Source organism: Streptomyces sp. NPDC044984 (genome assembly GCF_040646935.1).
GTDB lineage: Bacteria > Actinomycetota > Actinomycetes > Streptomycetales > Streptomycetaceae > Streptomyces.
Genome location: NZ_JBEZBE010000009.1, coordinates 57,203 through 114,873, shown reverse-complemented (window position 1 = coordinate 114,873; position 57,671 = coordinate 57,203). Strand labels below are relative to the sequence as shown.

Annotated in this window: 44 protein-coding genes, 1 tRNA gene and 1 riboswitch (2 of these 46 running past the window's edge); of the genes, 32 read left to right on the top strand and 13 right to left on the bottom strand. The window is 72.1% G+C overall.

All coding sequences use genetic code 11. The annotated features are described in order from the left end of the window. The 3 genes from AB0A94_RS12530 to AB0A94_RS12520 all read left to right on the top strand — a co-directional run. Window positions 1-750, top strand: the 3' portion of a protein-coding gene (locus AB0A94_RS12530) for an SMI1/KNR4 family protein (protein ID WP_361742889.1). It extends 270 nt beyond the left edge of the window; the window shows 750 of its 1,020 coding nt (coding positions 271-1,020); its start codon lies off the left edge, out of view; the stop codon is at window positions 748-750. Window positions 751-759: 9 nt separating this feature from the next. Beyond that, window positions 760-3,531, top strand: a complete 2,772-nt coding sequence (locus AB0A94_RS12525; protein WP_361742886.1) for an SUKH-4 family immunity protein — start codon at window positions 760-762, stop codon at window positions 3,529-3,531. 203 nt (window positions 3,532-3,734) lie between these two features. After that, window positions 3,735-4,619, top strand: a complete 885-nt coding sequence (locus tag AB0A94_RS12520) for a cellulose-binding protein (RefSeq protein ID WP_361742883.1) — start codon at window positions 3,735-3,737, stop codon at window positions 4,617-4,619. 69 nt (window positions 4,620-4,688) lie between these two features. Here the strand turns inward: AB0A94_RS12520 and AB0A94_RS12515 are convergent, their stop codons facing one another. Next, window positions 4,689-6,182 carry an MFS transporter gene (locus AB0A94_RS12515; protein ID WP_361742881.1) on the bottom strand — a complete coding sequence of 498 codons (1,494 nt, stop codon included), beginning with the start codon at window positions 6,180-6,182 and terminating at the stop codon, window positions 4,689-4,691. Window positions 6,183-6,620: 438 nt separating this feature from the next. Here AB0A94_RS12515 and AB0A94_RS12510 point away from each other — a divergent pair, with 438 nt between their 5' ends. The 3 genes from AB0A94_RS12510 to mfd all read left to right on the top strand — a co-directional run bounded on the left by AB0A94_RS12510 (window position 6,621) and on the right by mfd (window position 13,849). Beyond that, window positions 6,621-7,409 (top strand): ABC transporter ATP-binding protein, encoded by a 789-nt coding sequence (locus AB0A94_RS12510; protein WP_361742878.1) that lies wholly within the window; start codon window positions 6,621-6,623, stop codon window positions 7,407-7,409. Continuing rightward, window positions 7,406-9,985 (top strand): FtsX-like permease family protein, encoded by a 2,580-nt coding sequence (locus tag AB0A94_RS12505; protein ID WP_361742875.1) that lies wholly within the window; start codon window positions 7,406-7,408, stop codon window positions 9,983-9,985. Before AB0A94_RS12510 ends, AB0A94_RS12505 begins: the two co-directional genes overlap by 4 nt. Window positions 9,986-10,291: 306 nt before the next feature. Next, window positions 10,292-13,849 (top strand): transcription-repair coupling factor, encoded by a 3,558-nt coding sequence (mfd, locus tag AB0A94_RS12500; protein WP_361742872.1) that lies wholly within the window; start codon window positions 10,292-10,294, stop codon window positions 13,847-13,849. A gap of 66 nt (window positions 13,850-13,915) precedes the next feature. On the opposite strand, the gene AB0A94_RS12495 is transcribed toward mfd, so the two are convergent. Next, entirely contained in the window at window positions 13,916-14,101 is a 186-nt protein-coding gene (locus AB0A94_RS12495; RefSeq protein ID WP_361742869.1) for an antitoxin, read from the bottom strand. A gap of 163 nt (window positions 14,102-14,264) precedes the next feature. Between AB0A94_RS12495 and AB0A94_RS12490 the strand changes: the two genes are divergently transcribed. Further along, window positions 14,265-15,032: an HNH endonuclease family protein gene (locus tag AB0A94_RS12490; RefSeq protein ID WP_361742866.1), complete on the top strand. Its 768-nt coding sequence runs from the start codon at window positions 14,265-14,267 to the stop codon at window positions 15,030-15,032. Between the two features lie 214 nt (window positions 15,033-15,246). Here AB0A94_RS12490 and AB0A94_RS12485 read toward each other — a convergent pair whose 3' ends face one another. Beyond that, the gene (locus AB0A94_RS12485; RefSeq protein WP_361742863.1) at window positions 15,247-15,726 is read right to left on the bottom strand and encodes a hypothetical protein; all 480 of its coding nucleotides are present in this window, start codon (window positions 15,724-15,726) and stop codon (window positions 15,247-15,249) included. A gap of 199 nt (window positions 15,727-15,925) precedes the next feature. Here AB0A94_RS12485 and AB0A94_RS12480 point away from each other — a divergent pair, with 199 nt between their 5' ends. The 14 genes from AB0A94_RS12480 (at window position 15,926) to AB0A94_RS12415 (ending at window position 33,191) form a co-directional block, all read left to right on the top strand. Beyond that, complete coding sequence (locus tag AB0A94_RS12480; protein WP_361742860.1) at window positions 15,926-18,025, top strand: N-6 DNA methylase; 2,100 nt, start codon at window positions 15,926-15,928, stop codon at window positions 18,023-18,025. A gap of 274 nt (window positions 18,026-18,299) precedes the next feature. Further along, window positions 18,300-18,959, top strand: coding sequence for a hypothetical protein (locus AB0A94_RS12475; protein ID WP_361742857.1), 660 nt, complete (start codon window positions 18,300-18,302; stop codon window positions 18,957-18,959). Between the two features lie 38 nt (window positions 18,960-18,997). Beyond that, entirely contained in the window at window positions 18,998-20,491 is a 1,494-nt protein-coding gene (locus AB0A94_RS12470; RefSeq protein ID WP_361743234.1) for a protein kinase, read from the top strand. Window positions 20,492-20,671: 180 nt separating this feature from the next. Beyond that, window positions 20,672-21,319: a SurA N-terminal domain-containing protein gene (locus AB0A94_RS12465; RefSeq protein ID WP_361742855.1), complete on the top strand. Its 648-nt coding sequence runs from the start codon at window positions 20,672-20,674 to the stop codon at window positions 21,317-21,319. Window positions 21,320-21,404: 85 nt separating this feature from the next. Further along, a complete protein-coding gene (locus tag AB0A94_RS12460; RefSeq protein ID WP_361742852.1) occupies window positions 21,405-22,397 on the top strand; it encodes a nucleoside triphosphate pyrophosphohydrolase in 993 nt (330 codons plus the stop codon). A gap of 210 nt (window positions 22,398-22,607) precedes the next feature. Beyond that, window positions 22,608-23,870: a cytochrome P450 gene (locus tag AB0A94_RS12455; RefSeq protein WP_361742849.1), complete on the top strand. Its 1,263-nt coding sequence runs from the start codon at window positions 22,608-22,610 to the stop codon at window positions 23,868-23,870. Between the two features lie 197 nt (window positions 23,871-24,067). Then, on the top strand, window positions 24,068-25,090 hold the full coding sequence (locus tag AB0A94_RS12450) for a transglycosylase family protein (RefSeq protein WP_361742846.1): 1,023 nt from the start codon (window positions 24,068-24,070) through the stop codon (window positions 25,088-25,090). Window positions 25,091-25,295: 205 nt separating this feature from the next. Beyond that, window positions 25,296-25,464, top strand: a riboswitch (cyclic di-AMP (ydaO/yuaA leader). A gap of 4 nt (window positions 25,465-25,468) precedes the next feature. Further along, window positions 25,469-26,188, top strand: a complete 720-nt coding sequence (locus tag AB0A94_RS12445; protein ID WP_361742843.1) for a transglycosylase family protein — start codon at window positions 25,469-25,471, stop codon at window positions 26,186-26,188. A 233-nt stretch (window positions 26,189-26,421) separates the two neighbouring features. Further along, on the top strand, window positions 26,422-27,702 hold the full coding sequence (gene eno, locus AB0A94_RS12440; protein ID WP_217129820.1) for a phosphopyruvate hydratase: 1,281 nt from the start codon (window positions 26,422-26,424) through the stop codon (window positions 27,700-27,702). A 110-nt stretch (window positions 27,703-27,812) separates the two neighbouring features. Continuing rightward, complete coding sequence (locus AB0A94_RS12435) at window positions 27,813-28,292, top strand: septum formation initiator family protein (RefSeq protein ID WP_361742839.1); 480 nt, start codon at window positions 27,813-27,815, stop codon at window positions 28,290-28,292. A 29-nt stretch (window positions 28,293-28,321) separates the two neighbouring features. After that, a complete protein-coding gene (locus AB0A94_RS12430) occupies window positions 28,322-28,855 on the top strand; it encodes a DUF501 domain-containing protein (RefSeq protein WP_361742836.1) in 534 nt (177 codons plus the stop codon). Next, window positions 28,852-29,793, top strand: a complete 942-nt coding sequence (locus AB0A94_RS12425; RefSeq protein ID WP_361742833.1) for a Ppx/GppA phosphatase family protein — start codon at window positions 28,852-28,854, stop codon at window positions 29,791-29,793. Before AB0A94_RS12430 ends, AB0A94_RS12425 begins: the two co-directional genes overlap by 4 nt. Before the next feature lie 442 nt (window positions 29,794-30,235). Next, window positions 30,236-31,627, top strand: a complete 1,392-nt coding sequence (locus AB0A94_RS12420; RefSeq protein WP_361742830.1) for an NAD(P)/FAD-dependent oxidoreductase — start codon at window positions 30,236-30,238, stop codon at window positions 31,625-31,627. A gap of 265 nt (window positions 31,628-31,892) precedes the next feature. Further along, window positions 31,893-33,191 (top strand): cyclopropane-fatty-acyl-phospholipid synthase family protein, encoded by a 1,299-nt coding sequence (locus AB0A94_RS12415; RefSeq protein WP_361742828.1) that lies wholly within the window; start codon window positions 31,893-31,895, stop codon window positions 33,189-33,191. Between the two features lie 67 nt (window positions 33,192-33,258). Here the strand turns inward: AB0A94_RS12415 and AB0A94_RS12410 are convergent, their stop codons facing one another. Together AB0A94_RS12410 and AB0A94_RS12405 are read right to left on the bottom strand one after the other, a co-directional pair. Then, complete coding sequence (locus tag AB0A94_RS12410) at window positions 33,259-35,787, bottom strand: FtsX-like permease family protein (protein WP_361742825.1); 2,529 nt, start codon at window positions 35,785-35,787, stop codon at window positions 33,259-33,261. Between the two features lie 65 nt (window positions 35,788-35,852). Continuing rightward, complete coding sequence (locus AB0A94_RS12405; protein WP_361742822.1) at window positions 35,853-36,623, bottom strand: ABC transporter ATP-binding protein; 771 nt, start codon at window positions 36,621-36,623, stop codon at window positions 35,853-35,855. 391 nt (window positions 36,624-37,014) lie between these two features. Here AB0A94_RS12405 and AB0A94_RS12400 point away from each other — a divergent pair. Together AB0A94_RS12400 and AB0A94_RS12395 are read left to right on the top strand one after the other, a co-directional pair. Continuing rightward, window positions 37,015-37,101: transfer RNA gene (locus AB0A94_RS12400), tRNA-Leu, on the top strand. Between the two features lie 459 nt (window positions 37,102-37,560). Further along, window positions 37,561-38,454, top strand: a complete 894-nt coding sequence (locus AB0A94_RS12395) for a Bax inhibitor-1/YccA family protein (RefSeq protein WP_361742819.1) — start codon at window positions 37,561-37,563, stop codon at window positions 38,452-38,454. Between the two features lie 84 nt (window positions 38,455-38,538). Here the strand turns inward: AB0A94_RS12395 and AB0A94_RS12390 are convergent, their stop codons facing one another. Next, window positions 38,539-38,769, bottom strand: a complete 231-nt coding sequence (locus AB0A94_RS12390; protein WP_361742816.1) for a DUF4287 domain-containing protein — start codon at window positions 38,767-38,769, stop codon at window positions 38,539-38,541. A 102-nt stretch (window positions 38,770-38,871) separates the two neighbouring features. On the opposite strand from AB0A94_RS12390, the gene AB0A94_RS12385 reads away from it, so the two are divergent. After that, window positions 38,872-39,183, top strand: a complete 312-nt coding sequence (locus AB0A94_RS12385) for a hypothetical protein (RefSeq protein ID WP_361742813.1) — start codon at window positions 38,872-38,874, stop codon at window positions 39,181-39,183. A gap of 32 nt (window positions 39,184-39,215) precedes the next feature. Here AB0A94_RS12385 and AB0A94_RS12380 read toward each other — a convergent pair whose 3' ends face one another. The 3 genes from AB0A94_RS12380 to AB0A94_RS12370 form a co-directional block, all read right to left on the bottom strand. Further along, window positions 39,216-39,995, bottom strand: coding sequence for a hypothetical protein (locus tag AB0A94_RS12380; protein ID WP_361742810.1), 780 nt, complete (start codon window positions 39,993-39,995; stop codon window positions 39,216-39,218). Window positions 39,996-40,279: 284 nt separating this feature from the next. Further along, window positions 40,280-41,500 (bottom strand): acetyl-CoA C-acetyltransferase, encoded by a 1,221-nt coding sequence (locus tag AB0A94_RS12375; RefSeq protein ID WP_361742808.1) that lies wholly within the window; start codon window positions 41,498-41,500, stop codon window positions 40,280-40,282. Window positions 41,501-42,122: 622 nt separating this feature from the next. Then, window positions 42,123-43,148, bottom strand: coding sequence for an SGNH/GDSL hydrolase family protein (locus AB0A94_RS12370; RefSeq protein WP_361742805.1), 1,026 nt, complete (start codon window positions 43,146-43,148; stop codon window positions 42,123-42,125). 163 nt (window positions 43,149-43,311) lie between these two features. Between AB0A94_RS12370 and AB0A94_RS12365 the strand changes: the two genes are divergently transcribed. Then, the gene (locus tag AB0A94_RS12365) at window positions 43,312-44,700 is read left to right on the top strand and encodes a cystathionine beta-synthase (protein ID WP_361742802.1); all 1,389 of its coding nucleotides are present in this window, start codon (window positions 43,312-43,314) and stop codon (window positions 44,698-44,700) included. Between the two features lie 378 nt (window positions 44,701-45,078). On the opposite strand, the gene AB0A94_RS12360 is transcribed toward AB0A94_RS12365, so the two are convergent. Further along, a complete protein-coding gene (locus AB0A94_RS12360) occupies window positions 45,079-45,501 on the bottom strand; it encodes a hypothetical protein (RefSeq protein WP_361743231.1) in 423 nt (140 codons plus the stop codon). Window positions 45,502-45,586: 85 nt separating this feature from the next. Then, window positions 45,587-47,284: an LCP family protein gene (locus AB0A94_RS12355; RefSeq protein ID WP_361742799.1), complete on the bottom strand. Its 1,698-nt coding sequence runs from the start codon at window positions 47,282-47,284 to the stop codon at window positions 45,587-45,589. Window positions 47,285-47,552: 268 nt separating this feature from the next. On the opposite strand from AB0A94_RS12355, the gene AB0A94_RS12350 reads away from it, so the two are divergent. Further along, complete coding sequence (locus AB0A94_RS12350; RefSeq protein ID WP_361742796.1) at window positions 47,553-48,395, top strand: MurR/RpiR family transcriptional regulator; 843 nt, start codon at window positions 47,553-47,555, stop codon at window positions 48,393-48,395. A 105-nt stretch (window positions 48,396-48,500) separates the two neighbouring features. Next, complete coding sequence (locus tag AB0A94_RS12345) at window positions 48,501-49,085, top strand: hypothetical protein (protein ID WP_361742793.1); 585 nt, start codon at window positions 48,501-48,503, stop codon at window positions 49,083-49,085. A 74-nt stretch (window positions 49,086-49,159) separates the two neighbouring features. Here AB0A94_RS12345 and AB0A94_RS12340 read toward each other — a convergent pair whose 3' ends face one another. Further along, entirely contained in the window at window positions 49,160-50,572 is a 1,413-nt protein-coding gene (locus tag AB0A94_RS12340; protein WP_361742791.1) for a diaminopimelate decarboxylase, read from the bottom strand. Window positions 50,573-50,699: 127 nt separating this feature from the next. Between AB0A94_RS12340 and hutU the strand changes: the two genes are divergently transcribed. The 4 genes from hutU (at window position 50,700) to hutI (ending at window position 56,342) form a co-directional block, all read left to right on the top strand. Continuing rightward, window positions 50,700-52,382, top strand: a complete 1,683-nt coding sequence (gene hutU, locus AB0A94_RS12335) for a urocanate hydratase (RefSeq protein ID WP_361742788.1) — start codon at window positions 50,700-50,702, stop codon at window positions 52,380-52,382. Window positions 52,383-52,555: 173 nt separating this feature from the next. Then, a complete protein-coding gene (locus AB0A94_RS12330; protein WP_361743228.1) occupies window positions 52,556-53,758 on the top strand; it encodes an allantoate amidohydrolase in 1,203 nt (400 codons plus the stop codon). A 23-nt stretch (window positions 53,759-53,781) separates the two neighbouring features. Beyond that, window positions 53,782-55,137, top strand: coding sequence for a formimidoylglutamate deiminase (locus AB0A94_RS12325; protein ID WP_361743225.1), 1,356 nt, complete (start codon window positions 53,782-53,784; stop codon window positions 55,135-55,137). A 20-nt stretch (window positions 55,138-55,157) separates the two neighbouring features. Next, window positions 55,158-56,342 (top strand): imidazolonepropionase, encoded by a 1,185-nt coding sequence (hutI, locus tag AB0A94_RS12320; protein WP_361742786.1) that lies wholly within the window; start codon window positions 55,158-55,160, stop codon window positions 56,340-56,342. 76 nt (window positions 56,343-56,418) lie between these two features. Here the strand turns inward: hutI and AB0A94_RS12315 are convergent, their stop codons facing one another. Continuing rightward, window positions 56,419-57,345: an RNA polymerase sigma factor SigF gene (locus AB0A94_RS12315; protein WP_361742783.1), complete on the bottom strand. Its 927-nt coding sequence runs from the start codon at window positions 57,343-57,345 to the stop codon at window positions 56,419-56,421. Between the two features lie 239 nt (window positions 57,346-57,584). Between AB0A94_RS12315 and AB0A94_RS12310 the strand changes: the two genes are divergently transcribed. Then, window positions 57,585-57,671 carry the 5' end (the start) of an STAS domain-containing protein gene (locus tag AB0A94_RS12310; RefSeq protein ID WP_030870057.1) on the top strand. It continues 291 nt past the right edge of the window, so only the first 87 of its 378 coding nucleotides appear in the window; it begins with the start codon at window positions 57,585-57,587; the stop codon falls past the right edge of the window.

Below are 57,671 nucleotides of genomic sequence, written 5' to 3'. Positions count from 1 at the left end.
TTGGCGGCGAGCGGTCACGAGCTGTGGGACACGGTGCCGGCGGTGGCGACGCCGCACGGGTGGACGTGGCACCACGTGGTGGGGTCGCGGCGGCTGGAGCTGGTGCCGGTCGAGGTGAAGGCGCTGCTGCGGCATCACGGTGGGGTGGCGACGTCGGCGGTGGACCACGGCAAGCGGGGCACGCGGCCGTTGCAGGAGACGCGGCCGGCGCATTTCGGGCTGCCGAAGTCGGGTGTGGCGGTGACGGAGTCGCAGGTCCTGGGTGTGGAGGAGGACCTCGGGTACCGGTTGCCGGGTGCGTACCGGTCGTTCCTGAAGGCGGCGGGCGGTTGCGCGCCGGTGGGGACGGCGTTGGACGCGGAGCTGGGGCTGCTGGTGGACCAGCCGTTCTTCACGGTGCGGGACGAGGCGGCGGTCAACGACCTCGTGTACGTGAACAAGTGTCTGCGTGACCATCTGACCAAGGACTATCTGTGCGTCGCTTTCGTGCAGGGTGGTCTGCTGGCCGTGAAGGTGCGGGGTGAGCGGCAGGGTTCGGTGTGGTTCTGCGCGTACGACGACGCGCGGGACGTGGATCCGTCGTGGTCGCCGGCCGAGCGGGTGGAGCGGCTGTTGTTGTCGTGCGGGGACGATTTCGATGTGTTCCTGTCCCGGTTGGCGGGGTCTCCGCCGGAGCTGGAGACGGTGGCGAATCTGATGGTGGACGGTGGGTTCGCGCGTGCCGTTCCGGTTTCTTCCGCGGGGGAGTGAGCTTCGGCGATGGTGACGTTCGCGCAGGCGCAGGAGCGCGCGGAGGAGTGGGTCAACGGGGAGGTGCCGGCGTATCAGCACCGTGAGGTGCGGGTGCGGGAGTTCGGCCTCGGGTTCGTGGTGTGGGCGGAGGACCGGGCGGACGGGCCCCGTTCGGACGGGGGTGCGCAGCGGCTGGTGATCGCCCGGGGCAGTGGTGAGGCGACGCTGTGGCCGGCGTTGCCGGTGGGTGAGGTGATCCGCCGGTACGAGGAGGAGTACGGCCGTGACGATTCGGCGTCCGAGCCGGTGCCGGCGCCTGCGGCGCGGGTGGATCTGAACCAGACCTCGTTCTTGTTGAGTCCGCCGGAGTGGTTGCAGGAGGCGGCGGACCGGCTGGGGATTCCGGACCGTCGGGGGGAGGGCTCGGGGGCGGGTGCGTCTGCGGGTTCGGCCGGCGGTTCGGATTCGGAGTCGGGTTCGGGTGCAGGATCTGCTTCGGGGACGGGGGGTGCGGCCGCCGGTTCTCCGGGGGCGGGTTCCGGTCCGGGGGCTTCCGTGCCGGGTGCGGCTGCCGGGGCGGGGAGTGGTGCCGTGTGGCCCGCTGCCGGGGGAAGTGGTTCTCCCGCGGGGGCCGGTGTGCCGGCCGGGGCGACTCCGTGGGCCGGTACGGACACCAACGCCGATGCCGGTGAGGACCGTTCCGTGCCGCTGCCGGAGACCGTGTTCGCGCCGCAGTTGAGCGAGTCCGGTGACGACGCTCCGCCGCCCGTGGCTCCGCCGGAGGCGAAGACGGCGCTGATGTCGGGCGGCAGCGGGCTTCCGCCGACGGCCGTCGCGCCGGCGGTCCAGGATTCCGGTGCGCCGCAGGGAGCGCCGGGTGCGCCGCCGTCCACGCGGGGCGGTGCGCCGTACGGTCATCCGCACGGGCCCGGTGGTGCGCCCACGCCTCCGCCGGCCGGTGCGGGTGCGCCTACGCCTCCGCCGGCCGGTGCGGGTGCGCCTATGCCTCCGCCGGCCGGTGCGGGTGCGCCCACGCCTCCGCCGGCTGGTCCGGGTGCGCCCACGCCTCCGCCGGCCGGTGCGGATGTGCCGGAGCGGCCGCTCGCGCCGAACGCCGGGGACATCGCGGACGCCGCGACCAGCAAGGCGACTCCGCCTCCGCGGCGCGGCTCGGGCGCGGCGACCCCGCCTCCTCCGGGCGCCCCCGGGACCCCGGGTGCGCGTCCGGGCGGTACGCCCGCGCCGCCGTCCGCTCCGGCGGGCGGGTACGTGCCGACGCAGATGGTGCCGCCGCTCAGCCCCGACGGGCCGGGGGCGCCGGGTGGTTCGACCCCGCCGCCCGGGACGCCGACCCCGCCTCCGCCGCCCGGTGGTGTCCACCATGCGGCGACGATGCTCGCGGGCCCGGGAGGCATGGGCCCGGGCGGCCCCGGCGCGCCCCAGCCTCCGGGACCGCCCGGCGTCCCGGGTGCTCCCGGGGCCCCTCAGCCGCCTGGTGCCCCTGGCGCGCCTGGTGTTCCGGGTGCTTCTCGGCCTCCCGGTCCTCCCGGCGTCCCGGGTGCCCCCGGGACCCCGCAGCCGCCGGTTCCGCCCGGTGCTCCCGGTTCGGCCGGAGGCGGGCGCGGGCCCGTGCATCACGCGGAGACCGTGCTGGCCGCGCCGCCGGTGGCCGGGCCCGGTATGCCTCCGCCCCCGGCGCCCCCGGGCATGCCCGGCGGTGCTCCGCCGATGCCGCCCGGCGGGATGCCCCCCGGTACGCCCGCGCCCGGGATCCCCGTGCCGGGGCAGCCGCCGGCGTACGGCTATCCGCAGCCGCCCGCCGGTCAGCCGACCGTCGGCCCCGGCTACCAGGCCGTGCTGCGCTACCGCGCGCAGGACGGTTCCGAGCAGCAGTTGATCCGGCGTTCGGCGCCGGGTACGCCGCACCCGGAGTGGCAGATCTTCCACGAGCTGCGCGCCATGAACGTGCCGCCGGACCAGGTGCTGGAGCTGCACACCGAGCTGGAGTCGTGCGAGCTGCCGGGTGCGTACTGCGCGCGGATGATCCGTGAGCAGTGGCCGCAGGCGCGGATCACGTCCATCGCTCCGTACGGCACGGATCACGCGAGCCGGCAGCAGGGCATGGGGCAGCTGCTGGCCCACCAGGGTGAGTTGCACCAGGTGGCGGACGGTCCGGCGCGCCCCGCGCCGGTGCGTGCGCCGATTCCGCCGGTGCCGCCGGTGCCGCCGGTTCCGCCGGAGGCGATCGCGCAGGAGCTGGCGGGGGCGTTCGGTCCGGGTGTGTTCCGGTTCGAGCAGGCGGCGGTGTCCCGACAGGGTGTGCCGCCGGTCGTGGCGCACACCCTGGTGGTGGCGGGGCTGCCGTTGGACATGGGTCCGTTCTTCTGGGCGCAGGCCCAGCCGGGCCGGCCGGTGCCGACGCTGGCGGAGCTGGCGGCGGAGCGGGGTGTGCAGCCGGCCTCGGACGCGGGTTCGTACCTGGTGATGGGCAGTGACTTCGGCAAGGCGATCTGTGTGCAGTACGGCACGGCGAACATCGTCGCGGTGCCGGTGGAGGCCGGGCCGGGCGGTGTGCCGGTGCCGCCGCAGTTCGTGAACACCGGTCTGCCGGAGTTCGCGCGCTGTCTGGCGCTGCTGGGCCGGATGTGGCGGCTGCGGTTCGGGCTGAACCAGGAGCAGGCGGGCCGCTGGACGGTGGACTTCCAGGCGCAGTTGGCCGCGCTGGACCCGGCGGCGCTGGGTTCGCCGGAGAGCTGGTGGTCGGTGCTGCTGGAGCAGATGTGGGACGGGCTGCTCTGACCGGTCGTAGCTGAACCCCGTGTGACGCGAGGAGCCGGGCCAGGTCGTCAGGACGACCTGGCCCGGCTTTTGCGTGCCCTCCTCGCGGAGTGTCGCGTTATGAACACTTCCGTGTCATCCACCAAGATGTGCGCAATTCATCCCATTTCGTGCTCGGTCTTTCGTGCTGGGCTTCGTGTCCGTCGGTGGAGAGGGGTTCCAGGGTGAGCAGCGCATCGGTGTCGTCGCAGGGCTTCGAGCTCGTACGGGGGCGTGGTTACCGTCCCTTGCAGGTGATCGCGTACGTCGAGGCACTCTCGGGTGATCGTGACGCCGCCTGGGAGCGGGCCGCGCGGCTCACCGTCCTCGCCCGGGAGATGGAGGAGGAGCTGGAGCTGCTGCGGGTGCGGGTGGCGGGGCTGGCGCCGCAGACGTACGAGTCGCTCGGGGAGAGCGCGCGGCGGCTGTTCGAGCTGGCCGGGGAGGAGGCGACGGACGTGCGGGAGTCGGCGCGGCAGTACGTGCGGGACGTGACGGACCTGGCGGAGGACGACGCGGCCGGCGTGCGGGAGGCCGCGCGGGCGTACGCCGAGTCCGTACGCGCCGAGGCCGATGAACATGCCGGGGAGGTGCTGCTGGCGGCCCGTGCGGAGGCCGACCGGATCCGGGTCGAGGCCCGGGCCGAGGTGAAGGAGCGGCGCGCGCAGACGCTGGTGGTGCTGCGGGAGATGCGCGAGCGGACCTCGGCGATGCTCGCCGAGGCGGCCGGGGAGCAGGCGGAACGGCTGGACGCGGTGGCCCGGGAGGAGGCCGCGCGGGTGGCCGCGCTGGAGGCCCGGAACGCGGAGGCGGAGGAGCGCGCCGAGGGTGTGCTGGCCGAGGCGCGGCAGGTCTTCGCCGACGCGGAGGAGTCGGTGCGGCGCTGCGCGGAGGAGGCGCGGGAGCGGGCGGCGGAGCTGCTCGTCGAGGCGCGTGTCCGCGCGGAGGGCGTCGCGCGGGAGACCGAGCGGGTGCTGCGCGAGCACGCCGGGACGCGGGAGGACGTACAGGCGCAACTGGACCAGGTGTGCGCCGGTCTCAGTGCGCTGACGGGGCGGGCCGTGGAGTGACCCGGCCCCGGGTGTGGGCCCTGTGCCGCGGCTGGACGCGGCAGGGGCCGTTCGGGGGGCGGGACCCGTTCAGTCCTTGAGCACCGGGAACGTGCGCGGTGCGAGGACCAGCAGGACCAGGAACGCCAGTGCCGCCGCGCACGCCGCGCCGAGGTAGACCGCGTGCACGGCGTCCGCGACGGCCCGGCGGGTGGCCTCGGGGACGGTGCCCGCGTCCAGGGCGCGGGTGACGGAGTCCAGGTCGTGCGCGCCGCCGAGGCGCGTGGCCAGGACGCCGTTGGCGACCGCGCCGAAGAGGGCCGCGCCGACGGTCTGGCCGGTCTGCCGGCAGAAGAGGATCGACCCGGTCGCCGTGCCGCGTTCCTCCCACTCCACCGACGACTGCACCCCGATGATCAGGGGCAGCTGGAACAGGCCGAGGGCCGCGCCCAGCAGCAGCATCAGCAGGGTCGGCTGCCAGGCCTCGCCGGGATAGGGGAGGAAGGGGAACGCGAAGAGGACGGCCGCGGCCGTGCCGATGCCGAGCATCGCGGTGTTGCGGAAGCCGATGCGGCGGTACACGTGCTGGCTGAGGGCGGCCGACACCGGCCAGGTCAGCGTCCACACGGAGAGGACGAATCCGGCGGCCACCGGGGCGAGGCCGAGGACGGACTGGGCGTAGGTGGGCAGGAAGACCGTGGGGGCCACCATCAGCAGGCCCAGGGCGCCGAGGGCCAGGTTGACGGCGGCGATCGTGCGGCGGCGCCACACCCAGCCGGGGATGATCGGCTCCGCCGCGCGGCGTTCCACCACGACCACGGCCGCGAGGAGCGCGGCTCCCGCCGCGAACAGGGCGAGCGACGGTGCGGACAGCCACGGCCAGGCGACTCCGCCCTGCACGAGCGCGGTGAGCAGGACGCCCCCGCAGGCGAAGATCGCGACCGCGCCCGCCCAGTCCACGCGCGCGTGGCGGCCGTTCTCCCGTCGCGGCTCGTGGAGGTGACGCACGATCAGCCACAACGCCACCGTCCCGACGGGCAGGTTGACGAGGAAGATCCAGCGCCAGTCGGCGTAGGAGGCGAGGAGTCCGCCGATGCCGGGGCCGGCCACCGCGGACAGGGCCCACACGGTGGAGAGGCGGGCCTGGATCTTCGGGCGTTCCTGGAGCGGGTACAGGTCGGCGGCGAGGGTCTGCACCGTGCCCTGGAGGGCGCCGCCGCCCAGGCCCTGCACGACGCGGAACGCGATGAGCGCGGCCATGTTCCAGGCCGCGGCGCACAGCAGCGAGCCCAGCAGGAACAGGGCGGCGCCCGCGACGAGGACCGGTTTGCGGCCGAAGGTGTCGGAGAGCTTGCCGTAGACGGGGAGGGTGACCGTCACGGCCAGCAGGTAGCCGGAGAAGAGCCAGGAGAAGTAGGAGAAGCCGCCGAGGTCGCCGACGATCTGCGGGACGGCGGTGGACACGATGGTGGAGTCGAGTGCCGCCAGGGCCATCGCGAGCATCAGCGCGGCGACGACGGTGCCGCGCCGCCCGGTCGCGGCGGATCGTCCGCTGTCGCGTGTCACCGGTCTGGTGCCGTCCACCCGGAGCTCCTTCCTCGCTCTGCTTGCCCCTTGCACGTGTTCGCCGCCGGACAGCTTCGCACTCCGCCCTCCCGTCGCGGGAGGGCGGAGCCTGGATGGGCCGACAGGTGGAGCGACCCTGAGACGGTGTCCACCCGCCGGAGGAGAGCCCTTAGGGGTACCTCCGTACTACGGGTCGGGGAGGGTTCGTACCGGCGGAGGACGAGACGGGGCGGGGGCCTTCCTTAACCTGGCTTTACGCCGCTGGGGGGCGGCACACCGCACCGGTAGGGGTGGGGTTTTCCTCAGTACAAGACTGCGCTGAACACCAGGGCGCGAGGCCCCTGCCGGCCGCCAGACTGGATCACGTCGCACGAACACGCACGAAGCGGCCGCCGGGTACGACGGGCGGGCGCCGGAGCACCGCTTTCATCTGCTGACCGACATAGGAGATTTACCGTGACATCGGCTGTGACCATTCCCAGGCACGGGGGCACTGGAGGGCGTACGGCCGTTGCCGCGCGGGCGCGGCAGGTCGTGAAGGCGTACGGGTCGGGCGAGACCCGTGTCGTCGCCCTCGACCACGTCGACGTGGACATCGCCCGCGGTCAGTTCACCGCGATCATGGGCCCCTCGGGGTCCGGCAAGTCCACGCTGATGCACTGCCTCGCCGGGCTCGACACCGTGACGTCCGGGCAGATCCACCTGGACGAGACCGAGATCACCGGCCTGAAGGACAAGAAGCTCACGCGGCTGCGCCGGGACCGGATCGGTTTCATCTTCCAGGCGTTCAACCTGCTGCCGACGCTGAACGCGATCGAGAACATCACGCTGCCCATGGACATCGCCGGCCGCAAGCCCGACAAGGCGTGGCTGGACCGGGTGGTGGAGACCGTCGGGCTCGCGGAGCGGCTCAAGCACCGGCCGACGCAGCTCTCCGGCGGCCAGCAGCAGCGGGTCGCGGTGGCGCGGGCGCTGGCGGCCCGGCCGGAGATCATCTTCGGTGACGAGCCGACCGGGAACCTCGACTCCCGCGCCGGCGCCGAGGTGCTCGGCTTCCTGCGCCGCTCGGTGGACGAGCTGGGCCAGACCATCGTGATGGTCACCCACGACCCGGTGGCCGCCTCCTACGCGGACCGGGTGCTGTACCTCGCCGACGGCCGCATCGTCGACGAGATGCGCCAGCCGACCGCCGATCAGGTCCTGGACCGCATGAAGGACTTCGACGCCCGGGGGCGTACGTCATGACCGTCCTGAAGACCTCGATGCGTAACTTCTTCGCGCACAAGGGGCGCATGGCGCTGTCGGCGGTGGCGGTACTGCTGTCGGTGGCGTTCGTCTGCGGCACGCTGGTGTTCACGGACACCATGAACACGACGTTCGACAAGCTGTTCGCGGCCACGTCGTCGGACGTCACGGTCAGCGCCAAGGGCGCCTCCGACAGCGGTGAGACGACCGCGGACAACGGCAAGCCGCCGGTGATACCGGCCTCCGTGCTCGACCAGGTCAAGGGCGCGGACGGCGTGAAGTCGGCCGAGGGCACGGTGCACTCCACGTCGGTGACCGTCGTCGACGCCGACAAGGACAACCTCTCGCCGACCAGTGGCGGCCCGACCATCGTCGGCAGCTGGAACGGCAACGACGCCCGCACCATGGAGATCACCTCCGGTGCCGCGCCCGAGGGCGCGGAGCAGATCATGGTCGACGCCGACACCGCCGACAAGCACGACCTGAAGCTCGGTGACGAGATCGGCGTGATCACCGTGGTCGGCACGCACACCGCGAAGATCTCCGGCATCGCCGCCTTCACCGTCACCAACCCCGGTGCCGCGATCTTCTACCTGGACACGAAGACCGCGCAGCGGACCCTGGTCGGCGAGAGCGGCGTCTACACCAACGTCAACGTCACCGCCGCGGCCGGCGTCAGCGACGCGCAGCTGAAGAAGAACGTCGCGGCCGAGCTGGGCGGCGACTACAAGGTGCAGACCGCGAAGGAGAACGCGGACGCCAACAAGGAGAGCGTCGGGGACTTCATGAACGTCATGAAGTACGCCATGCTCGGCTTCGCCGGGATCGCCTTCCTCGTCGGCATCTTCCTGATCATCAACACCTTCTCCATGCTGGTCGCCCAGCGCACCCGGGAGATCGGCCTGATGCGGGCGATCGGTTCGTCCCGCAAGCAGGTCAACCGTTCGGTGCTGGTCGAGGCGCTGCTGCTCGGAGTCTTCGGCTCGGTCCTCGGGGTCGGCGCGGGCGTCGGACTCGCGGTCGGCCTGATGAAGCTCATGGGCATGATGGGCATGGACCTGTCCACGGACGACCTCACGGTGGCCTGGACGACCCCGGCGCTCGGACTGCTCCTCGGCGTCGTCGTCACCGTGCTCGCCGCCTACCTGCCCGCCCGGCGGGCCGGCAGGATCTCCCCGATGGCCGCGCTGCGCGACGCCGGCACCCCGGCGGACGCCAGGGCCGGCTGGATACGCGGCGGGATCGGCCTGGTCCTCACCGGCGCCGGCGGAGCCGCCCTCTACCTGGCGGGCACGGCCGACAAGGCCACCGACGGCTCCCTGTGGCTGGGCCTGGGCGTGGTGCTGTCCCTGATCGGCTTCGTCGTCGTCGGCCCGGTGCTGGCGAGCGGTGTGGTGCGGGTCCTCGGCGCGGTCCTGCTGCGCGCCTTCGGTCCCGTGGGCCGCATGGCCGAGCGCAACGCCCTGCGCAACCCGCGCCGTACCGGCGCGACGGGTGCCGCGCTGATGATCGGCCTCGCCCTGGTGGCGTGCCTCTCCGTGGTCGGCTCCTCGATGGTGGCCTCCGCCACCGAGGAGCTCGACAAGACCGTGGGTACGGACTTCATCATCCAGTCCGACAACGGCCACCTGATCACCCCGCAGGCCGTCGAGGCCGTGAAGAAGGCGCCCGAGGTGGACCGGGTCACCGAGTACAAGTGGACCGAGGCCGACTTCACCACCCCCGACGGCAAGACGCTGAAGGACACGGCGATCACGGCGGCCGACCCGACGTACGCGACCGACCTGCGGATCGAGACGGTCGCCGGGAAGCTCGGCGACGCCTACAAGCCCGACTCGATGTCCGTCCACGAGGACTTCGCGAAGGACCACGGCATCACACTCGGCTCGGAGATCGAGATCGCGTTCAAGGACGGTGAGACGGGCACACTGACGGTCCGGGCCATCACCAGCAGTGAGGCCGTCATCGACGCAGGCGCGATGTACACGTCCATCGACACGCTCGCCACGTACGTGCCGGCCGAGAAGATGCCGCTGGACACGCTGCTCTTCGCCTCGGCGAAGGACGGGCAGACCGACGCCGCGTACACGGCGCTCAAGGACGCGCTGCACGAGTACCCGCAGTACGAGGTGCGCGACCAGACCGACTACAAGGAGGCGCTGAAGGACCAGATCGGCCAGCTGCTGAACATGATCTACGGTCTGCTGGCCCTGGCGATCGTCGTGGCGATCCTCGGTGTGGTGAACACCCTGGCCCTGTCGGTGGTGGAGCGGACCCGGGAGATCGGCCTGATGCGGGCCATCGGCCTCTCGCGCCGGCAGCTGCGCCGCATGATCCGCATGGAGTCGGTCGTGATCGCCCTCTTCGGTGCCCTGCTCGGCCTCGGCCTGGGCATGGGCTGGGGCGCCACCGCGCAGCAACTGCTCGCCCTGGAGGGCCTGAAGGTCCTCGACATCCCGTGGCCGACGATCATCGGTGTCTTCATCGGCTCGGCCTTCGTGGGGCTGTTCGCCGCGCTGGTCCCGGCCTTCCGCGCCGGCCGCATGAACGTCCTGAACGCCATCGCCACCGATTAGCCACCGCACACGGGGGTTGCGGGGGAGACACCCGGCGCCGGGAGTCCTCGGGGACTCCCGGCGCCGGGTGCGCGCGTACCGGCACCTCGGTTTTTCAGCCGGCCGGGTCGGGCGGCGGGTGGGCATGAGCCGGGGGTCCAGGGGGCGGGAGACTGCTGGGGGCCGGGCGCCGGCACCGCCCACCGGTCGGCGGACGTTGTCCACAGCCCGGCACCGGGGGCGTCGGCGACGTACGCTGGACAACCCCGGCCCGCAGCGCGTGTCGGGCCCGTCGTGTTGCACACCCCCGGACGGAAAGCGCCCCGAATGAGCCTGCACGGTCTGCTCGACGCCGTCGTCAAGGACACCGCCCTCGCGGAAGCGATCGCCGCGGCTGCCGACGGCAACCGCATGCACGTCGACCTGGTCGGCCCGCCCGCGGCCCGGCCCTTCGCGGTCGCCGCCCTGGCCCGTGACACCGGCCGCCCCGTGCTGGCGGTGACGGCGACGGGACGCGAGGCGGAGGACCTGGCGGCGGCCCTGCGCTCCCTGCTCCCGTCCGAGGGGGTCGTGGAGTACCCGTCCTGGGAGACGCTGCCGCACGAGCGGCTCAGTCCCCGCAGCGACACCGTCGGCCGCCGCCTGGCCGTACTGCGCCGCCTGGCGCACCCCCGCCCGGACGACCCCGAGACCGGTCCGGTCTCCGTCGTCGTGGCGCCCGTGCGCTCGGTGCTCCAGCCCCAGGTCAAGGGTTTGGGCGACCTGGAGCCGGTCTCCCTGCGCACCGGGCAGAGCGCCGACCTGAACGAGATCGTCGAAGCCCTCGCCGCCGCTGCGTACGCGCGGGTGGAGCTGGTCGAGAAGCGCGGCGAGTTCGCCGTGCGCGGCGGCATCCTCGACGTGTTCCCGCCGACCGAGGAGCACCCCCTGCGGGTGGAGTTCTGGGGCGACGACGTCGAGGAGATCCGCTACTTCAAGGTCGCCGACCAGCGCTCCCTGGAGGTCGCCGAGCACGGCCTGTGGGCCCCGCCCTGCCGCGAACTGCTGCTCACCGACGACGTACGGGAGCGCGCGCGAACCCTCGCCGAGCTCCACCCGGAGCTGGGCGAACTGCTGGGGAAGATCGCCGAGGGCATCGCCGTCGAGGGCATGGAGTCCCTGGCACCCGTCCTCGTCGACGACATGGAGCTGCTGCTGGACGTGCTGCCCAAGGGCGCCATGGCCGTCGTCTGCGACCCGGAGCGGGTGCGGACCCGGGCCGCCGACCTGGTGGCCACGAGCCAGGAGTTCCTGCAGGCGTCCTGGGCGGCCACCGCCGGTGGCGGGGAGGCGCCCATCGACGTCGGCGCGGCCTCGCTGTGGTCCCTCGCGGACGTCCGGGACCGGGCCCGCGAGCTGGACATGATGTGGTGGTCGGTGTCGCCGTTCGCCGCCGACGAGACGCTGACGTCCACCGCTGACGCGGCGGGTGACGCGGACACCCTCAAGCTCGGCATGCACGCCCCCGAGACCTACCGCGGCGACACCGCCAGAGCACTCGCCGACACCAAGGGCTGGCTCGCCGACGGCTGGCGCACGGTGTTCGTCACCGAGGGCCACGGCCCGGCCGCCCGCACGGTGGAGGTGCTGGGTGGCGAGGGCATCGCGGCCCGTTTGGACGCGGACCTGGGGGAGATCACGCCGTCCGTCGTGCACGTCGCCTGCGGCTGCATCGACCACGGCTTCGTCGACCCGGCGCTCAAGGTCGTCGTGCTCACCGAGACCGACCTGACCGGCCAGAAGGCCTCCGGCCGCGAGGGCGCCCGGATGCCGGCCCGGCGCCGCAAGACCATCGACCCGCTCACCCTGGAGGCGGGCGACCACATCGTCCACGAGCAGCACGGCGTGGGCCGCTACATCGAGATGGTGCAGCGCACCGTGCAGGGCGCCACCCGCGAGTACCTGGTCGTGGAGTACGCCCCCGCCAAGCGCGGCCAGCCCGGCGACCGGCTCTACATCCCCACCGACCAGCTGGAGCAGATCACCAAGTACGTCGGCGGCGAGGCGCCCACCCTGCACCGCCTGGGCGGCGCGGACTGGACCAAGACCAAGGCGCGCGCGAAGAAGGCCGTCAAGGAGATCGCCGCCGACCTGATCAAGCTGTACAGCGCGCGGATGGCGGCGCCCGGTCACGCCTTCGGAGCCGACTCGCCCTGGCAGCGCGAGCTGGAGGACGCCTTCCCGTACGCGGAGACCCCCGACCAGCTCACCACCATCGCCGAGGTCAAGGAGGACATGGAGAAGTCGGTCCCCATGGACCGCCTGATCTGCGGCGACGTCGGCTACGGCAAGACCGAGATCGCGGTACGGGCCGCGTTCAAGGCCGTACAGGACGGCAAGCAGGTCGCCGTGCTCGTCCCCACCACGCTGCTGGTGCAGCAGCACTTCGGGACGTTCAGCGAGCGGTACGCGCAGTTCCCGGTGAACGTGCGGGCGCTGTCCCGCTTCCAGACCGACACGGAGGCGAAGGCGACGCTGGAGGGCCTGCGCGAGGGATCGGTGGACGTCGTCATCGGCACCCACCGCCTGTTCTCCTCGGAGACCAAGTTCAAGGACCTCGGCCTGGTCATCGTCGACGAGGAGCAGCGCTTCGGCGTCGAGCACAAGGAGCAGCTGAAGAAGCTGCGCGCCAACGTCGACGTGCTGACCATGTCCGCCACGCCGATCCCGCGCACCCTGGAGATGGCGGTCACCGGCATCCGCGAGATGTCGACGATCACCACCCCGCCGGAGGAGCGCCATCCGGTGCTCACGTTCGTCGGGCCGTACGAGCAGAAGCAGATCGGCGCCGCGATCCGCCGCGAGCTGCTGCGCGAGGGCCAGGTCTTCTACATCCACAACCGGGTCGAGTCCATCGACCGCGCGGCGGCCCGGCTGCGCGAGATCGTGCCCGAGGCGCGCATCGCCACCGCCCACGGCCAGATGTCGGAGTCGGCGCTGGAGCAGGTCGTCGTCGACTTCTGGGAGAAGAAGTTCGACGTGCTGGTGTCGACGACGATCGTCGAGTCCGGCATCGACATCTCCAACGCCAACACCCTGATCGTCGAACGCGGCGACAACTTCGGCCTCAGCCAGCTGCACCAGCTGCGCGGCCGGGTGGGACGCGGCCGGGAGCGCGGGTACGCCTACTTCCTGTACCCGCCGGAGAAGCCGTTGACGGAGACCGCGCACGAGCGGCTCGCGACGATCGCCCAGCACACGGAGATGGGCGCGGGCATGTACGTGGCGATGAAGGACCTGGAGATCCGCGGCGCCGGAAACCTCCTCGGCGGTGAGCAGTCCGGTCACATCGCGGGTGTCGGCTTCGACCTGTACGTGCGGATGGTGGGCGAGGCGGTCGCGGACTACCGGCGCCAGCTGGAGACCGGCGAGATCGAGGAGGAGCCGCCGCTCGAGGTCAAGATCGAGCTGCCCGTCGACGCGCACGTCCCGCACGACTACGCGCCCGGCGAGCGGCTGCGCCTCCAGGCGTACCGGGCGATCGCCTCCGCGAACTCGGAGGAGGACATCAAGGCCGTACGCGAGGAACTCGTCGACCGTTACGGCAAGTTGCCGGAGCCGGTGGAGAACCTGCTGCTGGTGGCGGGTCTGCGGATGCTGGCCCGGGCGTGCGGCGTCGGCGAGATCGTGCTCCAGGGCAACAACGTCCGCTTCGCTCCGGTGGAGTTGCGCGAGTCCCAGGAACTGCGCCTGAAGCGCCTGTACCCCGGCACGGTCATCAAGGCGGCCGCGCACCAGGTGCTCGTCCCGCGCCCGAAGACCGCGAAGGTGGGCGGCAAGCCGCTGGTCGGGCGGGACCTGCTGGGCTGGGTCGGGGAGTTCCTGACGTCGGTCCTGGGTTCCTGACCCGCACGTGAGAGGCCGTCCACGGCGGGAGGCCGCCGTGGACGGCCCTGAGGGGTGTGCGAGGCCTTACGGCTGGTCGGGACGGTCGCGGTCCATGCCGAGCCGGCGTTCGGCCTGCTGCTGCCCGGTGTCGATGTGCTGCTCGTACTTGCCGCCGGTCCTCTCGTTCATCTTCCGTTCGGCGGCGTCCGAGGCCTGCTTGGCCTTCTCGCGCGCCGCCTTGTTGCTCTTGAACTTGTCGAGGATGCCCATGCGGGAACTCCTTCCGGAGGGGAATCAGAACCGACGATACGCGCGGTTTGCGACGAACGCCCGTGCGATGCGGGATTGGTCTGGACCGCTCGCTCGTTACGGTGAGTCCCGGATCGATCCGCCCCCGCCGGGGCAGGAATCAGAAGAGCGAGGGAGGGCCGCGGTGACGCGAGACAAGAGGTGGGGCGCACGGGCCCGGCGCACGGGACCGGTGGTGATCGCCGCGGTGGCTCTCCTCGCCGGCTGCGAGGCCGTCCAGGACGCGGACTCCCCGGCCGGCGCCGGAGACGGCAGCGGGCGCGCCGTCAGCCCGTTGGACAACCCCGACGGCACCGGACCGGGCCTCGCGCCCGTGACCGGCGAGCCGGACAGGGCCGAGGCCGTCGCCCTCATCACGAAGGTGACGACCAAGGGCCGCGGACCGAAGACGGGCTACGACCGGGACGAGTTCGGCTACGCCTGGATGGACACGGCCGACGGAGTGCCGTTGGCGAGGAATGGCTGCGACACCCGCAACGATCTGCTCCAGCGAGACGGCCGGGACGTGCGTTTCCGGTCCGGTTCCAACTGTGTGGTGGTCGCCATGACGCTGGACGACCCGTACACCGGAACAACCATCGAGTGGCGCAAGCAGGAGGCCGCCGAGGTGCAGATCGACCACGTCGTGCCGCTCTCCTACAGCTGGCAGATGGGCGCCTCCCGCTGGTCCGAGGCCGAGCGGGAGCGGCTGGCGAACGACACCCTCAACCTGATCCCGGTCGAGGGCCGGGCCAACTCGGCCAAGGGGGACTCCGGCCCGGCGTCCTGGCTCCCCCCGGACAAGGGCGTACGGTGCGCCTACGCGGTCCGCTTCGCGCAGGTCGCCCTCAAGTACGAGATGCCGGTGACGTCGGCCGACCGGCGGACGATGCTGGAGCAGTGCGGCGGCTGAGCGGCGGCCGAGCGGCGCCGCTGTGAGCCGCCGGGCGGGTCGGCTCAGGGAGTGGAGGTCCGGGGCGTCCGCGGGGGCGGCGCCCCGGTCGTGGCCGTGAAGGCCTTTCCGGCGATCTCGCCGCCACAGCCGGTGCGGCCGGAGCGCGCGGTGCGGTCGGTGCGCGTGGTGCGCGCGGTGCGTGCGGTGCGGCGCGTGGTGGGCCCCCGGGGGCCTAGAAGTTGCCGTTGCCGATGATCTCGCCGTCGGCGTCGTACACGGTGACGAGGCCGTTGTCGCTCTGCTTCCAGTCGGCGAACGCGGAGGCGATGAGCTTGGCGGGGGCCGTGCCCTCGCCCATGATCCCGCCGGTGAAGTCGGTGTAGACGTCGGCGGCGTCGAGGATGTCGTTCTGCTCGTCCGCGCCCTGCACCTTGGTGACGTGCGAGATCGCTTCCTTCTCCTGCGGCGTCCCGTTCTTCTGCACGAACGCCTTGAACTGCTCGGCCTGGGACGCCTTCTCGGTGCCCTTGTCCTCGGCGGGCTTTGCGTCCGCCGCGCCGTCCGACTTCGTGCCGCCGGACCGCTGCTCCGCGGACGCCGAGGTGCCCTTGTCGCCGGAACCGCCGCCCGAGTCACCGGAGTTCGCCGAGACGGCACCGATGACGACGATGCCCACGACGGCGCCCAGCGCGATCTTGCTCTTCATGCCCATGGCTGTGTCCCTCCCCACGCGGCCACCGCCACCTCGGCGGTCGCTCGTTCGCGGAGTCAATGAGAACAGATGCTGTGAATAGAGTCAACGTGATTCACAGTGCTCACGCTGTCCACGCTTGTGAAGGGTGAATCATGATCGCATCGGTATGCTTGCCGACACGCACGGGGCAGAGGGAAAGCGGGGAGGGGTGCCGGGCATGCGGGACAACGCGACCGAAGTGACCGCCGCCGGGATCGCACGACTGGCCGGTGTCGGCCGCGCGGCCGTCAGCAACTGGCGCCGGCGGCACGCCGACTTCCCCAGCCCGGTCGGCGGCACCGGGGCCAGCCCCTCGTTCGCGCTGGCCGAGGTCGAGGGCTGGCTGCGCAGGCACGGCAAGCTCGCCGAGGTCCCGCTGAAAGAACGCGTCTGGCAGCAGCTCACCGGCCACCCCGCCGGACCGGTCACCGCCCTCACCCACGCCGGCTGCGTCCTGCTCCTCATCCACGACCGCTCCCCGATCTGGCTGGAGGTGAGCTCCGGCTCCGACGAACGACTCGCCGCGCTGCTGCCCGGAGCGCTGGGGCAGGTGCTCACACCACGGCTCAGCGAGACGGGCGGCTCGTATGTGAACACCCCGGGCACTGTTCACAGCCTCGCCGCTTCCGCCGCCCCGGCCACCCGAAAAGCCCTCGAACCCCCCACCGCCCCCCAACTGCTCCCCTCCGCGCCCCTCCTCCGTTCCGTCGCCGGACTCGCCGCCGGACTCGGCGCCCGGCACACCTTCGAGTTCCTGCTCGGCCGGTACCTCGACGCCAACCCGCGCCGGCACACGCCCACCCCCGCCGACCTCGCCGGTCTCATGGCCGGCCTGGCCGGCACCGCCCGCACCGTCCTCGACCCGGCCTGCGGCACCGGCGCCCTGCTGCGCTCCGCCGGCAACGGCCCCGGCCGACGGCTGTACGGCCAGGACAGCGCCCCCGGACTCGCCGCCCTCGCCGCGCTCCGCCTCGCCCTGCACACCCGCGCCCCCGTGCACACCGCCGCCGGCGACACCCTGCGCGCCGACGCCCACCCGGAGCTGCGGGCCGACGCCGTCCTGTGCCACCCGCCGTTCAACGAGCGCGACTGGGGGCACGACGAACTCGCCTACGACCCGCGCTGGGAGTACGGCTTCCCGGCCCGCACCGAGTCCGAGCTGGCCTGGGCGCAGCACGCGCTCGCCCGGCTGCGGGACGGCGGCACCGCCGTGCTGCTGATGCCGCCCGCGGCCGCGTCCCGCCGTTCCGGGCGCCGGATCAGGGCCGACCTGCTGCGCCGGGGCGCGCTGCGCGCCGTCGTCGCGCTGCCGGCCGGCGCGGCACCCCCGTACGGCATCCCGCTGCACCTGTGGGTGCTGCGCCGGCCCGAACGGGCGCCCGTCCAGCCGGAGGTGCTGCTCGTCGACGCCGGAAGGTTCGCCGGTGAGGGGCGCGGCGGGCCCGACTGGCCGGGGGTGCGGGAGGCGGTCCTCGACGCCTGGCACGCCTTCGACCGGGCCGGCCGGCTCGGCGAACGGCCGGGACTGGCCCGCTCCGTGCCCGTCATCGAACTCCTCGACGACGACGTCGACCTCGCCCCGGCCCGCCATCTCCCGCCCCCGGCCGCAGCGGACGGTGCCGGCCGGCTCACCGACGTACGCGAACGGCTCGACGAGACGCTGCGCCTGGCCGCCGGCCTCACCCCGCCGCCCGCCGACCCCGCGCCGCCCGCCGCCGGGCGCCCGCCCCTCACCACCGTCGGTGAACTCGCGCGCGGGGGCGCCCTGGTGATGCGTACGGGCGGAAACGGCGGCCACGCGCGCGTGCCCGTCCTCACCGACCACGACGTACTCTCCGGAACCGGTCCCTCCGGCACGCTTCCGGAGAGCGACGGGGAAGCGGTGCTCACCGCACCCGGTGACGTCGTCGTGCCCGTGCTCGGCGGGGGCGCCGTCGCGCGGGTGATCGACGACACGACCGCCGGGGCCGCCCTGGGCCGCAACCTCGTGCTGCTGCGCCCCGACCCGGAGGTGCTCGACGCGTGGTTCCTCGCCGGGTTCCTGCGCGGCACCGCCAACCACCGCCAGGCCGGCAGCCACACGTCCACCGCCACCCGGCTCGACGTGCGCCGGCTGCGGCTGCCCCGGCTCGCACCGGCCGAACAGCGGCGCTACGGCGCCCGATTCCGGGCCCTGGACGAGTTCGAGCGGGCGCTCAGGCGGGCGGGCCGGCTCGGCGAGCAGCTCGTCCGCGGGATGTACGACGGCCTGACCGACGGGACGATCGCCCCCGACTGAGCCACGGAGCGCTTCCGACCGAGCCCACGGAGCGCTTCCGACCGAGCCCACGGATCGCTCCCGACCGAGCCCACGGATCGCTCCCGACCGAGCCCACGGAGCGCTCCCGATCGAACCCACGGATCGCTCCCGACCGATCCCACGGGACACCCTCGGCGCACCTCCAGGACGTCCCGTACGACAACGGTTCGGTACATCCCGGGACCGGTTGTCGCTGTCGGCCTATACGCTCGGACTCCGAGTTCCCATCGGCTACACCTGTCCAGGAGCAGTCATGTACGGCCACGGCGCGGCGCCGCCCACCCCCAGCGGGGCAATGGTCATCACGCAGCGCGTGCTGTACGCCGCCGCAGGAGTCCTGTGCTGCGGCCTGCTGGCCTGCGTGCCGCTGTTCCGGGTCGCGTTCCTGCGGGGGCGGCTGCTCGACTGGGTGGCGGCCTGGGTGAGCATCCCGCTGTCGATAGCCTGCCTGGCGGTGATCGGTTCGCTGCCGGAGTCGGACCGCCGGACCGACGTGGCCCTGGCCGCCGTCCTGATCCTCGGGGCGGTCGCGGCCGCGTACTACCTGACCGTGGACATCCGCCTGCACCGGCGGCCGCACCCGTACGCGGGCCAGCTGCCGCCGTCCCCCCACGCCACGACGATGCACGGCCAGGGCTCCGTGCAGGGCCCCTACGGCTATCCGCAGCAGGGCTCGCCGTACGCGCCCACGCCGGTGCCGCAGCCCCCGGCCCACCACACCCCGGTACCGCACACCCCGGTACCGCACACCCCGGTACCCCCCACCCCCGTACCGCCGCCGCAGTCGCCGCAGCACCCCGTACCGCCGGCCCGGATCGACCAGGTCCGCGCCGAGCTGGACGAACTCAGCGACTACCTGCGCCGCCAGGACGGGCAGCCCGGACAGCACGGCAACCACGAGGGCGGAAGGTGAGCGTGACGACGGGACGTGTCGTCGCCGGCCGCTACGAACTGTCCACGCTCATCGGGCAGGGCGGCATGGGACAGGTCTGGACGGCCTACGACAAACGGCTGGACCGGCGCGTGGCGGTGAAGCTGCTGCGCCCGGACAAGGTGGCCGGCCAGGAGGCCGACGAACTGCGCCGCCGCTTCGTGCGCGAGTGCCGGGTGACCGCCCAGGTCGACCACCCCGGCCTGGTCACCGTGCACGACGCGGGCAGCGAGGGCGAGGAGCTGTTCCTCGTCATGCAGTACGTCGACGGCGCAGACCTCGGCGACCACCTCGCCGAACACGACCCGTACCCGTGGCAGTGGGCGGTCGCCGTCGCGGCGCAGCTGTGCGCCGTGCTGAGCGCCGTGCACGCCGTGCCGATCGTCCACCGCGACCTCAAGCCGCGCAACGTGATGGTGAAGCAGGACGGCACGGTCACCGTGCTCGACCTCGGCGTCGCCTCCGTCATGGACAGCGACACCACGCGCCTGACGCACACCGGTTCGCCCATCGGCTCGCCCGCCTACATGGCGCCCGAGCAGGCGATGGGCGGCGCGGTCGGCCCGTACACGGACCTGTACGCGCTCGGGGTGCTGATGCACGAACTGCTCAGCGGAGACGTGCCGTTCGCGGGCTCCACGGCGCTCGGGGTGCTGCACCGGCACCTGTACGAGCCGCCGGTGCCCGTGCGCCGGATCCGCCCGGAGGTCCCCGAGGCCCTGGAGACCCTGGTGCTGCGGCTGCTCGCCAAGGACCCGCAGCACCGTCCGGGCTCCGCGCAGGAGGTCTACGAGGACCTGGCGCGGTTGCTCCCCGCGCGGGGCACGCCCACCGGCGCGCCCCTGGACCCCACCCGCCCCTTCCTGCGTCCGCACGCCCCCTGGCCGGACCGCGCCCGCACCCCCGCCCCCCAGCCGGCCCCCGCCGCACCGCCCGCGCCCGTGGCGGGGAAGGCCGACGTCGCCGCCGCCGTGGACGAGGTGAAGCGGCTGCTCGGCGAGGGCCGCATCACCCAGGCCGTCGACATCCTCGGCTCGATCCTGCCCGTCGCCGCCGACCAGCACGGCGAGCACTCCCCGGTCGTGCGCACCCTGCGCAAGCAGTACGCGGCCACGCTCCTGGACGACGGCCAGTACCGGCGCGCGCTGCCCGAACTGCGCCGCCTCGCCGACGAACGCGCCGCCGAGGCCGGCCAGGCCGACCCGCAGTCCCTGCGCTACCGCTACGAGGCCGCGCAGTGCCTGGAGCAGCTCGGCGAACCCGCGGCGGCGCTCGCCGAGTACCGGGCGCTGCTGGCGTACTACGAGAACCAGTACGTGGCGGCCGGCGACCCGCAGCTCGCCCATGACGTCCGCCGCCGCATCGGCCATCTGCTGCTGGCCCTGGGCGACCGGCCCGCCGCGCACGACACGCTGGTCCGGCTGCTGCACGACGTGGAACGCGTGCAGGGGCCGGGGCACCCGCTGGCCGCCGACATCCGGCGGACGCTGCAGTGGCTGGGACAGGTGCGCTGATAGCGGGACGGCGGGGGCGAAGGCCGTTCAGGGGCCGTGGGGCCGGACGGCGCAGCCGCCGGTGCCGGAAGTCGCCGTGAATCGTTGGTCGAATGGGTTGGCCAGAGCTTGGCCGATGCCTACCATCGATCACCGCAAGACTTTGTGCACCGCCGCACAAGCTCTCCTCAGGAGGTCTCCTTGCACCGCCGCCGTCGCACCGCGTTCCTCCTCACCGCCGCGATCGCCGCAGCGGCGCCCCTGCTCACCGCCTGCGGGAACGACGCGCACCCCGGTGCGGCAGCCGTCGTCGGCGGCGAGCGGATCACCGTGTCGCAGCTGGAGAACCGGGTCGGCGAGGTCCGCGCGGCCCAGCGGGCGGCCGTACCGGACGACGCCCAGTACCAGCAGGCCATCGCCCGGACCGGCAGCCTCACCCGCGACACCCTGCACGGCATGGTCCTGGACCGGGTGCTGGAGCGCGCCGCGCGGGACGCCGGCGTGACGGTCACGGACCGCGAGGTCCAGCGGATGCGGTCCGGTCTGGAGCAGCAGGCCGGCGGCGCCGAGGCGCTGGAGGCGGCCTGGCTGCAGCAGTACGGCGTCCCGCCGCAGCGTCTCGACGCCAACCTCCGCCTCCAGGTGCAGGCCCAGAAGCTCGCCCAGCGGCTCGGCACCGACCCCGGCCGCCCCGAGTTCTGGCAGGCGCTGTCGGAGGCGAGCGAGGAACTCGACGTCGACCTCAACCCGCGCTACGGCAGCTGGGACGTCGAGAAGAGCAGCCGTGTCGACGCGAAGACGCCGTGGGTACGGGACGTCACGGCGGCCGGGGCGCCGCAGACGCTCTGACCGGCTGCCTGTGGACAACCGGCCTGTGGACAGCCCGCCTGTGGACAACTCGGGGACTGTCGGCAGGGTGGGCTAGTTTCGGAGCGTGAACGCAATCAGTCCCGCACCGAGCTCCGAGGCCGCCCCCGGCCGTGTCGTCCTGCTCACCACCAGCCACCGCGTGGCGCCCGGCCTGCTGTCCTGGCCGGCCTGGCAGGCCCTGCACGCGGCCGACCGGGTGCTGTGCGCGGACGGCGCCCACCCGCAGCTGCCGTATCTGCGGGAGGCGGGGATACCGGTCGAGGAGGCCTCACCGACCGCCGAGGAGATCGTCGACGCCTGCGCCGGCGGGCGGACGGTGGTGGTCGTGGCGACGGGTGAGGGCGAGCCCGCGCTGACCGACGGGCTGGCCCGGCTGGCCGGGACCGGCAGGGTGCGGATGCCCGAGCTGGAGCTGCTGCCCGCCTCCTACGACCTGCCGGGCGCCCGGCTGCTCGACCTCGTGCAGGTGATGGACCGCATCCGCGCGGAGTGCCCGTGGTCGTCCCGGCAGACCCACAAGGGCCTGGCGAAGTACGGCATCGAGGAGGCGTACGAGCTCGTCGAGGCCATCGAGGAGGGCGACCGGGACGAGCTGCGCGAGGAGCTGGGGGACGTGCTCCTCCAGGTCGTCTTCCACGCGCGGATCGCCGAGGAGCACCCGGAGGAGCCGTTCTCCGTCGACGACGTGGCGGGGGGCATCGTGGCCAAGCTGATCCACCGGCACCCGCACGTCTTCGGTGAGGCGACGGCGGACACCCCGGAGGACGTCAAGGCGCACTGGCTGCGGACCAAGGCGGAGGAGAAGCGGCGCAGCTCGGTGACGGAGGGGGTGCCGCTCGGACAGCCCGGGCTGGCGCTGGCGGCGAAGCTGGGGTCGCGGGTGCGGACGGCGGGGCTGGACGTGCCGTTGCCGGCGGGGGAGGGGGTCGGCTACGAACTGCTGGCGCTGGCGGTGCGGGCGGAGGCAGCGGGGGTCGATCCGGAGGCGGCGTTGCGGGCCGCTGCGCGCGTCTACCGGGACGCGATACGGGCGGCGGAGGGGCAGGGCGGGGGCTGAGCGCCGGGTGTGGGTGCGGGGCAGGAGTTCCTTCGCCCCTGCCGCCCCGTCCCGTCCCGAGGGCTCCGCCCCGGACCCCCTTCGCGCCCACGCGGCGGAGCCGCATGTCGACACAGCCCCGCGCCCCTTGAGGGGCGCGGACGACCACAACGCGCCCGTCACCCGGGCTCTCCCGCGCTGCCCTGCCGCCCCGCCCGTTAGGGTCGCCGCATGCATGACCAGCCCACCCCTCCCGAGTTGTTCAGCTGGGAGTTCGCCGCCGATCCCTACCCCGCCTACGCCTGGCTGCGTGAGCACGAACCCGTGCGCAGGACGCGGCTGCCCAGCGGGGTGGAGGCGTGGCTGGTCACCCGGTACGCCGATGCCAAGCAGATCCTCGCCGACAACCGGCTGTCCAAGAACCCCGCGCACCACGACGAGCCCGCGCACGCCAAGGGCAAGACCGGTATCCCCGGGGAGCGCCAGGCGGAGCTGATGACGCATCTGCTGAACATCGACCCGCCGGACCACACCCGGCTGCGCCGGCTGGTCAGCAAGGCGTTCACCCCGCGCCGGGTCGCCGAGTTCGCGCCCCGCGTGCAGGAACTCACCGACGGGCTCATCGACCGGTTCGCGGACAACGGCTCCGCCGACCTCATCCACGAGTTCGCCTTCCCCCTCCCCATCTACGCCATCTGCGACCTGCTCGGCGTCCCGCGCGAGGACCAGGACGACTTCCGGGACTGGGCGGGCATGATGATCCGCCACGGCGGGGGGCCGCGCGGCGGGGTCGCCCGGTCCGTGAAGAAGATGCGCGGCTACCTCGCCGAGCTGATCCACCGCAAGCGCGAGGCGCTCCCCGCCGAACCCGCCCCCGGCGAGGACCTCATCTCCGGCCTCATCCGCGCCTCCGACCACGGTGAGCACCTCACCGAGAACGAGGCCGCCGCCATGGCGTTCATCCTGCTGTTCGCCGGTTTCGAGACCACCGTCAACCTGATCGGCAACGGCACCTACGCCCTGCTCACCCACCCCGACCAGCGCGACCGCCTGCAGCGGGCCCTCGCCGCCGGGGAGCACGGGCTGCTGGAGACCGGTGTCGAGGAGCTCCTGCGGTACGACGGCCCCGTGGAGCTCGCCACCTGGCGGTTCGCCACCGAGCCGGTCACCATCGGCGGACAGCGCATCGCGGCCGGCGACCCCGTCCTCGTCGTGCTCGCCGCCGCGGACCGGGACCCGGAGCGGTTCGCCGACCCGGACGTGCTCGACCTCGGCCGGCGCGACAACCAGCATCTGGGGTACGGCCACGGCATCCACTACTGCCTGGGCGCCCCGCTGGCCCGTCTGGAGGGCCGGACCGCGCTCGCCACCCTGCTGACGCGTCTGCCGGACCTGCGGCTCGCGGTGGAACCGGCCGAGCTCCGCTGGCGGGGCGGGCTCATCATGCGTGGACTGCGCACGCTCCCGGTGGAGTTCACTCCTCCGCGCACGTGACGGACCGGGCCGCCGTCCGCTGTGCCCCTGAGCGGGCCAGCGCAAACATGACACGCTCTCAACTCTGTGATCTTCACGTGATCTGCGCGGCATGAACTTGTGACAAGTGATCGTCTGCGGATACGTTCACCCATCAAGTGCGGCACATGAGTTCCACTCGCCGCGCCGGTCATTGCTGTCTTGCGAAAGGTTTCCGCATGCTCTCCGGAAACGGTCGGCACCGTCGTCCCCGCCAGGCTCCGGCTCTCCTCGTCGCGGCCGGAGTGACCGGCTCCGCCATCGCGATCCCGCTCCTCGGGGCCGGTAGCGCCAGCGCGGCCGACGGTGCGACCTGGGACCGGGTCGCCGAATGCGAGAGCGGCGGTTCGTGGAGCCAGAACACCGGCAACGGCTACTACGGCGGCCTGCAGTTGACCCAGGACGACTGGGAGAACTACGGCGGCCTGGACTACGCGACCAGCCCCGACCAGGCCAGCCGAGGCCAGCAGATAGCCGTGGCCGAGAGAATCCTCGCCGACCAGGGGGTCGGCGCATGGCGCACCTGCGGACTGACGGCGGGCCTCGGCGAGGACTCGGCGCCGGCCGACATCGACACGGGTGTGGCGGAGGACTCGACCTCGGACTCCTCCGGTGCCTCCGGCTCTTCGGACTCGTCCGGATCGTCGGACTCCGGCGATCCGTCCGCTTCGTCCTCCCCGTCGGCCACGTCCGACCCGTCGGTCGATGCCGAGGGGGAGGAGGGCGGCGAGGGTGCTGCCGGTGAATCGGCCAAGTCCGACAAGTCGAGCGGCTCGGGCACGGATTCGGACACCGGCTCCGGCGACGGATCCGGCACCTCCCCCTCCGCCTCGGCCACCCCCAAGGGTGACGAGTCGGACAAGTCCGGGCAGACCACCGGTTCTTCCGAGGTCACCGACACCGAAGGCACCGGCACCGGCCGCCACCGCGGTGTCAGTGCCGAGGAGGCTGAGGCGGAGGGCCGTACGCCGGAATCGTCCGGCCGGCATGCCTCGCGCGGCACCGACGCCTCGCGCGATGCCGCCGACGGTTCGTACACCGTGCGCACCGGCGACAGCCTCTCGTCCATCGCCGACTCCCTTGAACTGGGCGGCGGTTGGCGGTCGCTCTACGCCGAGAACGAGCAGGTCGTCGGCGCCGACCCGGACCTCATCCTGCCGGGCCAGGAGCTCGAGGTCGGGGTCGAACCGGGCGAAAAGTGACGCCCGAAGGAGCGTAGGCCCGGCGGCAGTTGGCGTCATGGTTCGCGGTAAATGTCCGGTTTAAAGGCTGTGAGAGATAGGTCTCAGAAGCCCTGATCGTCTTTGAAATTCCGCGGATCGCGTGCCTACGGTCGTGACCGCTCGCCACCGCGGGCCCCGGCTGCCGCCACGCCGAATCCTGCCAGTGGCAGCACGGGAACAGTCGTCGCGTCATGCGCCGCAGGCAGGAGCGGGGGACCCAAGGTAAGTGCCCCTTCCGGTGGTTGACACCGGATCGGGCTTGGGGTGAAGCCGCGTCCCGTGAGGGGCGTGGCCGGGCAACTCAACCGGCCCGAACCCGACAGCTCACCTCGCAGGCGTCGGTGAGGGGATCCAACCATGCTGTTTTCTGGCAAGGGCAAGCACCGTCGTCCGTCCAAGGCCACCCGCGCGATCGCCGTCGCCGGTGTCGCCTCCGCCGCCGTCGCCGCCCCGCTGATGGCGGCCGGCAGCGCCTCCGCCGCCACCGCCTCCGAGTGGGACGCCGTCGCCCAGTGCGAGTCCGGCGGCAACTGGTCCATCAACACCGGCAACGGTTACTACGGCGGTCTGCAGTTCTCCGCCTCCACCTGGGCCGCGTACGGCGGCACGCAGTACGCCTCCACCGCCGACCAGGCCAGCAAGGCCCAGCAGATCGAGATCGCCGAGAAGGTCCTCGCGGGCCAGGGCAAGGGCGCCTGGCCGGTCTGCGGCACGGGCCTGTCCAACGCCGCCTACACCGGCTCCTCCTCGAACGGTTCCTCGGCCGGCTCCTCGCAGAGCCAGGACACCGGTTCCACCGAGACCCGTGAGACCGAGCAGAAGGCCTCCCGCTCCGCCGAGCGTCCGGCCGCCGAGAAGCAGGCCGAGCGGAAGGCCGAGAAGACCGTCACCACCCCGACCGGCGAGAAGGTCGAGAAGGGTGACGGCGAGTACAAGGTCGTCAAGGGCGACACCCTCAGCTCCATCGCCGCCGAGCGCGACGTCGAGGGCGGTTGGGCCGAGCTGTTCGAGCTGAACGACGACATCGTCGACGACGCCGACCTCATCTACCCGGGCCAGCAGCTGCACCTGAAGTAAGCGGCTGCCCCACGGCTCCCCGCCCCGGTGCGTCTTCCCCCGTACGCGCCGGGGCGGGGTTTTTGTGACCGGGTTTCCGGAAACGGCTTTGTTCCGTTCGGAAACAATTTACTCTCGGTTCTGTCCATGGGGCGGGCGACCGGCGGCCCGATCGCCCGGGGCCGGTTAGGCTCGGACTCGCAAGACCCTCCGGGGTCCTGCCCACCCGCGTCACATCCAAGAAGGAGATGCTCGTGCCGTCCATCGACGTCGTCGTAGCCCGGGAAATCCTGGACTCCCGAGGCAACCCCACGGTCGAGGTCGAGGTCGGCCTCGACGACGGCAGCACGGGTCGTGCCGCCGTCCCGTCCGGCGCCTCCACCGGCGCCTTTGAGGCCATCGAACTCCGTGACGGCGATGCCAACCGTTACCTGGGCAAGGGTGTCGAGAAGGCCGTCCTGGCCGTCATCGAGCAGATCGGCCCGGAGCTCGTCGGCTACGACGCCACCGAGCAGCGCCTGATCGACCAGGCGATGTTCGACCTGGACGCCACCGACAACAAGGGCTCGCTCGGCGCCAACGCCATCCTCGGCGTCTCGCTCGCCGTCGCCCACGCCGCCTCCGAGGCCAGCGACCTCCCGCTCTTCCGCTACCTGGGCGGCCCCAACGCGCACCTGCTGCCGGTGCCGATGATGAACATCCTGAACGGCGGCTCGCACGCCGACTCCAACGTGGACATCCAGGAGTTCATGATCGCCCCGATCGGCGCGGAGTCCTTCTCCGAGGCCCTGCGCTGGGGCGCCGAGGTCTACCACACCCTGAAGAAGGTCCTGAAGAGCAAGGGCCTGGCCACCGGCCTCGGCGACGAGGGCGGCTTCGCCCCGAACCTCGGCTCCAACCGCGAGGCCCTCGACCTCATCCTCGAGGCGATCAAGGAGGCCGGCTACACCCCCGGCGAGCAGATCGCCCTCGCGCTCGACGTCGCCGCGTCCGAGTTCTACAAGGACGGCTCCTACACCTTCGAGGGCAAGGAGCGCTCCGCCGCCGAGATGACCGAGTACTACGCCGAGCTCGTCGACGCGTACCCGCTCGTCTCCATCGAGGACCCGCTGTTCGAGGACGACTGGGAGGGCTGGAAGACCATCACCGCCAAGCTCGGTGACAAGGTCCAGCTCGTCGGCGACGACCTGTTCGTCACCAACCCCGAGCGCCTCGCCCGCGGCATCGAGGAGGGTGCCGCCAACGCCCTGCTGGTCAAGGTCAACCAGATCGGCTCGCTGACCGAGACCCTGGACGCCGTCGAGCTGGCCCAGCGCAACGGCTTCAAGTGCATGATGTCCCACCGCTCCGGCGAGACCGAGGACGTCACCATCGCCGACCTGGCCGTCGCCACCAACTGCGGCCAGATCAAGACCGGCGCCCCGGCCCGCTCCGAGCGCGTCGCCAAGTACAACCAGCTGCTGCGCATCGAGGAGATCCTCGACGACGCCGCGGTGTACGCCGGCCGCAGCGCGTTCCCCCGCTTCAAGGGCTGAGCGCCGCTCCTGTAGGCGGCGTCGTACGTACGTCCCCGTACCCGGTCCCGTACCGTGTGCGGGGACGTACGCACGTATGAAGGTGAACGAAGGCGAACCGGAGGCGGAACATGGCGGTCAAGGACCGGGACCGTTTCTCCACCGCGACCAGGATCCGGCTGATCGGTGAGCAGACCGCGGCCCGGGTCTACCGTTCGCAGACCAAGCGCCAGGCCCGCCGCTCCCGGCTGACCGGCCGGGCCGCGCTGCTCGCCCTGGTGGTCTGCTCCCTGATCGTCGCCCTCGCCTATCCCATGCGGCAGTACGTCTCCCAGCGCGCGGACATCGCCGACCTCCGGCAGGAGCAGGAGGAGACCCGCCAGCGGGTCGAACGGCTGCGCGACATGAAGGCGCGCTGGCAGGACGACGCGTACGCCGAGCAGGAGATCCGCAGGCGGCTGCACTACGTCATGCCCGGCGAGACCGGCTACATCGTCATCGACCCGGGTGCGGCGGACAAGTCCCGCACGGATCTCGAAGCCGCCGACCGCCCCTGGTACGCGAACGTCTGGGACGGCGTCGACAAGGCCGACGCCGCCGCCGACCAGTGACCCTTTGCAGAAAGCCGTAGAAAGACAGTATGGAAACGCCCCCGCCCACGACCCCGCGCACCGAGCCCACCGACGCGGACGTCGAGGCCTTCAAGCAGCAGCTCGGGCGGCCCCCGCGCGGGCTGCGCGCCATCGCGCACCGTTGCCCCTGCGGGCAGCCGGACGTCGTGGAGACCGCGCCGAGGCTGCCCGACGGCACCCCCTTCCCGACGCTCTACTACCTCACCTGCCCGAAGGCGAACTCCGCGATCGGCACGCTGGAGGCGAACGGCGTGATGAAGGAGATGACGGAGCGGCTGGCCACCGACCCCGAGCTGGCGGCCGCGTACCGCGCGGCGCACGAGGACTACATCCGGCGCCGCGACGAGATCGAGGAGCTGAAGAACTTCCCCAGCGCGGGCGGCATGCCGGACCGCGTGAAGTGCCTGCACGTGCTGGTCGCCCACTCGCTGGCCGCGGGCCCCGGGGTCAACCCGCTGGGTGACGAGGCGCTGGCGATGCTGCCCCAGTGGTGGCGCAAGGGCGCCTGCGTGACGCTTCCCGTGAAGGAGGAGGACCGGTGACCCGAGTCGCCGCCGTCGACTGCGGTACGAACTCCATCCGGCTGCTGGTGGCCGACGCGGACCCGGACACGGGCGAACTGACGGACCTGGACCGCCGTATGACGATCGTCCGGCTCGGTCAGGGCGTCGACCGTACGGGCCGACTGGCGCCCGAGGCGCTGGAGCGGACGTTCGCCGCCTGCCGCGAGTACGCGGAGATCATCAAGGAGCACGGCGCGGAGCAGCTGCGCTTCGTCGCCACCTCCGCCTCCCGCGACGCCGAGAACCGCGACGAGTTCGTGCGCGGGGTGCTGGACATCCTGGGCGTGGAGCCCGAGGTCATCACCGGTGACCAGGAGGCCGAGTTCTCCTTCACCGGGGCCACCAGGGAGCTGACGGGCCGGACCGACCTGCACCGCCCGTTCCTGGTCGTGGACATCGGCGGCGGCTCGACCGAGTTCGTCATCGGTGACGACCACGTCCGCGCCGCCCGCTCCGTGGACGTCGGATGCGTACGGATGACCGAGCGGCACCTGGTGCGGGACGGGGCCGTGACGGACCCGCCGGCCGAGGAGCAGATCGCGGCGATGCGCGTCGACATCGAGGCCGCCCTCGACCACGCCGAGGAGACGGTCCCGTTGCGCGAGGCGCACACCCTGGTCGGCCTGGCGGGCTCGGTCACGACCGTGTCGGCGATCGCCCAGGACCTCCCCGAGTACGACTCCGAGGCCATCCACCACTCCCGGGTCTCCCGCGACCGCGTCCGCGAGATCACCGAGTGGCTGCTGCGGTCCACCCATGCCGAGCGCGCGGCGGTGCCCTCCATGCATCCGGGCCGGGTCGACGTGATCGGCGCCGGGGCCCTGGTCCTCCTGGCCATCATGGAGCGGATCGGTGCGGAGGAGGTCGTGGTGTCGGAGCACGACATCCTCGACGGCATCGCCTGGTCCATCGCCTAGCCCCCTCTCTCCGCTGATCAGGAGCACTCCGCTGAGCGGTCGGGACGGCGTTTGAGCGGCCTCCGGGGGGCCTTTCGGGCCCTTCGGCGGGGCCCCGCCGGGAAAGTTCGTGAAGTTCTTCACAAGGAATTGGCCCCGGGAGGACGAAGAACTCAACCCAGTTGACCCATTCGGGCCCTCAACACCCCTTTGAACACGTTCAGAAGGTGGTGGCGGGTGCCTTGCCGGGGGTCACCGCGAAGGCTCGCGGGTCGGCCTCACATCGCCCGTCGGCGGGCAGAGAGGCAGCTCACGCGGCATTGACAACGTCCCGCGCGGGGTGTCGGTTCCCACTTCGCGCTGTGATCTGGATCAAGAAGCCGGGGATGGTAACACAGGCCCTCTCGAAGCTTGTGAAGGGGCGCACGAGGTACCCCCCGGGGGCGGGTGGATACTCGATGGCATGAGCACCACGGAGCGTCCCAGGATCCTCGTAGTAGGCGGTGGGTACGTAGGCCTGTACGCAGCTCGGCGCATCCAGAAGAAGATGCGTTACGGCGAGGCGACCGTCACCGTCGTCGACCCGCGGTCGTACATGACCTACCAGCCCTTCCTTCCCGAAGCCGCCGCCGGCAGCATCTCCCCCCGGCACGTCGTCGTCCCGCTGCGACGCGTGCTGCCCAAGGCGGAGGTCCTCACCGGTCGGGTCACCAGCATCGACCAGGACCGCAAGGTCGCGCACGTAGCCCCGCTGGTCGGCGAGGCGTACGAGCTGCCTTTCGACTACCTGGTGATCGCGCTCGGCGCGGTCTCCCGCACCTTCCCGATCCCCGGCCTCGCCGAGCAGGGCATCGGCATGAAGGGCATCGAAGAGGCCATCGGCCTGCGCAACCACGTCCTCGAACAGCTGGACAAGGCCGACTCCACCACGGACGAGGAGATCCGGCGCAAGGCGCTCACCTTCGTCTTCGTGGGTGGTGGCTTCGCCGGCGCGGAGACCATCGGCGAGGTCGAGGACATGGCCCGCGACGCCGCCAAGTACTACAAGAGCGTGTCCCGCGAGGACATGCGCTTCATCCTCGTCGACGCCGCAGACAAGATCCTCCCCGAGGTGGGTCCCAAGCTCGGCAAGTACGGCAAGGAGCACCTCGAGGGCCGCGGCGTCGAGGTCTACCTGTCCACGTCGATGGACTCCTGCGTCGACGGCCACGTGGTCCTGAAGAACGGACTCGAGGTCGACTCCAACACGATCGTGTGGACGGCGGGCGTCAAGCCCAACCCGGCGCTGGCCCGCTTCGGCCTGCCGCTCGGTCCGCGCGGACACGTCGACACCGAGCCGACCCTCCAGGTCAAGGGCACGGACTACATCTGGGCCGCGGGTGACAACGCCCAGGTGCCGGACCTCGTGGGCCGCAAGGCCGGCAACGAGAACGCCTGGTGCCCGCCGAACGCCCAGCACGCGCTGCGCCAGGCCAAGGTCCTCGGCGACAACGTGATCTCCGGGATGCGGGGCTTCCCGCAGAAGGAGTACAGCCACGCCAACAAGGGCGCGGTGGCGGGCCTCGGCCTGCACAAGGGCGTCGCGATGATCGTCTTCGGCAAGATGAAGATCAAGCTCAAGGGCCGGCTCGCCTGGTACATGCACCGTGGCTACCACGGCATGGCCATGCCGACCTGGAACCGCAAGATCCGCGTCTTCGCGGACTGGACCCTCGGCATGTTCCTCAAGCGCGAGGTCGTGTCCCTGGGCGCGATCGAGTCGCCGCGCGACGAGTTCTACGAGGCGGCGAAGCCGGCGCCCGCGCCTGCGGCGGCCCAGCAGGAACCGAAGAAGACCGAGGCGAAGGCCTCCTGACCCCCGGTCACCGAATCGCCCGAAGGGGCCGCCCGCCATCCGTGGTGCGGGCGGCCCCTTCGGCGTTCCCGAGGGGACGTTCCCATCCGCCGGGCCGGGTGGGCGGGCGGTGCCCGGAACTCCGGGGCGGAGCCCCCGAGGAGCAGTCCCGGCACGCGATCCGGCGTTTCGCCCGGAGACGACGCGCGCCGGGACTGCCAACCCGCTTCCCAGGTGTTTACGTGGTGACGGCATTCCGGGATTCCCCGTCACGGAGGTGTACACCATGGCAGACGCCGCCTCTCGGCTGAAAGGTCACATCGAACAGCTGATCGGCACCCCCCTCCCCGTCCGCGTCCGCGCCTGGGACGGATCCCAGGCCGGCCCTCCGGACGCCCCGGCCCTGGTCGTACGCAACCGCCGGGCCCTGCGCCACCTGCTCTTCAAGCCGGGCGAACTCGGCCTCGCCCGCGCCTGGGTGGCCGGCGACCTCGCCGTCGAGGGCGACCTCTACACCGCCCTCGACCGCATCGCCGGCCTCGTCTGGGAGCGCGGCGAGGACGCCCGTACCCTCACCCAGGCCCTGCGCGACCCCGCCTTCCGCTCCACCGCCCGCGGACTGATCGCCCTCGCGGGCCTCCCGCTGCCGCCCGCCCCGCCCCGCGAGGAGGCCCGCCGCCCCCGCCGCGGCCTGCACACCAGGCACAGCGACCGGCGCGCCGTCAGCCACCACTACGACGTCGGCAACGACTTCTACGAGATCGTCCTCGGCCCGTCCATGGTGTACTCCTGCGCCTACTGGCCCGCCCCGCCCCCGCGGGGCACCCTCGAACAGGCCCAGCACGACAAACTCGAACTCGTCGCCCGCAAGCTCGCCCTGGAACCCGGCCGGCGCCTGCTGGACGTCGGCTGCGGCTGGGGCTCCATGGCCGTCCACGCCGCCCGCGACCACGGCGTGGACGTCGTCGGCGTCACCCTCTCCCACGAACAGGCCGCCTACGCCCGCAAGCGCGTCGCCGACGAGGGCCTGACCGACCGCGTCGAGATCCGCGTCCAGGACTACCGCGACGTCACGGACGGCCCGTACGACGCCGTCTCCTCCATCGGCATGGCCGAACACGTCGGATCCGAGCGCTACCTGGAGTACGCCACCGCCCTGCACCGGCTCCTCAAGCCGGGCGGACGGCTGCTGAACCACCAGATCGCGCGCCGCCCGCAGCGGGACGAGACGTCGTACCGGGTGGACTCCTTCATCGACGCCTACGTCTTCCCCGACGGCGAACTCGCCCCGCTGGGCACCACGGTGTCCCTGCTGGAACGTTCCGGTTTCGAGGTGCGCGACGTCGAGTCGATCCGCGAGCACTACGCGCTCACCCTGCGCCGCTGGGTGGCGAACCTGGAGGCGGACTGGGCCCGCGCGGTGTCGCTCGCCGGCCCGGGACGGGCCCGCGTCTGGCTGCTGTACATGGCCGCGTCCGCCCTCGCCTTCGAACGCAACCGCATCGGCGTCAACCAGGTCCTCGCCGTCAGAACCCCCGAGTCCGGCGCCTCCGCCCTCCCCCTGCGCGCCCGCACCTGGAACTGACCCGCACGCGACGACGGGCCCCGCTCCACCCGGAACGGGGCCCGCGTCACGGCCGATGCGGTGACTCCTACTCGGCCTTGATCGCCTGCAGCATGTTCAGCCGGGCCGCCCGCCGCGCCGGCCACAGCGCCGCCAGCACACCCACCACCGCGGCCAGCAGCAGGAAGATCCCCATCCGGGCCCACGGCAGGACCAGTTCGTACGTCGCCATACTCGAGCCCACCAGCTCACCGGCCGCCCAGCCGAAGAAGACGCCCAGACCGAGGCCGAGCACCGCGCCGAACAGCGAGATCACCAGGGACTCCAGCCGGACCATCCGCTTGATGCCCGTGCGGTCCAGGCCGATCGCCCGCAGCATGCCGATCTCCTGGGAGCGCTCGAACACCGACATCGCCAGGGTGTTGATCACGCCGAGGACCGCCACGATCACCGCCATCGCCAGCAGGCCGTAGACCATGTTCAGGATCAGGGTGAACATCTTCGCGATCTCGTTGGAGAGGTCCTGCTTGTCCTGGACCTTGATCGCGGGGTTGCTGCCGAGGGCCTTCTCCAGGGAGTCCTTCACCGCGTCGGACGTACCGTCGGCGGTCTTCACCATGACCATCATGTCGGCCGGTTCCTCCTCGTGCGGATCGAGGGTCGCGGTGTCGATCATGATGCCGCTCATCATCTCGTTGGCCTGATAGATGCCGGAGACCGTGAGCTTCTGCTTCTCGTCGTCCTCGTAGACGATGGTGAAGTCCGAACCGGCCTTCCAGCCGTACGACTTCGCGGTGTCCTCGTCCACGACGACCCGCGTGCCGCCGACCTCGAAGGCGCCCTGCACCACCGTGAACTCGGTCAGCTCGCCGAACGTGGCGCCGTTCACGCCGGTCAGGTACTCGTCCTCGCCGTCGACGAGGGCGTACGCGTTGCGCATCGGGCTGGTGGCGGTGACGCCACCGGACCGCTTCAGCTCCTTCTCGACGTCCGGCGACAGCGGGTGCCCGTTCGCCATGGACACCATGTAGTCCGCCTCGATCGCGGAGGCCGCCATCTCGTCGATGGACTTCTGCAGGCTGCCGGCCATCACCGTCATCCCGGTGATCAGGGTGAGCCCGATCATCAGCGCGGACGCGGTGGCGGCGGTACGGCGCGGGTTGCGCACCGAGTTCTGCCGGGCCAGCTTCCCGGAGACCCCGAAGACGCGCAGCACCGGGGCCGCGGCGGCGATCAGCGGGCGGGACAGCAGCGGGGTCAGGACGAAGACGCCGATGATCAGCAGTACGGCGCCGAGCCCCATGGGGGCCTGGCCGTCGGTGCCGTCCATCGTCGTGGCCGCGAGGACCACCGCGACACCGGCCGCCGAGAACAGCGCGCCCAGCGTGTTGCGCAGCACCAGCGACTTGGTGGTCGCCTGGGCGTGCACCGAGCTCATCGCCGCCACCGGCGGGATCTTCGCGGCCCGGCGGCCGGGCAGCCACGCGGCGAACATGGTCACCAGGATGCCGACCGCGAACGCGGAGGCCACCGTGCCGGGAGTGATCACCAGGGGCCCGTCGGGCATGGGTGCGTCCAGCGTCCCCATCAGGGAGCGCAGACCCGCGCCGATGCCGACGCCCGCGACGAGTCCGACGACGGCGGCGACCGCGCCGACCACGAACGCCTCGATCAGCACCGACCGCGTGACCTGGCGCCGGGAGGCGCCGACCGCGCGCATCAGGGCCAGTTCCTTGGTGCGCTGGGCGACCAGCATGGTGAAGGTGTTGGCGATGATGAACGTACCGACGAACAGCGAGATGCCGGCGAACACCAGCAGACCCTGCTTCAGACCGCTCATCGAGGAGGCGATCGCCTCGGCCTGGTCGTCGGCGAGCTGCGTGCCCGTCGTGGTCTCCACGACGTCGGAGGGCAGCGCCTTCTCCAGCTGGGCCCGCAGTTCGGTGTCGCTGACGCCGTCCTTCGCCTTGACGGCGATCTCGTCGAAGGTGCCCGCCTTGCCGAACAGCTTCTGCGCGCTCGCCGTGTCGAACAGCGTGAGGCTGCCGCCGGCCGCGACATTGCCGTCGTCGGTGGTGAAGACGCCGGTGATCACCGGCTCCAGGACGGGACCGTCGACCGACATCCTGACCTTGTCACCGACCTCGTAGCCGGCCCGCTTCGCGGTCTCGGAGTCGATGAGGATCTCGCCCTCGCCCTTCGGCGCGCGTCCGCTGACCAGCGGGTACCGGGGGTCCTTGGTGCCCCAGTAGTTGCCGCCCTGCGACTGGAAGCCGTCGCCGAGCAGCTTGCCGTCCTTGTCGGCGATCGCGGTGAAGCCCTGGACGGTGCCGATGGCCCGCGCGGCGCCGGGCACGGCGGCGCTGTCGTCGACCAGGGCGCGGGTCAGCTCCGGGTACTCGCCGGCCTTGTCGCCCTCGGCCTCCTTCCACTTGGGGGTGACGGCTACGTCGACGTGGTCGAAGCCCTTGGCGGACTGCTTCTGCAGGGCGTCGGAGAGGCTGTTGGTGAAGACCAGGGTTCCCGACACGAAGGCCACGCCGAGCATCACGGCGAGCACGGTCATCAGGAGCCGGGCCTTGTGCGCGGTGACATTGCGCAAGGCGGTACGGAACATGGGAGTCTTCTCGAGTCCAGACGTACGAGGGGGCGGGGGCGGGCGGAGACGCGCGGGGCGGGGTGTCAGCTGGTGCGGCCCTTGGCGTCGAACCGCTTCATGCGGTCGAGCACCGAGTCGGCCGTCGGCCCGTGCACCTCGTCCACGATCCGGCCGTCCGCGAGGAAGACCACCCGGTCCGCGTAGGCGGCGGCCACCGGGTCGTGGGTCACCATGACCACGGTCTGTCCCAGCTCGCGCACGGAGTTGCGCAGGAAGCCGAGCACCTCGGCGCCGGAGCGGGAGTCGAGGTTTCCGGTGGGCTCGTCGCCGAAGATGATGTCCGGCTTGGACGCCAGCGCCCGCGCCACGGCGACCCGCTGCTGCTGACCGCCGGACAGCTGCGAGGGCCGGTGGCTCAGCCGGTCCGAAAGACCCACCATCCGGATCACGGTGTCCAGCCACTCCTTGTCCGGCTTGCGGCCCGCGATGTCCATCGGAAGGGTGATGTTCTCCAGCGCGGACAGCGTCGGGAGCAGGTTGAACGCCTGGAAGATGAAGCCGATCTTGTCCCGGCGCAGCCTGGTCAGCTGCTTGTCCTTCAGCGAGCCCAGCTCGGTCTCACCGATCCGCACGGAACCGGAGGAGAAGGTGTCGAGGCCGGCCACGCAGTGCATCAGCGTGGACTTGCCGGACCCGGACGGGCCCATGATCGCGGTGAACTCGGCCTGCTGGAAGGCGACGGAGACCCGGTCCAGGGCGACCACCCGGGTCTCGCCCTGGCCGTAGGTCTTCGAAAGCTCCGTGGCGCGCGCGGCCACGGCGGTGGTCCGGTCGGCGAGGGATGCGGTGGTCACGGGATGGACGCTCCTGTCGGGACGACGTGTTCTCGGGGGACGCCGTCCATCGTTCCGCCGCTTCACCGCCGTGTAGTCACCCGCTGCTCCGGTTCCGGAGGGGGACTCGGGAGGGACCACCGGGCGCGGTGTCATACCTGGGGATGACGGCGGGCCCTGAGCCGGGGGCGCGCGGAACAGGTGGAGCACCCCTGTTCCGACGGTGAAATTCCGTCATTCCACGTGCATGACGGAGCGTCACACGCAAGGCTGTTGGCACGTGCTGACGGCGAGTTCCAAGGTCTGATGCACCCTCAGGCGCCAATAAAATAAGACAAGATCGGTCTCTCCCGCCGCTGGCCGCGGGAGGGCCACCGATAGGCTCGGAACCGCGAAGCGGAGCCCACGGCCTGCCCGGATGGTGGAATGCAGACACGGCGAGCTTAAACCTCGCTGCCCCTGAGCGGGCGTGCCGGTTCGAGTCCGGCTCCGGGCACCACCACGTATGCCGCTCCCGTGCGACGACCGCCCCGCGAGGGCCCGGCCGGGAACCCGGCACTCCCGGCAGTCGATCATCACCCGCGCCCCCTCGGTGACGGACGCTCCCGTGCGATCGCGGGTGCGCGTACTCGGGTGGTCCGGGGAGGCCGGGCGGGAGCCCGTGTGAGGGCCGGTGCGCATCCCGCCGCCCGGGCCCGCTCCCCGGCCCGCTCCCGGGCCCCGGGTCACCGCGCGGTCGTCCGGTCGGGTGACCGGAGCCGCCGCGGGTACCGGACGGGTACCGGCCCGGTACCGGTCCGGTCATGGTTCGGGTCCTGGGCGTGAAGGGAATCACCCGGCCGCGTAGCGTGTTGCGCAGCACAACGAGGGAAAGATCCTCCCCAAGCATTAGGGTCATTCCTTTGCCTACCTATTACTCTTGAGCCAAGGCCGCGCTGTGTGGCCATGGAGGAGTGAAATGAGGAGCAGTAACCCGGTCTTCTCGCGACGGGGGTTCGGCCGCGACAACGGCTACGCGGGCTTCAACACCGCGCCGCAGGCCGGGGGTCCCGCTGTCGCCACGCAGGCCAACCCGTACGCGCAGCCGACGGGCAACCCGTACGCCCAGAACCCCTACGCGCAGCAGGACCTGCAGTACGGCGCACCGCCGCAGGCCCCGGCCACCACCGGCCGGATGACCATCGACGACGTCGTCATGCGCACGGGCACCACGCTCGGCGTGCTCATCGTCACCGCGGCGCTCTCCTGGGCGCTGCTGCCGGTCGACGACGCCAACATCAGCCGGTCCTACGGCATCGGCATCGGCGCCGCGCTGATCGGCATGGTCCTGGCGCTCGTGCAGTCCTTCAAGCGCAAGCCCACGCCCGCGCTGATCCTGACGTACGCCGCGTTCGAGGGCGTCTTCCTCGGCGTCATCTCCAGCATCGTCGACAACCGCATCGCCGACGGCGCGGCCATGCAGGCCGTGATCGGCACCATGGCGGTCTTCGCCGGTGTGCTGGTGGCCTACAAGGCCGGCTGGATCCGCGTCAACCGCCGCTTCTACGGCTTCGTGATGGCGGCCGCGCTCGGCTTCATCCTGCTGATGGCCGTGAACCTGCTGTTCGCGGTGTTCGGCGGCGGTGACGGCCTCGGCTTCCGCAGCGGCGCGCTCGGCGTCGTCTTCGGCGTCATCGGCATCATCCTCGGTGCCTGCTTCCTCGCCCTGGACTTCAAGCAGGTCGAGGACGGCATCGCCTACGGTGCCCCGCGCGAGGAGGCCTGGCTCGCCGCCTTCGGCCTCACGCTGACGCTGGTGTGGATCTACATGGAGTTCCTGCGGCTCATCTCGATCCTCAACAGCAGCGACTAGTACTGACCAGTACGCCGGCGCTGCCGGCGACACGGACAAGGGCCCCGGGTTCCCACCCGGGGCCCTTCGTCGTGCCGGCGCGCGTCAGAGCAGTTTGCGCGCGGCCCTCCTCAGGTCGTACTCGTGGACGATCGCCTTGGCGTGGCCGTACGCCAGGTCGTACTCGTGCCGGAGCCAGCTGACCTTCTCCTCGAAGCGGAAGAGCGCCGGGCCTTCTTCGACGGCGCGCAGCCAGTCGGAGATCTCACGACCGGTGCAGTGGGGGATGCGGGCGAGCATGTTGCGGTGGGTCTCTGCGGAGAAGACTTGGGACATCGGCGCCTCCGGACGCATGGGGTGTGAGCCGGTCCTTCAGGTCACCGTGCCTGAGCGTTCGCCCGTTGGCAACAGTCCCGCCGCGCCGCGTACGCTCGCCGCGTGGTTGATACGACGCCCTTCACCCGTGCCGTGGATCATTTCGCCGACCGCCTGCGGGCCGCGCCGCAGAGCAGGCTGCAGCGGGGCGGGGCCGCCGAGGCGCTCGCCCTGGCCAGGGAGTTGGCGCGGCGCACCCAGCTCGTCGAGGAGCCGGGCACCGATCCCCGCGAGATGCCCGACGCCGGGATGTTCGCCGCCGCCGACCAGATCACCGTCGCCGGCCACGACCTGGCGCTCGTACTGAAGAACGAGGACGAGGTACGGGAGGCCGTACGACTGGTGGAGGAGGCGCGCGAGCGCGCCGGGGTCTAGCCGGCCCGGAGTCGGTCCGGAGCCGGCCCGGGTCAGAGGGACGCGATGACGCGGTCCGCCAGGATGTAGACGTTCTCCTCACCGCAGGAGAACGTCAGCGTGTACGCCCCCGAGATGCCGGAACCGCCCAGCAGGAACGGGGTCTCGCCCGCGCGCAGGGCCGCTGCCAGACGCTCCGCGGTCTCGCGGTGGCCCGGCGTCATGCACAGCGTCGTCCCGTCGGCGAAGACGTAGACGTCGAGGGTGCCCAGCGGGCCCGGACGGACGTCGGTCAGCTCGGTCCGGTCGGCGGCCAGCTCCTCCAGGGCGGCCACCGTGCGCTCGTGGTCGTTCACGACCGGCGAGGGGTTCGGCACGAAGTCCGGGTGCGAGGGGTGACGGCGGCGGGCCGCGGCCAGCTCCGGGGAGTCCCCGGAGTGCTCCTCGGCCTCCGCGCCCGGCTCGCTCACCGGCTCCAGGCCCGCGAAATCGGCCTGCCGGGGCAGGAACAGCTCACTGTCGGCCAGACCCAGCAGGGACGGCGCGTCGGACGCGTCACGCGCCTCCTGGGCGGCCCAGAAGGCCCGCGCCTCGGCGAGCTCGCGCTCCCGCTCCTCGGCGAGCGCCTCCGCCACGGCGGCGCGTATCTCGTCGGTGCCGGCCGTGCGGGCGGGGGGAACGTGCGCGCGCGTGGTCGGGGCGCCGTTCTCGGCCAGCGCGGTGTGCAGGGCCGCGACCTGTCGGCGCAGCACCATGATGCTGCGCAGGACGGCGACGCCCACGGCGCCGGTGGCGGCCGTGGTGATCAGCAGGGCGATCGGCATGGCGCTCACTGACGTACTCCCGGTTCAAAGTCGACCCCCGACTTCCTACATCAGCTTGAAGGGCGGACTAACCATCTGTCAGTGCGTAACGTCACGAAACGGACAGGTCTTTGGTGGTGAGCCCGAAAGGGGCCCGGTCCTGACCTGCGTGAATCCCTGCGGCGAGGGAGATAGGTCACATCCTGGGGGAGATTGGATCACGAAACGACCCGGACCCCCGGAGCTTCCGGGGGCCCTGGCCCTGGCCTCACCGACCGTACCGCGACGGCTACGGGGAGCCCGTGGTACGGGGGTCAGCTGAGGCGCTCGATGACCATCGCCATGCCCTGGCCGCCGCCGACGCACATCGTCTCCAGGCCGAACTGCTTGTCGTGGAACTGGAGGGAGTTGATCAGCGTGCCGGTGATGCGGGCGCCGGTCATGCCGAAGGGGTGGCCGACGGCGATGGCGCCGCCGTTGACGTTCAGCTTCTCCAGCGGGATGCCGAGGTCGCGGTAGGAGGGGATCACCTGGGCGGCGAACGCCTCGTTGATCTCGACCAGGTCGATGTCGTCGATGGTGAGGCCGGCGCGGCCCAGTGCCTGCTTGCTCGCCTCGACCGGGCCGAGGCCCATGATCTCGGGGGAGAGGCCGGAGACGCCGGTGGAGACGATCCTGGCGAGCGGGGTGAGGCCGAGCTCGCGGGCCTTGGTGTCGCTCATGATGACGAGCGCGGCGGCGCCGTCGTTGAGCGGGCAGCAGTTGCCGGCGGTGACCAGGCCGTCGGGGCGGAAGACCGGCTTGAGGCCCTGGACGCCCTCCATGGTGACGCCGGCGCGGGGGCCGTCGTCCTTGCCGACCACCGTGCCGTCGGGGAGGGTCACCGGGGTGATCTCGCGCTCCCAGAAGCCGTTCTTGATGGCCTCCTCGGCGAGGTTCTGCGAGCGGACGCCGAACTCGTCCATGTCCTGGCGGGTGACGCCCTTGAGCCGGGCCAGGTTCTCCGCGGTCTGGCCCATCGCGATGTACGGGTCGGGCACCAGGCCGTCCTCGCGCGGGTCGTGCCAGGTGGAGCCCTCCGACTCGGCGACGGCGGCGGTACGGGCCTCGGCCTCGGCGAACAGCGGGTTGCGGGTGTCCGGGAGGCTGTCGGAGTTGCCCTTGGCGAAGCGGGAGACCGTCTCGACGCCGGCCGAGATGAACACGTCGCCCTCACCGGCCTTGATGGCGTGCAGGGCCATGCGGGAGGTCTGCAGCGAGGACGAGCAGTAGCGGGTGATGGTGCAGCCGGGGAGGTGGTCCATCCCCATCTGCACGGCGACCACGCGGCCGAGGTTGTTGCCCTGCTCGCCACCGGGAAGACCGCAGCCGAGCATCAGGTCGTCGATGTCCCTCGGGTCCAGCTCGGGGACCTTGGCGAGGGCGGCCTGGATGATCGTGGCGGTCAGGTCGTCCGGGCGCAGGTCCTTCAGGGAGCCCTTGAAGGCGCGGCCGATGGGGGAGCGGGCGGCTGAGACGATCACGGCTTCGGGCATCACGGCTCCAGGGGTGAGGGGCGGCGGGAGGGCATACCGGTTGGTTGGTGCGGGACTTCTTGGGAAGTTACCCGGACGTATGGGCGGGGTCACGACTGACGCGATGTGACATGGACCGCAACTGTCTAAGCGCTTGCTTGGGTGAACCGCGGTCACGGGCAGCCGCGCCGCTCACTCCGCCCACCGCGGGCAGTCGTGCTGCTCACTCCGCTCACCGCGGGCAGTCGTGCTGCTCACTCCGCTCGCCCCACCCACCGCGGGCAGCCGTGCCGTACGCCCCGCCCACCGCGGGCAGTCGTGCCGTACGCCCCGCCCACCGCGGGCAGTCGTGCCGCAGGGCGGCACGGGTGGGCGCGACGGCACCCCGTGAGCGCCGGGCTGCGCGACACCCCCCGGCCCGCACCGGCACCGCTGACCGGTGAGGGCCGGGTGCCGTGTCACTCGCCGGCGCTTGCCGGGTGCCGCTGCGCCCACCCGTGCCGCCCCAGCGGCACGACTGCCCGCAGCTGCGTCGGTGTGGCACGACTGCCCGCGGCTGCGTCGGTGTGGCACGACTGCCCGCGGCTGCGTCGGTGTGGCACGACTGCCCGCGGCTGCGGCGGTGTGGCGTGCGCGGCCGCCGCTACGACGGCTGGGTCGAAGGTTCCGGCTCCGCCTCCGTGACCCTGCGGCGCCGGCGGCGTTTCAAGAGGGCCCACCGCCCCCGCGCACCCGCCGGCATCGCCGCGGTGACCTCCGTGCCCGCCTCCGACGCCGCCTCCGCCGCCGCCCGGGCCACCGGCAGGAACCCCTCGCGGCGGGCGGCGTCCGGACGCTCCTCCTCCGCCGGCCACAGCCCCAGCGCCGCGCACACCGTCGGCAGCACCGCCATCGCGGCGGTGGCGTACCCCTCCGCCGAGGGGTGATAGCTGTCCGGCCCGAACAGCTCGCGCGGGTTCGCCGCGAACTCGGGCCCCAGCAGATCGCCCAGCGACACCGTGCGCCCGCCCTGCTCGACGGCCCCGATCGTCTGCGCCGCCGCCAGCTGCCGCGAGGCCCGGCGGGCCAGCCAGCGCAGCGGCTGCCACACCGGCTCGATCGTGCCGAGGTCGGGGCAGGTGCCGACGACCACCTCCGCACCGGCCGTCCGCAGCCGTCGTACCGCCGAGGACAGGTGGCGCACGGACTGGGTGGGCGGCATGCGATGGGTGACGTCGTTGGCGCCGACCATGATCACGCAGACGTCCGGCACCCGGGACGGGTCCGCCAGCGCCTGCGTCACCTGCCGGTCCAGGTCGTCGGAACAGGCCCCGGGCGCCGCGACCGTGCTCAGTCCCACCGGACGTTCCGCGAGCGCCGCGAGACCCGACGCCAGCAGCGCGCCCGGCGTCTGTCCGGCCCGGCGCACGCCCTGCCCGGCCGCCGTGGAGTCGCCCAGCATCGTCAGCCGCAGCGCCGGTTCGCCCGGCACCGTGTACGCCGCCCCGTACAGCCCGTCCGCGTTCGGCACGTGAGGCGTCGTGCCGTTGCCCACGCGGCGCCGTGCCAGCTGGGCCTCGGCCATCAGGAGTCCCACGGTGGCCGCCCCGGCCAGACCGATGCCCCCGCCGCCGTACGCCGCGCCGGCCGCGATCCGCCGGGCCACCCTCGCCCTCGACAAGCCCGTCATGCCTCGCCGCCACCTCCTCGAACCCGTACACCCAGTGCTTGCCCCGCACGGACCGTGCTCCAATCCTCACGGCGGGTGAACGACCCGGCCGGGTTCGGACCGGCGAGGGCCTAGGCTGGCATCACCACTACGACCACACCTTTTGCAGCATCCGGAGACAACGGTGCAATTCCACGACTCGATGATCAGCCTCGTCGGCAACACCCCGCTGGTGCGGCTCAACAGCGTGACCAAGGGCATCAGGGCGACCGTCCTGGCCAAGGTGGAGTACTTCAACCCGGGCGGTTCCGTGAAGGACCGCATCGCCCTGCGCATGATCGAGGCGGCGGAGCGGAGCGGGGAGCTCAGGCCCGGAGGCACCATCGTCGAACCGACCAGCGGCAACACCGGGGTCGGGCTCGCCATCGTGGCCCAGCAGAAGGGCTACAAGTGCATCTTCGTCTGCCCGGACAAGGTGTCCACGGACAAGATCAACGTACTGCGGGCCTACGGTGCCGAGGTCGTCGTCTGCCCGACCGCCGTGGCGCCCGAGCACCCCGACTCCTACTACAACGTCTCCGACCGGCTGGTGCGCGAGACGCCGGGGGCCTGGAAGCCGGACCAGTACTCCAACCCCCACAACCCGCTCTCCCACTACCACTCCACCGGCCCGGAGCTGTGGGAGCAGACGGAAGGGAAGATCACCCACTTCGTGGCCGGCGTCGGCACCGGCGGCACCATCTCCGGGACCGGGCGCTACCTGAAGGAGGTCAGCGACGGCGGCGTGAAGGTGATCGGCGCCGACCCCGAGGGCTCCGTGTACTCCGGCGGCTCCGGGCGGCCGTACCTGGTGGAGGGCGTCGGCGAGGACTTCTGGCCGACCGCGTACGACCGTGGGATCGCGGACGAGATCGTCGCCGTCTCCGACAAGGACTCCTTCCAGATGACCCGGCGCCTGGCCAAGGAGGAGGGCCTGCTGGTCGGCGGCTCCTGCGGCATGGCGGTCGTGGCGGCGCTGGAGGTGGCCTCGCGGCTCGGTGAGGACGACGTGGTCGTCGTCCTGCTGCCGGACAGCGGCCGCGGCTACCTCAGCAAGATCTTCAACGACGAGTGGATGGCCGACTACGGCTTCCTGGAGGACGCCGGCCCCAGCGCCCGCGTCGGCGACGTCCTGAGCGACAAGGAGGGCGGCCACATCCCCTCCCTCGTCCACATGCACCCCGACGAGACGATCGGCCAGGCCATCGAGGTGCTGCGTGAGTACGGCGTCTCGCAGATGCCGGTGGTCAAGCCGGGCGCCGGTCACCCGGACGTGATGGCCGCCGAGGTCGTCGGCTCGGTGGTGGAGCGGGAGCTGCTGGACGCGCTGTTCAGCAAGAGCGCCTCGCTCGACGACCCGCTGGAGAAGCACATGTCCGCGCCGCTGCCGCAGGTCGGCTCCGGTGAGCCCGTCGCGGACCTGATGGCCGTCCTGGGCGAGGCGGACGCGGCGATCGTCCTCGTCGAGGGCAAGCCGACCGGTGTGGTCAGCCGCCAGGACCTGCTGTCCTTCCTCGCCAGGACCGGGAAGTGACGGCCCGTTGGGTGAAGTGACGGACCGTCGGACGAAGTGACGGACCGTCGGGTGAAGTGACGGTGGACCCGCCGTGAACGGCGGGGTGCCGACGCGATGACGATCTTCGTGGACTTCGCGGAAGTGGTACGAGCGTGTCACGTCCGCGCAGCACTCGCTTAACACGGGTCCGGCAGATTGGTGGGTGTCGGCGGAACGGGAGCGGCTCCCCGTTCCGGCCGGCGACCGAACGGCGTCGAAGGACCTCCGGAGCGGCTCCCGGACCTCCATGGACGCCTCGGACGCGCGGCCTGCCTCAACGGGCGCGCGTCCCCCGCGGGGACCGCCGTCGTCCCGCCCCCCGGTGACGGGGGTGCGGCGGTCCCCGCGCAGACGGTCTCAGTCCTCCCAGCCGTCGTCGCGGGAGGCCTTGCGGCGGCCGAACAGGCCCGGGTTGGTCCGGGCGGCCTGGACGACGTTGACGCCGACGATGCCCAGCCAGGCGACCACCAGACCGGGCAGATGGCCCACACCCCCGCCGATGGCGGACAGCGGCACCGCCAGGACCAGCGAGACGATCCCGAAGCCGAAGCGCTCGCCCCAGGTGTCCGTGGCCCTCGGCGACCGCGAGTCCCGGGCCGCCGTCATCTGCTGCTCGGCGAACTGCCGGCGCACCCGGCGCTCCACCGCGCCGTCGATGCGCTGGTCGACCTTCTCCAGGAACGAGTCGACCAGCGCGGACTCGTACTCCTCGCCCAGCTCCCTGCGGGCCTGCAGGGAGGCGTCGAGTTCCTTCTTCAGCTCGGTGTCCCGCGCGTCCATTCCGGTCATGCGTCCCACGGTAGGGAGGCGGAAGGCCGGTGGCACTGGGGGTAACCCCCCACTCGGTCTCGGGTTCGCCGCGCCGCTACTTCTTGCACATCTTCTCGTCGGCCCGGGACTGCTTGACGTCGACCTTCTTCGGCGGGGTGATGGAGACGCCGGCCTTCGTGAAGTCGGGGCCGAGGGTGAGCGTCATCGGGGTCGTCGCGTCGGCGTCCGTCGTGCCGGGCTTCATGGCCGAGGCGGGCAGGCCCATCAGGTCGGCGAGCTTGCGGGCCTGACCGGCCTGGTTCGGGGCGTACTCCAGCCGGGTCTTGTCGACGTCGGCCGGGGCGTTGCCCCTGTTGGTGGACCTGGCCACGCCCTCGCTGGTCTGCAGCCAGACGAGGGTGTCCTGCGCGGCGCCCCCCGGGCCGCCGCCGTTGAAGACGTCGACGCTGATCTCGGACGCCTCCGCCCGGGTGCCCTCCAGCAGCTCGGCCTGCTTGTCCTTGGCGTCCTTCTCCTTCTTCTTCACCTCGGTGAGGGAGACGTCGCTCTGCAGCATGCTGAAGAGCTTCGGGGCCTCGACCGGGTGCAGTACGACGGTGACGGGCGTGGGCTCGGCCGGATTGTCGACCACCGGCAGGGTCATCAGGGTGATGTTCTTCAGGTCGATCTTGCCGAGTTCCCTGGCGAGGGTGAGCAGCTTGTTGGGGCTGCCTATGCCCTTGTCCACGGTGAGGGACTTGGTGGCCGCGTCGGCGACGTCGAGCATCTTCGACGGGCTGTCCAGCGTGTCCTCCTTCAGCTGGCGCAGCATCGACGCGACGAACTTCTGCTGCATCTCGATCCGGTCCAGGTCGCTCTCGTTCTTCAGCCCGTGCCGGTTGCGGAGGAAGGAGAGCGCGTCCTCGCCCTCGATGGTGCTCTCCCCTTCCGGCAGGTCGAGGCCGGAGCCGCCGTCCAGGTCCTTGATGGGCTTCTCCAGGCACACCTTGACGCCGCCGACCGCGGTGGACAGCGTCTTGACCGCGTTGAAGTCGAACATCATGAAGTGGTCGAGCTCGAGGCCGGTGATCTCCTCGACGGTGAGCATGGTGCAGCCCGGATCGCGGCCGTTCACCCCGTAGGACTCGTTGAACTTGGTGGCGACCGTCGAGCCGGGGATCTTTTTGGTGGAACCGTCGGACTGTCTGGACTCGCAGTCCGGGATCTTGATCATCAGGTCGCGGGGGATGCTCACCACGGTCGCGTTGGTGCGGTCCTCGGCCACGTGGAAGAGGAGCGTGGTGTCGGCGTGGCCGGTGACGTTGGTCCGGTTGCCGTAGGCCTCGTTGCCCTCGCCGGTGCGGACGTCGTTGCCGATGACCAGGAGGTTGACCGGTCCGTCCGCCATGGCCTCGTCGCTGCCCACGTCACCGATGTCGACGGTGTTGATGTTGCCGTAGAGGCGGTCGTACCAGTAGTACGCGAACGCCGAACCGCCCACGAGGACCAGGCCGAGGGCGCCCCCCGTCCACATCAGCGCCTTCTTCTTGCCGCTCCTCTTCTGCTTGCGCTTGCGGCTGCCGGGGGCGGGCGTGTCCTCCGTGGCGGGCGCGGCGCGGCGACCGCGCTGGCCGGGGACGCGGGCGGGCGCGGTGGAGCCGGGGCCGGGGCGTGGGGCACTGCGGGGACGGGGCGTTCTCGGCTGCTCCGCAGAATCGTTCAGCCGCAGTTCGTATTCACCGGTCCCCGGGTTGAGTACCCACTGGTCGGCAGGATCGGTTCCGTCCGCCTGCCCACGACTCTGCGCGTCCACGCCTCTACCAGTCCTCCGTCGGGTGCCACATGGGTCGCCTGCGCCTCAAGACGCTCTATTGTTCGACGAGTTACGCTATCCGGCCCGTTCGGGATGCGGTGACGTCGTAACAAAATCGTCGAGTTCCGGATCTGTCGCCGAAACGGGCACAGTGTGCGATCCCCGCCCATCGCGACGCGTGGTCGGCGCGGCCTCGCGTGCCCCTGTATAACGGTATGCAGGGATTTCGATGAGTGAATAGGTCGAGGCGTCGAGGGAGAGTCAGGTCATGAGCGGCACCGAGAGCCCCGCCGCGCGCCTCCAGGCGCTCTTCGAGGGGCACCGGCTGACGCCGACCCAGCGGCGCATCGCGCACAGCATGGTGCGGCGCGCCGCCGACGTGCCGTTCCTGTCCAGCGTGGAGCTGGCCGAGCTGGCCGGGGTCAGCCAGCCGTCCGTGACCCGGTTCGCCGTCGCCCTCGGCTTCGACGGCTATCCCGCCCTGCGGCGGCATCTGCGCGAGGTCGCGCCCGCCGAACCGGCACCGGAATCCGGCTCGTACAACGCGTACCAGCAGGCCGTCGAGGCCGAGATCGAGAACCTGCGGCACCTGGCGGAGGTGCTGGCCGACCCCCGGCCGGTGCGGCAGGCGGGCCGGGTGCTGGCCGGGAGCCGGCCGCTGCCCGTGCTGGGGCTGCGGGCCGCGGCGGCCCAGGCGCACGGGTTCGCCTACTTCGCCGCCAAGGTCCATCCGGACGTACGGCTGCTCAACGAGGGCGGCACGATGCTCCACGACCGGATCGACGCCGCCGCGCGGGCCGGGGCGAGTGCCCTGCTGTGCTTCGCGCTGCCCCGGCACCCCCGCGAGGTCGTCGACGCCCTCGACCGTGCCAAGGAGACGGGGCTGACCGTGGTCACCGTCGCCGACTCCCCGTTCGCGCCGGTCGCCAAGGTGTCCGACCTGCTGCTGCCCGCCGCCGTCGGTACCGGGCTGGCCTTCGACACGGCGTGCGCGCCGATGCTGCTGGGCCGGGCGCTGCTGGAGGCGATGTGCGACGACCTGCCCGACGCGCAGGCGCGGCTGGAAGAGTTCGACGCGAAGGCGGCGGCGCGCGGGCTGTTCGTGGACTGACGGCCCGCGGGACGGCGGGGGCGGTTCGCCCGTCTTCTCAGACTCGTCTCACCTTGCGCCGCTAACCTCCCGTCTCCCACTGACGTGAGAGACGGGAGGCCGGACATGACACGTGGAGGACAGGGGCTGGCCCGGGTGGCGGTCGTCGTGCGGGCGGGGGCCGCGCCACTGTGGTGGCTGGGGGTCGTCGCGGCGGGCGCCGGGGCACTGGTGCCGGGACTGACCGGGCGCCGGATCGGGGTACTGGCGGGTGCCGCGCTGTTCCTCGTGGCGGCGGCCGTCGTGGCGTACGGGCGGCGGGGGCGGTACCGCGCGTCGGCCCGTTCGGCGGTCCGGGCGGGCCGGCACGACGTGCTCCAGGACCGGGCGGTGACCGTCCGCAACTGGCGTCGCGGGCACCGCTGGTGGCTGCTGCTCGCCTTCCTCGCCGCGCTGGGCACGGAGTTCGCGGTGCCCGCGGCCGGTGGCCTGCTGCTCGCCGGGTGCGGGGCGGGCCTGTGGCTGAAGGCGGCCTGGATCGGGCGCCTGGAGCGGGCGGACGAGGTCCTGCTGTGGGTGCGCGTCGACTGGCTCCGCGCGGGAGCGGGGCGGCCTGCGGGCAAGGCGGTCAAGGGGTACCGGACGACCGGTGTCGCGGCGGGTGACGCGGCGCCCGGGGGCGCCCGTCGCCGGGCGCCGGCCCTCGTCTGAGGGGTTCTCCGCGGGGGTGTCGTGGGTGATCGCGCCCGCGGGGCGGGGCCGCGGGCCGGCCCCGCCCGGCGCCCCTAGGGGAGCAGGGCGTCGGTGTGGGCGGCGCCCGCTTCGGCCACGATCTCCTCGAGCGTCTGGGGCGCGCGTACCGTCGCGAAGGTGACGCCTCCCGTGCCGTCCGGGGTGAAGCCGTGGACGCCGGGGCGGGGGAGCGAGTTGTAGGCGTAGTGGTGGGCGAAGTAGTACGCGCCCGTGTCCAGCGCCGCCGCGTAGTCGCCCTGTTCCAGCAGGGGCAGGGAATGCCCCTGGGCGAGCAGGTCGCCCGCGAAGCAGGCCGGTCCCGCCACGTCCTGCACGACCGCCGGGCCCTCCTTGGGCCGCCCCTTCGCGTCGTACGCGGCGATCCGCAGCGGCCACGACGCCGGCGCGTACACCGTCCGCGTCGCCACCTGCACGCCCGCGTGCGTCACCGCGACCGGGCGCCCGCCCGCGCTCTTGGCGTACTCCACGCGCGCGACCACCGTGCCGTGCTTGGCCAGCAGCGACCGGCCGAACTCGGTGACCAGCCCGTACCGCCCGTCGAACAGCCCCGGCACCGTCTCGCTCAGCAGCCGCGCGTACCGGCCGTACGTCGGTGTGCTCGCCTCGGAGGCGAAGTTCACCGGCAGTCCGCCGCCGATGTCGACGGTGTCGACCTGGTGCCGTCCGGCGCGCCGGTTGATCTCCTCCGCCAGTTCGTACGTCTGAGCGACCCCCCGCGCCATCAGCGTCAGCGCGATGCCCTGGGAACCGGTGTGCGCGTGCAGCCGGGTCAGCCACGGCCGGTCCAGGTACGCCCGTACGACCCACTCCCGCGCGCCCTCGTCGTGCAGCGCCACCCCGAACTTCGAGGTCGCCGTGGCCGTGGACAGCGCCTCGATGGAACCGCCGCCGACCTGCGGGTTCACCCGGATGCCGAGGGGGGAGCGGGAGCCGGATCCCGCCATCAGGGCGTCGAGGCGGGCCAGCTCCTGCGGGTTGTCCGCGTTGACGGCGATGCCCAGCGCGAGCGCCTCCCGCAGTTCGGCGGGTGTCTTGGCCGGTGAGTCGAGGACCGTCCGCTCGGGTTCCACCCCCGCCGCCCGCGCCAGCGCCAGCTCACCCGGGCTGGCCACCTCCGCGCCGACGCCCTCCGCGCGCAACAGCCGCAGCACCGGCACCAGCGGGCTCGCCTTCACCGCGAAGGCGTGCAGCACGGGCGTGCCGGGCGGCGTCACCGCCTCGAACGCCGTCCGCAGTTCGGCCGCCGACTCCCGGATGCCGGTCACGTCGAGCAGGGCCACCAAGGGGGTGCCGGCGTCGAGCAGCCCCTGCTCCACGGCGGCCCGTACCGCGGCGTCCCGCCGGGCCGCCCGCCCCTCGGCGTACGCGTCCACCTCGTCCGTCCGGCCGTCGTCGTGGGCCACCCCGTCCTCCGTCCCGTCCGCGTTCTCCGTGTCCGAGCGCATGCGTCCAGCCAAACATCCCCCGCACGGCCGCGCCGACCCGTCCCCGTCTTGACTAGTTCTATTCAGAACACGAGTATGTGAATATCTGTAGCAATCGTCCGCAGTACGGCAGCACAGGAGGCAGACCATGTCCGGACCCCGCACTGTCCGAGCACCGCGCGGCACCGAACCGAGCGCCCTGGGCTGGCAGCAGGAAGCCGCCCTGCGGATGCTGCAGAACAATCTCGACCCGGAGGTCGCCGAGCACCCCGACAAGCTCGTCGTCTACGGCGGCACGGGGAAGGCGGCCCGCGACTGGCGCTCCTTCGACGCCATGGTCCGCACGCTGAGGACCCTCAAGCAGGACGAGACGATGCTCGTCCAGTCCGGCCGCCCGGTCGGCGTCATGCAGACCCACGAGTGGGCACCGCGGGTCCTCATCGCCAACTCCAACCTCGTCGGCGACTGGGCCAACTGGGAGGAGTTCCGCCGCCTGGAGGCCCTCGGCCTGACCATGTACGGGCAGATGACCGCCGGCTCCTGGATCTACATCGGCACCCAGGGCATCCTCCAGGGCACCTACGAGACCTTCGCCGCCGTCGCCGCGAAGCTGCATTCAGTAGGCAAAGGGGTCGGCGGCACCCTCGCCGGAACCATCACGCTCACCGCCGGACTCGGCGGGATGGGCGGCGCCCAGCCGCTGGCCGTCACCATGAACGACGGCGTCGCGATCTGCGTCGACTGCGACCCCCGCGCGATCGACCGCCGCATCGAGCACCGGTACCTGGACGTGAAGGCGGACTCGCTCGACCACGCCCTGCGGCTGGCCGTCGAGGCCCGCGACGCCCGGCGCCCCCTGTCCATCGGGGTCCTCGGCAACGCCGCCGAGCTGGTGCCGCAGCTGCTCGCGATGGGCGCGCCCATCGACATCGTCACCGACCAGACCTCCGCCCACGACCCGCTGGCGTACCTCCCCGTCGGGATCGCCTTCGACGACATGGCGGACGCCGCGGCGAAGGACCCGGCCGGCTTCACCACCCGCGCGCGTGAGTCCATGGCCCGGCACGTCGAGGCGATGGTCGGCTTCCAGGACGCCGGCGCCGAGGTGTTCGACTACGGCAACTCCATCCGCGGTGAGGCGCAGCTCGCCGGGTACGACCGCGCGTTCGCCTTCCCGGGGTTCGTGCCGGCGTACATCCGGCCGCTGTTCTGCGAGGGCAAGGGGCCCTTCCGGTGGGCCGCGCTGTCGGGTGACCCCGCCGACATCGCCAAGACCGACAAGGCGGTTCTCGACCTCTTCCCGGAGAACGAGTCCCTGGCCCGGTGGATCAGGATGGCGGGGGAGCGCGTCCACTTCCAGGGCCTGCCCGCCCGCATCTGCTGGCTCGGCTACGGCGAGCGCGACAAGGCCGGCGAGCGCTTCAACGACATGGTCGCGAGCGGGGAGCTGGCCGCCCCGATCGTGATCGGGCGGGACCATCTCGACTGCGGTTCGGTGGCCTCCCCCTACCGGGAGACCGAGGCGATGCTGGACGGGTCCGACGCCATCGCCGACTGGCCGCTGCTGAACGCGATGGTGAACGTGGCCTCCGGGGCGTCGTGGGTGTCCCTCCACCACGGTGGGGGCGTCGGCATGGGGCGGTCGATCCACGCCGGGCAGGTGACGGTGGCCGACGGGACCGCGCTGGCCGGGGAGAAGATCCGGCGGGTGCTCACCAACGACCCCGGCATGGGCGTCGTCCGGCATGTCGACGCCGGGTACGACATCGCGGAGTCGGTGGCGGACGAGCGGGGTGTCCGCGTGCCGATGCGTGAGGGTGACCCGGCGTGAAGGACGGCAACTCCTCGGTGAAGGGCGGCAGCTCCTCGGTGGAGGCGGAGACGTCGTCGCCCGCGGGCCCGGGTGCGCCCGCCCTCCCCCACGGCCCGGACGGCACGGGAGGTTCCCCCGGTGCCCCGCGGAACGACCGCCCGCAGCCTGTACGGGCCGACGGTTTCCACGAGATGTGGCGTCAGCTGTGGCCCATCGGGCGCAACGCGGCCACCGGCGGCTACCGGCGGTTCGCCTGGACCCGGGCCGACTCCGACTGCCGGGCCTGGTTCGAGGAGCAGGCCCGCAGGCGGCAGCTGACCTACGAGGTCGACCGGAACGGGAACCAGTGGGCCTGGCTCGGGGACCCCGCCCGGGGGGACGCCGTCGTCACCGGGTCGCACCTGGACTCGGTGCCCGACGGCGGGGCCTTCGACGGGCCCCTCGGAGTCGTGTCCGCCTTCGCCGCCCTCGACGAACTGCGCCGCCGGGGCGCGCGCTTCGCCAAGCCCTTCGGCATCGTCAACTTCGGGGACGAGGAGGGCGCCCGCTTCGGGCTCGCCTGCGTCGGCTCCCGGCTCACCGCGGGCGTGCTCACCGCCGAGCAGGCCCACCGGCTCACCGACGGGGACGGAATCACGCTCCCGCAGGCCATGGAGGCCGCCGGACACGACCCCGACGCCCTCGGCCCCGACCCCGAACGGCTCGACCGCATCGGCGCCTTCGTCGAACTCCACGTCGAACAGGGCCGGGCCCTGGACCTGTCCGGCGACCGCATCGGCATCGCGTCCGCCATCTGGCCGCACGGCCGCTGGCGGTTCGACTTCCGGGGCGAGGCCAACCACGCCGGCACCACCCGGCTCGCCGACCGGCGCGACCCCGTGCTGCCGTACGCGGAGACCGTCCTCGCCGCCCGTCGCGAGGCGGAACTCGCCGGTGCCGTGGCCACCTTCGGCAAGATCTCCGTCGAGCCGAACGGCGTCAACGCCATCCCCTCCCTGGTGCGCGGCTGGCTCGACTCCCGCGCCGCCGACCAGCAGAGCCTGGACGCCGTCGTGGACGGTGTACGGAAGGCCGCCCGCGCCCACGCGCAGGAGCACGGCGTCACACTCGACGTCGAACGCGAGTCCTTCACCCCCGTCGTCGAGTTCGACCACGCCCTGCGCGACGAACTGGCCCGCATCCTCGGCAGCGGCACCGGCCTCGAGGTGCCCGTCCTCGGCACCGGCGCCGGACACGACGCCGGAATCCTCTCCGGACGCGTCCCGACCGCCATGCTGTTCGTGCGCAACCCCACCGGCGTCTCGCACTCCCCGGCCGAGTCCGCCACCGAGGACGACTGCGTGGCCGGGGTCCTCGCCCTCGCCGACGTACTGGAAGGACTGGCCTGCACGTGACTGCCACCCCGCGGACGTACTGGCTGGAACACGCCTGGCTCGGCACCCTCCCCCGAGCCCTCGGCTCCGCTCGAGCAGGGGGGACCCCCATCGAGCCGGGCGTGACCCTCACCGTCCGGGACGGCCGGATCACCGCCGTCCGCCCGGACACCCCCGCCCCGCCACCGGGCGCCGAGGTCCTGCGCGGACTGACTCTCCCGGGACTGGCGAACGCCCACAGCCACGCCTTCCACCGCGCCCTGCGCTCCACGGTCCAGGTGGGGTCCGGGACTTTCTGGACCTGGCGCGAGGTCATGTACGCCACGGCCGACCGGCTCACCCCGGACACGTACCACGCCCTCGCCCGTGCGACCTACGCCGAGATGGCGCTGGCGGGCATCACGGCGGTCGGCGAGTTCCACTACGTCCACCACGCCCCCGGCGGCACGCCCTACGCCGACCCCAACGCCATGGGCGAGGCGCTCATCGAGGCCGCCGCCGAAGCCGGCGTCCGCATCACCCTCCTCGACACCGTCTACCTCTCCTCCGGCTTCGGACAGCCGCCCACCACCCACCAGCTCCGCTTCTCCGACGGCGACGCGGACGCCTGGGCCGATCGCTGTTCGGTTCTCAAGGAACGGGACCACGCACGGATCGGGGCGGCGATCCACTCCGTCCGGGCCGTACCGGCGGAGCAGTTGGCGACCGTGGCACGGTGGGCCGGGGAGCGGCGGGCCCCGCTCCATGTGCACCTGTCCGAGCAGACCGCCGAGAACGACGCCTGCCGGGAGATCCACGGCTGCACCCCGGCGCAGCTCCTGGCCGCGCACGGCGTCCTCGGACCGCGCACCACCGGCGTCCACAACACCCACCTCACCGCCGAGGACATCTCTCTCATCGGCGGCAGCGGCACCGGCACCTGCATGTGCCCGACGACCGAACGCGACCTCGCCGACGGCATCGGCCCCGCCGCCGCCCTGCAGAACGAGGGCTCCCCGCTCTCCCTCGGCTCCGACAGCCACGCCGTGATCGACCTGTTCGAAGAGGCACGCGCGATGGAGCTCGACGAGCGGCTGCGCACCCGCACCCGCGGCCACTGGACGGCCGCCGCGCTGCTGCGGGCCGCCACCGTCGACGGACACGCCGCCCTCGGCTGGGACGACACCGGCCGCATCGAGGCCGGCGGGCGCGCCGACCTCGTCACGATCGCCCTCGACTCGGTCAGGACAGCGGGACCCCTGCCCGGATTCGGAGCCGAGACGGCCGTATTCGCGGCGACCGCGGCGGACGTGCGCCACACGGTCGTGGGAGGCCGGCACGTCGTACGCGACGGGGCGCACACGCTCGTACCCGATGTACCCGGAGCCCTCGCGCGGGCAGTCGAAGCCCTGCGAGCCTGACGACCACCCATGAGGACGCCATGAGCAGCAGCACCGTCATCAGCGACATCGCCACGCTGGTCACCAACGACCCCTCCCTCGGTGACGGTTCCCCTCTCGGCCTGGTCCGGGACGCGGCCGTCGTCATCGAGGGCGACCGCGTCGTGTGGACCGGTGGATCAAGCAAAGCACCCGCCACTGACAACCGGGTCGACGCCGGAGGCCGGGCGGTCCTGCCGGGCTTCGTCGACTCGCACTCCCACCTGGTCTTCGCGGGCGACCGCACCGAGGAGTTCAACGCCCGGATGTCGGGCCGCCCGTACGGCGCGGGCGGCATCCGCACCACCGTCGCCGCCACCCGCGCCGCCGGCGACGCGGAACTGGAGGCGAACCTCACCCGTTTCCTCGACGAGGCGCTCCGCCAGGGCACCACGACCTTCGAGACCAAGTCCGGCTACGGCCTGACCGTCGAGGACGAGGCCCGCGCCCTGCGCCTGGCCGCCCGCCACACCGACGAGGTCACCTATCTCGGCGCCCACGTCGTCGCGCCGGAGTACGCCGAGGACCCGGCCGGATACGTCGCCCTGGTCACCGGCGAGATGCTGGACGCCTGCGCGCCGCACGCCCGCTGGATCGACGTCTTCTGCGAGAAGGGCGCCTTCGACGGCGACCAGGCCCGCGCGATCCTCACCGCCGGGAAGGCGAGGGGCCTGCACCCGCGCGTCCACGCCAACCAGCTGTCGTACGGCCCCGGCGTCCAGCTCGCCGTCGAGCTCGACGCGGCCAGCGCCGACCACTGCACCCACCTCACCGACGCCGACGTGGACGCCCTCGCGAACAGCGGCACGGTCGCCACCCTGCTCCCCGGCGCCGAGTTCTCCACCCGCGCCGAGTGGCCGGACGCCCGCCGGCTGCTGGACGCGGGGGCCACGGTCGCGCTGTCCACCGACTGCAACCCGGGTTCGTCCTTCACGTCCTCCGTCCCCTTCTGCATCGCGCTCGCGGTGCGGGACATGGGGATGACGCCGGACGAGGCGGTCTGGTCGGCCACGGCGGGCGGCGCGGCGGCCCTGCGCCGCACCGACGTCGGCCGCCTGACCCCGGGCGCGTACGCCGACCTCACCCTCCTCGACGCCCCGAGCCACGTCCACCTCGCCTACCGGCCCGGTGTACCGCTGGTCGCGGAGGTGTGGCGACGGGGCGTACGCAGGGTGGGAGCGGCTTGACGCCCCCGGACGTCCCGAAGGGGGGCGGCCCGGCTCCGGACCGCCCCCCTGGAGGGCAAGCGTCACCCGGTGAGGGTCACTCCTCGACCGTGAGCCCCTTGCGCAGCTTCACCAGCGTCCGTGACAGCAGGCGGGAGACGTGCATCTGGGAGATGCCCAGTTCCTCGCCGATCTCCGACTGGGTCATGCCCGCGACGAAGCGCAGTGAGAGGATCTTCCGGTCCCGCGGCGGCAGTTCGGCGATCAGCGGCTTCAACGACTCGACGTACTCGATGCCTTCGAGCCCGTGGTCCTCGTATCCGATCCGGTCCGCCAGGGCGCCCTCGGCGTCGTCCTCCTCCGGCTGGGCGTCCAGCGAGGAGGCGGTGTAGGCGTTCGACGCCGCCATGCCCTCGAGGACCTCTTCGTTGCTGATGCCCAGGCGCTCGGCGAGTTCGGCCACCGTCGGCGCCCGGTCCAGCTGCTGGGCCAGCTCGTCACCGGCCTTGGCCAGGTCGAGCCGGAGCTCCTGCAACCGGCGCGGTACGCGCACGGACCACGAGGTGTCGCGGAAGAAGCGCTTGATCTCACCGATGATGGTGGGCATCGCGAAAGTGGGGAACTCCACACCGCGCGACAGTTCGAAGCGGTCGATCGCCTTGATCAGGCCGATGGTGCCGACCTGGATGATGTCCTCCATCGGCTCGCTGCGCGAGCGGAAACGGGAGGCGGCGAACTTGACCAGGGCGAGGTTCAGCTCGACGAGTGTGTTGCGTACGTACGAATACTCGTGGGTGCCTTCCTCCAGCGACTCCAGGCGCTCGAAGAGGGTCCTGGACAGAGCCCGCGCGTCGACCGGGCCCACCTCGTCGTACGGGGGGATCTCCGGAAGTCCGGCGAGGAGGTCGTCCGGGACGACACCCGTGTCGTCCTGCTCGATGGGATCCAGATGTTCCGGAGGGAGTGTCGACGTCGCTTTCGGGGTACGCGATGCGTCGAGCCGGGGTGACATGATGTCCTCCATCGTTCTCGGCATATGGCTGCCGAAGCCGATACGTGCACTGCGGTGTGCGGCGCCTCCAAAGCCGGCCGTGTCGGTTACGTGTTCTTACTAGCCCTACCCGCTTTCCTGAGCCGATCGCAAGTGCGTTATGTTCATACGTGTCCGTTTGCGTGTGATTGTTCGGCTGTTGAAGCGTGGCCATAAGGCGTAATGTTCGAGGACGTCAGCAGGCAGCCACGACGTCGGGAGAGAGAGACGGCATGGACCGCGGGACGGTCGGCAGCGCACAGTCTGGCCGGCTTCTGGTCGAGGTGCGAGAAGAGGGCCCCAGTGCCGTCGTGACTCCG

What these genes read in the sequence shown, in the direction of transcription:
- AB0A94_RS12525 (WP_361742886.1), top strand. Translation starts at nt 760, where the DNA reads ATGGTGACGTTCGCGCAGGCGCAGGAGCGCGCGGAGGAGTGGGTCAAC.
- AB0A94_RS12505 (WP_361742875.1), top strand. Translation starts at nt 7,406, where the DNA reads ATGACCGTCCTGAAGACCTCGATGCGTAACTTCTTCGCGCACAAGGGG.
- mfd (WP_361742872.1), top strand. Translation starts at nt 10,292, where the DNA reads ATGAGCCTGCACGGTCTGCTCGACGCCGTCGTCAAGGACACCGCCCTC.
- AB0A94_RS12495 (WP_361742869.1), bottom strand. Translation starts at nt 14,101, where the DNA reads ATGGGCATCCTCGACAAGTTCAAGAGCAACAAGGCGGCGCGCGAGAAG.
- AB0A94_RS12485 (WP_361742863.1), bottom strand. Translation starts at nt 15,726, where the DNA reads ATGGGCATGAAGAGCAAGATCGCGCTGGGCGCCGTCGTGGGCATCGTC.
- AB0A94_RS12480 (WP_361742860.1), top strand. Translation starts at nt 15,926, where the DNA reads ATGCGGGACAACGCGACCGAAGTGACCGCCGCCGGGATCGCACGACTG.
- AB0A94_RS12475 (WP_361742857.1), top strand. Translation starts at nt 18,300, where the DNA reads ATGTACGGCCACGGCGCGGCGCCGCCCACCCCCAGCGGGGCAATGGTC.
- AB0A94_RS12455 (WP_361742849.1), top strand. Translation starts at nt 22,608, where the DNA reads ATGCATGACCAGCCCACCCCTCCCGAGTTGTTCAGCTGGGAGTTCGCC.
- AB0A94_RS12450 (WP_361742846.1), top strand. Translation starts at nt 24,068, where the DNA reads ATGCTCTCCGGAAACGGTCGGCACCGTCGTCCCCGCCAGGCTCCGGCT.
- AB0A94_RS12445 (WP_361742843.1), top strand. Translation starts at nt 25,469, where the DNA reads ATGCTGTTTTCTGGCAAGGGCAAGCACCGTCGTCCGTCCAAGGCCACC.
- AB0A94_RS12435 (WP_361742839.1), top strand. Translation starts at nt 27,813, where the DNA reads ATGGCGGTCAAGGACCGGGACCGTTTCTCCACCGCGACCAGGATCCGG.
- AB0A94_RS12430 (WP_361742836.1), top strand. Translation starts at nt 28,322, where the DNA reads ATGGAAACGCCCCCGCCCACGACCCCGCGCACCGAGCCCACCGACGCG.
- AB0A94_RS12420 (WP_361742830.1), top strand. Translation starts at nt 30,236, where the DNA reads ATGAGCACCACGGAGCGTCCCAGGATCCTCGTAGTAGGCGGTGGGTAC.
- AB0A94_RS12415 (WP_361742828.1), top strand. Translation starts at nt 31,893, where the DNA reads ATGGCAGACGCCGCCTCTCGGCTGAAAGGTCACATCGAACAGCTGATC.
- AB0A94_RS12410 (WP_361742825.1), bottom strand. Translation starts at nt 35,787, where the DNA reads ATGTTCCGTACCGCCTTGCGCAATGTCACCGCGCACAAGGCCCGGCTC.
- AB0A94_RS12395 (WP_361742819.1), top strand. Translation starts at nt 37,561, where the DNA reads ATGAGGAGCAGTAACCCGGTCTTCTCGCGACGGGGGTTCGGCCGCGAC.
- AB0A94_RS12390 (WP_361742816.1), bottom strand. Translation starts at nt 38,769, where the DNA reads ATGTCCCAAGTCTTCTCCGCAGAGACCCACCGCAACATGCTCGCCCGC.
- AB0A94_RS12375 (WP_361742808.1), bottom strand. Translation starts at nt 41,500, where the DNA reads ATGCCCGAAGCCGTGATCGTCTCAGCCGCCCGCTCCCCCATCGGCCGC.
- AB0A94_RS12370 (WP_361742805.1), bottom strand. Translation starts at nt 43,148, where the DNA reads ATGACGGGCTTGTCGAGGGCGAGGGTGGCCCGGCGGATCGCGGCCGGC.
- AB0A94_RS12360 (WP_361743231.1), bottom strand. Translation starts at nt 45,501, where the DNA reads ATGGACGCGCGGGACACCGAGCTGAAGAAGGAACTCGACGCCTCCCTG.
- AB0A94_RS12350 (WP_361742796.1), top strand. Translation starts at nt 47,553, where the DNA reads ATGAGCGGCACCGAGAGCCCCGCCGCGCGCCTCCAGGCGCTCTTCGAG.
- AB0A94_RS12345 (WP_361742793.1), top strand. Translation starts at nt 48,501, where the DNA reads ATGACACGTGGAGGACAGGGGCTGGCCCGGGTGGCGGTCGTCGTGCGG.
- AB0A94_RS12340 (WP_361742791.1), bottom strand. Translation starts at nt 50,572, where the DNA reads ATGCGCTCGGACACGGAGAACGCGGACGGGACGGAGGACGGGGTGGCC.
- hutU (WP_361742788.1), top strand. Translation starts at nt 50,700, where the DNA reads ATGTCCGGACCCCGCACTGTCCGAGCACCGCGCGGCACCGAACCGAGC.
- AB0A94_RS12330 (WP_361743228.1), top strand. Translation starts at nt 52,556, where the DNA reads ATGTGGCGTCAGCTGTGGCCCATCGGGCGCAACGCGGCCACCGGCGGC.
- hutI (WP_361742786.1), top strand. Translation starts at nt 55,158, where the DNA reads ATGAGCAGCAGCACCGTCATCAGCGACATCGCCACGCTGGTCACCAAC.
- AB0A94_RS12315 (WP_361742783.1), bottom strand. Translation starts at nt 57,345, where the DNA reads ATGGAGGACATCATGTCACCCCGGCTCGACGCATCGCGTACCCCGAAA.